This is a genomic window from Rhodococcus sp. NPDC003348 (genome assembly GCF_053589375.1).
Genome location: NZ_JBSFRT010000024.1, coordinates 1 through 57,671, shown reverse-complemented (window position 1 = coordinate 57,671; position 57,671 = coordinate 1). Strand labels below are relative to the sequence as shown.

At 69.8% G+C, this 57,671-nt stretch carries 48 protein-coding genes and 5 pseudogenes (1 of these 53 running past the window's edge); 34 read left to right on the top strand and 19 right to left on the bottom strand.

The annotated features are described in order from the left end of the window. On the bottom strand, nt 1–399 hold the 5' portion of the coding sequence (locus ACWDU4_RS16780) for an IclR family transcriptional regulator (RefSeq protein WP_450115035.1). It extends 303 nt beyond the left edge of the window; 399 of the gene's 702 nt are visible here — the first part of the coding sequence; it begins with the start codon at nt 397–399; the stop codon falls past the left edge of the window. A gap of 257 nt (nt 400–656) precedes the next feature. Here ACWDU4_RS16780 and ACWDU4_RS16775 point away from each other — a divergent pair, with 257 nt between their 5' ends. Then, nucleotides 657–2,042, top strand: coding sequence for an MFS transporter (locus ACWDU4_RS16775; protein WP_450115034.1), 1,386 nt, complete (start codon nt 657–659; stop codon nt 2,040–2,042). Nucleotides 2,043–2,301: 259 nt separating this feature from the next. Further along, entirely contained in the window at nt 2,302–3,306 is a 1,005-nt protein-coding gene (locus ACWDU4_RS16770; protein WP_450115033.1) for a hypothetical protein, read from the top strand. 363 nt (nt 3,307–3,669) lie between these two features. Here the strand turns inward: ACWDU4_RS16770 and ACWDU4_RS16765 are convergent, their stop codons facing one another. From ACWDU4_RS16765 to ACWDU4_RS16755, 3 genes are all read right to left on the bottom strand, one after another. Next, nucleotides 3,670–4,290 (bottom strand): antibiotic biosynthesis monooxygenase, encoded by a 621-nt coding sequence (locus tag ACWDU4_RS16765; protein WP_450115032.1) that lies wholly within the window; start codon nt 4,288–4,290, stop codon nt 3,670–3,672. Nucleotides 4,291–4,858: 568 nt separating this feature from the next. Beyond that, nucleotides 4,859–5,437, bottom strand: coding sequence for a hypothetical protein (locus tag ACWDU4_RS16760; RefSeq protein ID WP_450115031.1), 579 nt, complete (start codon nt 5,435–5,437; stop codon nt 4,859–4,861). Next, nucleotides 5,389–6,495 (bottom strand): alpha/beta fold hydrolase, encoded by a 1,107-nt coding sequence (locus ACWDU4_RS16755; protein ID WP_450115030.1) that lies wholly within the window; start codon nt 6,493–6,495, stop codon nt 5,389–5,391. The genes ACWDU4_RS16760 and ACWDU4_RS16755 overlap by 49 nt, the downstream gene beginning before the upstream one ends. Nucleotides 6,496–6,677: 182 nt before the next feature. On the opposite strand from ACWDU4_RS16755, the gene ACWDU4_RS16750 reads away from it, so the two are divergent. From ACWDU4_RS16750 to ACWDU4_RS16730, 5 genes are all read left to right on the top strand, one after another. After that, nucleotides 6,678–6,827, top strand: a complete 150-nt coding sequence (locus ACWDU4_RS16750) for a hypothetical protein (protein WP_450115029.1) — start codon at nt 6,678–6,680, stop codon at nt 6,825–6,827. A 1,735-nt stretch (nt 6,828–8,562) separates the two neighbouring features. Beyond that, nucleotides 8,563–9,972 (top strand): WS/DGAT/MGAT family O-acyltransferase, encoded by a 1,410-nt coding sequence (locus tag ACWDU4_RS16745; RefSeq protein ID WP_450115028.1) that lies wholly within the window; start codon nt 8,563–8,565, stop codon nt 9,970–9,972. A 437-nt stretch (nt 9,973–10,409) separates the two neighbouring features. Next, the gene (locus ACWDU4_RS16740; protein ID WP_450115027.1) at nt 10,410–10,619 is read left to right on the top strand and encodes a hypothetical protein; all 210 of its coding nucleotides are present in this window, start codon (nt 10,410–10,412) and stop codon (nt 10,617–10,619) included. After that, nucleotides 10,616–10,777 carry a hypothetical protein gene (locus ACWDU4_RS16735; RefSeq protein WP_450115026.1) on the top strand — a complete coding sequence of 54 codons (162 nt, stop codon included), beginning with the start codon at nt 10,616–10,618 and terminating at the stop codon, nt 10,775–10,777. The genes ACWDU4_RS16740 and ACWDU4_RS16735 overlap by 4 nt, the downstream gene beginning before the upstream one ends. Nucleotides 10,778–10,988: 211 nt before the next feature. Continuing rightward, a complete protein-coding gene (locus ACWDU4_RS16730; protein ID WP_450115025.1) occupies nt 10,989–12,071 on the top strand; it encodes a lipid II:glycine glycyltransferase FemX in 1,083 nt (360 codons plus the stop codon). Between the two features lie 197 nt (nt 12,072–12,268). Here ACWDU4_RS16730 and ACWDU4_RS16725 read toward each other — a convergent pair whose 3' ends face one another. Further along, a complete protein-coding gene (locus ACWDU4_RS16725) occupies nt 12,269–12,874 on the bottom strand; it encodes an acyl-CoA-like ligand-binding transcription factor (protein WP_450115024.1) in 606 nt (201 codons plus the stop codon). A 150-nt stretch (nt 12,875–13,024) separates the two neighbouring features. Here ACWDU4_RS16725 and ACWDU4_RS16720 point away from each other — a divergent pair, with 150 nt between their 5' ends. The 3 genes and pseudogenes from ACWDU4_RS16720 to ACWDU4_RS16710 form a co-directional block, all read left to right on the top strand. Then, nucleotides 13,025–13,852 carry a mycofactocin-coupled SDR family oxidoreductase gene (locus tag ACWDU4_RS16720; protein WP_450115023.1) on the top strand — a complete coding sequence of 276 codons (828 nt, stop codon included), beginning with the start codon at nt 13,025–13,027 and terminating at the stop codon, nt 13,850–13,852. 82 nt (nt 13,853–13,934) lie between these two features. Further along, the gene (locus ACWDU4_RS16715) at nt 13,935–14,789 is read left to right on the top strand and encodes a mycofactocin-coupled SDR family oxidoreductase (RefSeq protein ID WP_450115022.1); all 855 of its coding nucleotides are present in this window, start codon (nt 13,935–13,937) and stop codon (nt 14,787–14,789) included. A 362-nt stretch (nt 14,790–15,151) separates the two neighbouring features. After that, a pseudogene (locus ACWDU4_RS16710) lies at nt 15,152–16,218 on the top strand (carboxylate-amine ligase); the annotation flags it as partial. A 192-nt stretch (nt 16,219–16,410) separates the two neighbouring features. Here the strand turns inward: ACWDU4_RS16710 and ACWDU4_RS16705 are convergent. From ACWDU4_RS16705 to ACWDU4_RS16695, 3 genes and pseudogenes are all read right to left on the bottom strand, one after another. Then, nucleotides 16,411–16,893 (bottom strand): GNAT family N-acetyltransferase, encoded by a 483-nt coding sequence (locus ACWDU4_RS16705; RefSeq protein WP_450115021.1) that lies wholly within the window; start codon nt 16,891–16,893, stop codon nt 16,411–16,413. Nucleotides 16,894–17,182: 289 nt separating this feature from the next. Continuing rightward, a pseudogene (locus ACWDU4_RS16700) lies at nt 17,183–17,800 on the bottom strand (response regulator transcription factor); the annotation flags it as partial. Between the two features lie 231 nt (nt 17,801–18,031). Next, nucleotides 18,032–18,400 (bottom strand): annotated as a pseudogene (locus tag ACWDU4_RS16695) (phosphate transport system regulatory protein PhoU); the annotation flags it as partial. A gap of 502 nt (nt 18,401–18,902) precedes the next feature. Between ACWDU4_RS16695 and ACWDU4_RS16690 the strand changes: the two are divergent. Beyond that, complete coding sequence (locus tag ACWDU4_RS16690; protein WP_450115020.1) at nt 18,903–20,066, top strand: serine/threonine-protein kinase; 1,164 nt, start codon at nt 18,903–18,905, stop codon at nt 20,064–20,066. Between the two features lie 88 nt (nt 20,067–20,154). Beyond that, nucleotides 20,155–20,298, top strand: coding sequence for a hypothetical protein (locus ACWDU4_RS16685; RefSeq protein WP_450115019.1), 144 nt, complete (start codon nt 20,155–20,157; stop codon nt 20,296–20,298). Between the two features lie 56 nt (nt 20,299–20,354). Here the strand turns inward: ACWDU4_RS16685 and ACWDU4_RS16680 are convergent, their stop codons facing one another. The 6 genes and pseudogenes from ACWDU4_RS16680 to ACWDU4_RS16655 all read right to left on the bottom strand — a co-directional run bounded on the left by ACWDU4_RS16680 (nt 20,355) and on the right by ACWDU4_RS16655 (nt 25,469). Then, nucleotides 20,355–20,885: a DinB family protein gene (locus ACWDU4_RS16680; protein WP_450115018.1), complete on the bottom strand. Its 531-nt coding sequence runs from the start codon at nt 20,883–20,885 to the stop codon at nt 20,355–20,357. Nucleotides 20,886–22,178: 1,293 nt separating this feature from the next. Further along, on the bottom strand, nt 22,179–22,931 hold the full coding sequence (locus ACWDU4_RS16675) for an alpha/beta fold hydrolase (protein WP_450115069.1): 753 nt from the start codon (nt 22,929–22,931) through the stop codon (nt 22,179–22,181). A gap of 243 nt (nt 22,932–23,174) precedes the next feature. Further along, complete coding sequence (locus ACWDU4_RS16670; RefSeq protein ID WP_450115017.1) at nt 23,175–23,714, bottom strand: arsenate reductase/protein-tyrosine-phosphatase family protein; 540 nt, start codon at nt 23,712–23,714, stop codon at nt 23,175–23,177. 300 nt (nt 23,715–24,014) lie between these two features. Beyond that, a pseudogene (locus ACWDU4_RS16665) lies at nt 24,015–24,162 on the bottom strand (transposase); the annotation flags it as partial. Nucleotides 24,163–24,347: 185 nt separating this feature from the next. Beyond that, the gene (locus ACWDU4_RS16660) at nt 24,348–24,764 is read right to left on the bottom strand and encodes an HIT family protein (RefSeq protein WP_450115016.1); all 417 of its coding nucleotides are present in this window, start codon (nt 24,762–24,764) and stop codon (nt 24,348–24,350) included. A gap of 3 nt (nt 24,765–24,767) precedes the next feature. After that, a complete protein-coding gene (locus ACWDU4_RS16655; protein ID WP_450115015.1) occupies nt 24,768–25,469 on the bottom strand; it encodes a TetR/AcrR family transcriptional regulator in 702 nt (233 codons plus the stop codon). 55 nt (nt 25,470–25,524) lie between these two features. Between ACWDU4_RS16655 and ACWDU4_RS16650 the strand changes: the two genes are divergently transcribed. After that, nucleotides 25,525–26,289, top strand: coding sequence for a DUF6920 family protein (locus ACWDU4_RS16650; RefSeq protein ID WP_450115014.1), 765 nt, complete (start codon nt 25,525–25,527; stop codon nt 26,287–26,289). On the opposite strand, the gene ACWDU4_RS16645 is transcribed toward ACWDU4_RS16650, so the two are convergent. Together ACWDU4_RS16645 and ACWDU4_RS16640 are read right to left on the bottom strand one after the other, a co-directional pair. Further along, the gene (locus ACWDU4_RS16645) at nt 26,267–27,124 is read right to left on the bottom strand and encodes a Fic family protein (protein ID WP_450115013.1); all 858 of its coding nucleotides are present in this window, start codon (nt 27,122–27,124) and stop codon (nt 26,267–26,269) included. The genes ACWDU4_RS16650 and ACWDU4_RS16645 overlap by 23 nt on opposite strands. Next, on the bottom strand, nt 27,121–28,527 hold the full coding sequence (locus tag ACWDU4_RS16640) for a putative nucleotidyltransferase substrate binding domain-containing protein (protein WP_450115012.1): 1,407 nt from the start codon (nt 28,525–28,527) through the stop codon (nt 27,121–27,123). The genes ACWDU4_RS16645 and ACWDU4_RS16640 overlap by 4 nt, the downstream gene beginning before the upstream one ends. A gap of 191 nt (nt 28,528–28,718) precedes the next feature. Here ACWDU4_RS16640 and ACWDU4_RS16635 point away from each other — a divergent pair, with 191 nt between their 5' ends. The 7 genes from ACWDU4_RS16635 (at nt 28,719) to ACWDU4_RS16605 (ending at nt 36,785) form a co-directional block, all read left to right on the top strand. Next, complete coding sequence (locus ACWDU4_RS16635) at nt 28,719–30,236, top strand: amino acid permease (protein ID WP_450115011.1); 1,518 nt, start codon at nt 28,719–28,721, stop codon at nt 30,234–30,236. A 9-nt stretch (nt 30,237–30,245) separates the two neighbouring features. Then, on the top strand, nt 30,246–31,109 hold the full coding sequence (locus ACWDU4_RS16630; protein ID WP_450115068.1) for an urea amidolyase associated protein UAAP1: 864 nt from the start codon (nt 30,246–30,248) through the stop codon (nt 31,107–31,109). Beyond that, nucleotides 31,106–31,765 carry an urea amidolyase associated protein UAAP2 gene (locus ACWDU4_RS16625; RefSeq protein WP_450115010.1) on the top strand — a complete coding sequence of 220 codons (660 nt, stop codon included), beginning with the start codon at nt 31,106–31,108 and terminating at the stop codon, nt 31,763–31,765. The genes ACWDU4_RS16630 and ACWDU4_RS16625 overlap by 4 nt, the downstream gene beginning before the upstream one ends. Further along, on the top strand, nt 31,762–33,759 hold the full coding sequence (locus ACWDU4_RS16620) for a 5-oxoprolinase/urea amidolyase family protein (RefSeq protein ID WP_450115009.1): 1,998 nt from the start codon (nt 31,762–31,764) through the stop codon (nt 33,757–33,759). The genes ACWDU4_RS16625 and ACWDU4_RS16620 overlap by 4 nt, the downstream gene beginning before the upstream one ends. A 122-nt stretch (nt 33,760–33,881) precedes the next feature. Then, nucleotides 33,882–35,903 (top strand): MFS transporter, encoded by a 2,022-nt coding sequence (locus ACWDU4_RS16615; protein ID WP_450115008.1) that lies wholly within the window; start codon nt 33,882–33,884, stop codon nt 35,901–35,903. Next, nucleotides 35,900–36,493 carry a TetR/AcrR family transcriptional regulator gene (locus ACWDU4_RS16610; RefSeq protein WP_450115007.1) on the top strand — a complete coding sequence of 198 codons (594 nt, stop codon included), beginning with the start codon at nt 35,900–35,902 and terminating at the stop codon, nt 36,491–36,493. The genes ACWDU4_RS16615 and ACWDU4_RS16610 overlap by 4 nt, the downstream gene beginning before the upstream one ends. Before the next feature lie 25 nt (nt 36,494–36,518). Then, nucleotides 36,519–36,785, top strand: coding sequence for a DUF1876 domain-containing protein (locus tag ACWDU4_RS16605; protein ID WP_450115067.1), 267 nt, complete (start codon nt 36,519–36,521; stop codon nt 36,783–36,785). Between the two features lie 12 nt (nt 36,786–36,797). On the opposite strand, the gene ACWDU4_RS16600 is transcribed toward ACWDU4_RS16605, so the two are convergent. Continuing rightward, complete coding sequence (locus ACWDU4_RS16600) at nt 36,798–38,534, bottom strand: FAD-dependent oxidoreductase (RefSeq protein ID WP_450115006.1); 1,737 nt, start codon at nt 38,532–38,534, stop codon at nt 36,798–36,800. Between ACWDU4_RS16600 and ACWDU4_RS16595 the strand changes: the two genes are divergently transcribed. Together ACWDU4_RS16595 and ACWDU4_RS16590 are read left to right on the top strand one after the other, a co-directional pair. Then, nucleotides 38,533–39,633, top strand: coding sequence for an Rv2578c family radical SAM protein (locus ACWDU4_RS16595; protein ID WP_450115005.1), 1,101 nt, complete (start codon nt 38,533–38,535; stop codon nt 39,631–39,633). The genes ACWDU4_RS16600 and ACWDU4_RS16595 overlap by 2 nt on opposite strands. A gap of 84 nt (nt 39,634–39,717) precedes the next feature. After that, the gene (locus tag ACWDU4_RS16590) at nt 39,718–40,866 is read left to right on the top strand and encodes an AI-2E family transporter (RefSeq protein ID WP_450115004.1); all 1,149 of its coding nucleotides are present in this window, start codon (nt 39,718–39,720) and stop codon (nt 40,864–40,866) included. 57 nt (nt 40,867–40,923) lie between these two features. Here the strand turns inward: ACWDU4_RS16590 and ypfJ are convergent, their stop codons facing one another. Further along, complete coding sequence (gene ypfJ, locus ACWDU4_RS16585; protein WP_450115003.1) at nt 40,924–41,862, bottom strand: KPN_02809 family neutral zinc metallopeptidase; 939 nt, start codon at nt 41,860–41,862, stop codon at nt 40,924–40,926. Between the two features lie 165 nt (nt 41,863–42,027). On the opposite strand from ypfJ, the gene aspS reads away from it, so the two are divergent. Together aspS and ACWDU4_RS16575 are read left to right on the top strand one after the other, a co-directional pair. Then, complete coding sequence (gene aspS / locus ACWDU4_RS16580) at nt 42,028–43,800, top strand: aspartate--tRNA ligase (protein ID WP_450115002.1); 1,773 nt, start codon at nt 42,028–42,030, stop codon at nt 43,798–43,800. A gap of 156 nt (nt 43,801–43,956) precedes the next feature. After that, the gene (locus ACWDU4_RS16575) at nt 43,957–45,174 is read left to right on the top strand and encodes a kinase (RefSeq protein WP_450115001.1); all 1,218 of its coding nucleotides are present in this window, start codon (nt 43,957–43,959) and stop codon (nt 45,172–45,174) included. A gap of 67 nt (nt 45,175–45,241) precedes the next feature. Here ACWDU4_RS16575 and ACWDU4_RS16570 read toward each other — a convergent pair whose 3' ends face one another. Then, nucleotides 45,242–46,879: an alkaline phosphatase D family protein gene (locus tag ACWDU4_RS16570; protein WP_450115000.1), complete on the bottom strand. Its 1,638-nt coding sequence runs from the start codon at nt 46,877–46,879 to the stop codon at nt 45,242–45,244. A gap of 130 nt (nt 46,880–47,009) precedes the next feature. Between ACWDU4_RS16570 and ACWDU4_RS16565 the strand changes: the two genes are divergently transcribed. From ACWDU4_RS16565 to aroQ, 10 genes and pseudogenes are all read left to right on the top strand, one after another. Beyond that, the gene (locus ACWDU4_RS16565; protein WP_450114999.1) at nt 47,010–48,434 is read left to right on the top strand and encodes a replication-associated recombination protein A; all 1,425 of its coding nucleotides are present in this window, start codon (nt 47,010–47,012) and stop codon (nt 48,432–48,434) included. A 165-nt stretch (nt 48,435–48,599) separates the two neighbouring features. Continuing rightward, entirely contained in the window at nt 48,600–51,266 is a 2,667-nt protein-coding gene (gene alaS / locus ACWDU4_RS16560) for an alanine--tRNA ligase (protein WP_450115066.1), read from the top strand. Further along, the gene (gene ruvX, locus ACWDU4_RS16555; RefSeq protein WP_450114998.1) at nt 51,263–51,811 is read left to right on the top strand and encodes a Holliday junction resolvase RuvX; all 549 of its coding nucleotides are present in this window, start codon (nt 51,263–51,265) and stop codon (nt 51,809–51,811) included. The genes alaS and ruvX overlap by 4 nt, the downstream gene beginning before the upstream one ends. A 23-nt stretch (nt 51,812–51,834) precedes the next feature. Further along, nucleotides 51,835–53,031 (top strand): annotated as a pseudogene (locus ACWDU4_RS16550) (endolytic transglycosylase MltG); the annotation flags it as partial. A 10-nt stretch (nt 53,032–53,041) separates the two neighbouring features. After that, nucleotides 53,042–53,881: a shikimate dehydrogenase gene (locus tag ACWDU4_RS16545; RefSeq protein ID WP_450114997.1), complete on the top strand. Its 840-nt coding sequence runs from the start codon at nt 53,042–53,044 to the stop codon at nt 53,879–53,881. A gap of 50 nt (nt 53,882–53,931) precedes the next feature. Then, nucleotides 53,932–54,357 (top strand): prepilin peptidase, encoded by a 426-nt coding sequence (locus ACWDU4_RS16540; RefSeq protein ID WP_450114996.1) that lies wholly within the window; start codon nt 53,932–53,934, stop codon nt 54,355–54,357. Between the two features lie 43 nt (nt 54,358–54,400). Further along, nucleotides 54,401–55,588: a chorismate synthase gene (gene aroC / locus ACWDU4_RS16535; RefSeq protein WP_450115065.1), complete on the top strand. Its 1,188-nt coding sequence runs from the start codon at nt 54,401–54,403 to the stop codon at nt 55,586–55,588. Beyond that, a complete protein-coding gene (locus ACWDU4_RS16530; protein ID WP_450114995.1) occupies nt 55,585–56,112 on the top strand; it encodes a shikimate kinase in 528 nt (175 codons plus the stop codon). The genes aroC and ACWDU4_RS16530 overlap by 4 nt, the downstream gene beginning before the upstream one ends. Then, nucleotides 56,109–57,218: a 3-dehydroquinate synthase gene (gene aroB / locus ACWDU4_RS16525; protein ID WP_450114994.1), complete on the top strand. Its 1,110-nt coding sequence runs from the start codon at nt 56,109–56,111 to the stop codon at nt 57,216–57,218. The genes ACWDU4_RS16530 and aroB overlap by 4 nt, the downstream gene beginning before the upstream one ends. Continuing rightward, entirely contained in the window at nt 57,215–57,640 is a 426-nt protein-coding gene (aroQ, locus tag ACWDU4_RS16520) for a type II 3-dehydroquinate dehydratase (RefSeq protein WP_450114993.1), read from the top strand. The genes aroB and aroQ overlap by 4 nt, the downstream gene beginning before the upstream one ends. Nucleotides 57,641–57,671: the final 31 nt, after the last annotated feature.

The window sequence follows — 57,671 nt, the reverse complement described above, 5'->3', positions numbered from 1 at the left end:
CCGAACCGTCGAGTTCGCGGGTTCGGTGACGGTGACCGCGACGGCGTCGTCCGCCTCGGCGACGAACAGCGCGACGCTCGCGCCGAGTCGGTTCGCTAGGTCCTGCATCAACGGTGTCGCCTGCTCCCGCAGTCCCGAGTACACCTCGCGGGCGAGCGCGGCGAGACCACCGGCGGCGCGGTACCGCCCGTCGGGGCCGCGGTTGATCAGCCGGTGGTCCGCGATGGTCGAGAGCAGCCGGGTCGCGATGCTGCGGTGCACGCCGAGTCGATCCGCAACGTCCTGAATCGTCAGTCCCCCAGGGGAATACGCGACCAATTCCAGTGCGCTCAGGCCGCGGGCGAGGGTTTGGGTGCCCGCGGCGCGGGTCGACAGGGTGTTCGTCTCCGGAGTGGCCACAACTCACCTTAAGTCGCAGCGGGTGACCGTCGCTCACACGAGCCGACAATTGACATCGGTCGTGAGCGCTGTCACTCTGGGCTCCGCCGCGAGTGTTCCGGAGCCCCGCCGTCCCTCGCGATCACCCCTCTCAGCGCAGCCACGGACGGTGGTCCGACTGCGTCGCCCTCGATCTCCGCACCAGCCGTGCCGACGTGACGATTGCCGTCGCGCGCCCACGATGCCGGGGATCGACCCCGCCCGAAAGGCCCGACAAGATGGACATTCGCGAGGCGATTCGTACCCAACCGATGCGCCCCTTTCAGATCCGGACGATCGTGATCTGCTTCCTGCTGTGCATGGTCGACGGATTCGAGATCCTCATCATGGCGTTCGTCGCGCCGCACCTGAGCAAGGACTGGGGCCTCGACTCCGTCCAGGTCGGGTACCTGCTCAGCGCCGGACTGATCGGTATGGCAGTCGGGGCGTTCGCCCTCTCGCCGCTCGGCGACCGGCTCGGCCGGCGGACGATGACGATCGCGTGCCTCGGCCTCGTCACCCTCGGCATGGGATTGTCGGCGGTCGCGTCCGGCCCCGAACAGCTGATCGCCTTCCGGGCATTCGCCGGACTCGGTATCGGTGGCATCGTCGCCGGTCTGAACATCCTCGTCTCGGAGAACAGCAGCGACAAGCGGCGCGGTCTCGCGCTCGGCATCTACGGTGCCGGCCTGCCCGCGGGTGTTGCGCTCGGCGGCGCGATCTCGGGTGTGCTGATCACGCAGTGGGGTTGGCGGTCCGCGTTCGTGTTCGGCACGGTCGTCACCGCGATCCTGCTGCTCGTGGTGATCCGGTCGCTGCCCGAGTCCACCGAGTTCCTGATCGAGAAGCGACCGAAGAACGCACTCGAGAAGTACAACGCGATCGCCACGAAGCTCGGGTACGAGACGTCCGCCCGCCTTCCGGAACCGGTGGCCGCCGAGCAGGTGCGCAGTGTCCGCGGCGGACTTTTCACCGGCATCATGGGCCGGCGCACCGCGATGCTGTGGCTCGGCTACTCCTGCCTGATGGCGGCGTTCTACTTCGCGAACACCTGGACTCCGAAGCTGCTCACCGATGTCACCGGTGACGCGGGCACCGGCACCGTGGCCGGTGTGCTGATCAACATCGGTGGTGTGATCGGTGCGCTCGTGTTCGCCGCGCTGACCATGGTGGTGCGGCCCCGGATCGTCAACACGATGCTGATGTTCGGTGGGGCGGTCGTGTTCGCCGCCTACGCAACCGGATTCGAGATCGTGGCGCTCGGTATGGCGCTGTGTGTCCTCGTCGGAATGGCCGCCAACGGCGGTGTCGCCGGCTACTACGCGATCAGCCCGTCGGTGTACCCGGCAGCCGTCCGCGGCACCGGTGTCGGGCTGATGATCGGAGTCGGCCGGCTCGTCTCCATCGTCGCCCCGATCCTCACCGGCTACCTGCTCCGCGGTGGATGGACGCCGGAGAAGCTCTACTACCTCTTCGGTGGCGTCCTCGTCGTCGCCGGCGTGTTCATGTTCGCCCTCGACCGCACCTACCGCGGACGCAGCGAGAACCCGGAAACCCCGGACGCGATGAGCGACGATCAGGATCCCGGAGATCGGGGCCCGACCCGGACGGCCTCGTACGCGTAGACCTGGAACACACCGATCCCGACCGAGCACCTGGCCTCGGTGCCCGCCACGACAATCACGCGGGTTTGTCGAAGGCAGTCTTGACCCAAAAAGACGAGTAGTCCACCACTCGTGCCCATCTCGCCCTTCGGCGAGCACGATGTCTTTGGTGACGAGTGCACGCGATTGTGTCCGTCACACATCACCGGCGTGGCGCTCCCACACCGCTGTTTCGGATTTCACAACACGACTGATCCGGCCGAGGAAGGGTGAGTGTGCGATGACACGGATAACGATCAACGGCGTATCCCTGGACCCGGTGATGCAGTCGGTCGCGTTGATGGCGGCGGCGCCGGAAGTCGCGGACGCCACTCGGTCCAACTACGTCCTGGTCCAGACGCGCGCGCCGTTGTCGGACGACGAGAAGGACCAGTTGGCGGACCTGGGAGTCGTCATCCACGAGTACGTACCGGACGACACCTACCTGTGCGGCTTCCAGCCAACGGATCTGGCACCGATTCGCGCGTTGCCGTTTGTCACCTGGGCGGGGGTATACCTGCGCGGATTCAAGATCAATCCCTCGTTGCGGACGGCTCCGGCCGACCCGTCCGCCTCGATCGTGCCGACCGGCATGGCACATGGACCCTCGCGAAAGCCCCGCACGGTCGACGTCGTGCTGCACGACGACGCGGACAGCACGTCCACCGCTGTCCTGGAACAGCTCTCGGCGGCCACCAGGCTCGACCCGACGGCACTGCACGCGGGACGGCGCAAGGTGAGGCTCACGGTCGAGGAAGGTCAACTCGACAGGATCGCCGCACTGGACCAGGTGCACCACATCGAGGAGATCCCTCAGCGACAGCTGTTCAACGATCGGTCACGCCAGATCATCCACGCGAACACCGTCGTGAACAGCACGACCTATCAGGGCGCCGGCGAGGTCATCGCCGTGGCGGACACCGGTTTCGACCGCGGCTCCACCGCCAACGTCCACCCGGCTTTCACCGGGCGGGTGGCCAGGCTCTACCCGCTGGGGCGGCCGAACCCGGTGTGGAGTGACCCCCCAGGGGCCGCGCTCCAGAATGATCTCGACCTGATCGTACGAGCGGCGAACGGCGCCGAGCGTCACGGAAACATGGGCGCGTCCACGAGATTTGACCGCCTGAACAACGTTGAGCAGGTCGTCTGGACGACCGTGCCGCCCGGAAAGGCCGACATCATCATCCGGGCGTTCCGGATCACCAGGTTCCCGCAGCCCTATGCGTACGTCTGGCGCCTCATCTAGACGGTAACCGGAAGGTTCACCAGGTTTGAAGCGTGCCAGTCTGGGGAGATGACCGAACGCGTGCAGGCGCTTCGTTGACGCCGGAGGAGAGTGAGCGACTGCTGCAGGCATGGCTTCTCTCCCTGATTCTCAGCACAGCGCGTACGCGTCGACGGAAGCGAGCGAATCCCGCCTGTGAGCGGATCGCACGCCCCACCCTCACCGAGGACGGCGGGAGGGCCCCGGCGCTACGGTTCGTACGACCCTCGTGTCCGTGTCCGTGTCCGGGTCCGGGTCCGGCTGGGATATGTTCGGGAGCCCGGCGATCGTCACCGCGGGCGTCGACCTCGCGGGGTGGGCTCGCACACCTCGAGCACCTCCCGGTCATGCCAGCTCGGGTACGCGCAGATGCGCGAGCGCGAGCTCGAACTCGCACACCTCGAGAACCTCTGCGCCGGCCTCCTGGATGCCGACGACCCGGTTCGCGGCCGCCTTCTCCCGGTTCCGGTCCATGGCCTCGTGGCTGTCGAACGTCTCCGAGGACACCGCACGGCCGGTCGCGCGGTCGACCAGCAGGCTGGCGCTGCAGAACCCCTCGAGATCCTCCATCATCGGAAGCGCGGCGACCTTGTAGATGTCGATGGCCCGGTCGGCCTGATCCGGCTCGACCTTCACCCAGATGGCTCGCACGCACGCGCCTTCGTGGGAGCGGTGGTCCCGGTGCAGGACGGCGATGTCCCACTCCTCGACCTCGGTGGTGCCGCCGAAGATGTCCGCGGCCCGCTCACGGAGGGGCCGGATCCGCTCCGCGGCGGCCCTCATGGCCTCCTGGGACTCCCATGAGCTGGTGGCGATGCAGCGACCGGACTCCCTGTCGACGAGCAGGGACAAGCCGACACATCCGTCGATGCCCTCGAGTGCGGGCAGCACCACGTCTCGGACGTGCGTGACACCAGCGTCGATGGAGGAGGGTTGCGCCTGGATTGTGGTTGAACGTGCGTACACGATCGACCCCTTCCCTGACGGGGCGGCGCCCCGGTGGCGCTGCCGGTCCACCTCCACCCTTCTCCCATCGCCTGTGGGTGGCAATGCACTTCCGGGTGTCGGTAGCCGCACCGGTGACCGGGCCCCGGGCGGTGCATCGTCGGGGTGAGCTCGTCTCTTCATGAGTATTCCGGCAACCGACAAGCGGGATAACGGCGTTTCCGCAGGGCAGCGTTGCGTTGCCGGTGAGGGGAGGGGACCGGTCCGGGAGGGACGACGCGTACCGGACAAATCTGGCCACGCCCGCAGGAGCATTGGTCGGCGGGCGTGCTGCCGAACCCACTCTCGGACTGCGGTTTTCGGGTGCAGGTGTTGCGGCAGAGCTCACATGCCCACGGTCGGCTTGTACCTGCTGTACCTGGATTTCAAGGTCGACGGGCACGTGCACACGACCCGGTTCGTCCTCGACGCCACACCGGGCGCCGGGACCTACCGGTACGGGCCATGAGAAGGGCGCCCCGGGCCCGGCGGCCGGTGAGCCCGTTTGACCGGTGCCCCGGCACCATCGTGTCGGGGCACCGGTCGTCCATCAGGCGGGAAGGTCCCTGACGTAGCGTCCCGGTGCAGGACCGAGGGGGCGGTCGATGTTGTCGAGTTCGGGAGATGAAACACGCTCTCCCGACCTGCTGCCGACCCAGTCGGCCCACGCCTCCCACCAGGTGCCCGAGACGCGGTCTGCTTGGTCGAGCCACTGCTGCGGGTCCGCGCCCGGCTTCCCCCCGGTCCAGTAGTGGGACTTCGGGTTCCCGGGCGGGTTGACGAGACTGGCGATGTGCCCGGAGAAGCTGAGCACGAATGTGGTGTCGTCCCCACCGAGCAACTGTGTGGTGCGGTAGCAGTTCTTCCACGCGGTGAGATGATCGTCGATCGCACCGGACACGAATGTCGGCAGCGTGACGGTCGACAGGTCGACGGGGGTGTCGAGCACCGTTGCCGCTCCCGGCTTCGTCAGGTGATTGCCGCGGAAGAAGTCGAGGAACTGCGCGTGCAGGGCTCCGGGAAGGTTGGTTCCGTCTGCATTCCAGGCGAGGATGTCGAACGCGGGCGGAGTCCGGCCCATCAGATAGTTGTTGACGACGTAGTTGAACACCAGGTCGTCCGGACGCATCCAAGTGAAGGCACTACCCATGTCGCGGGCGCTGATGATGCCGTTGCGCAACGAGCGGCGACGGGCGAACGAGACGAGGTTCGGCGAGGCGAACGCGCCGAGCTGTTCCTTCTTGTCGAAATCGAGCATGGTGACGCATAGGACATCGAATGCACCCGAGTGTCTCCGACGGCCGCGAGATGGGTGAGCAGGGTCGTTGCGATGAGGCCGCCGGCGCAGAATCCGATGAGGTTGACGTCGTCGCTGCCGGTCTGCTCACGAACCGTGTCGATGGCGTCGGACACCCGCTGAGCGTAGGTGTCGAGATCCCAGTCGCCCTGCTCCCGTTGGGGGTTGCGCCACGACATCATGAACGTCTGCAGTCCTCGGGAAACCGAGTACTCGACGAAGCTGCGGCCAGGGCGCAGGTCGAGGAAATAGAACCGCCCGATCGGCGGGGGCACCACCAGCACCGGGCGCGAGTGCACGGTGTCGGTGGTCGGGTGGTAACGCAGTACTTCCGCTACTTCGTCTCGGGCCACCACCGCACCCGGGGTGAGGGCGAGATCGCGGCCGACCTCGAAGGTCCCCGGCTCGACCATCGTCGGCATGCCGCCGTTGCGGCGCACATCGGTGGCATAGTTCCGCGCGCCTCGCACCAGGTTCATCCCTGCCGTATCGAAGGTTTCCTTCACCGCGGCGGGGTTGGTCGGCAGGTAGTTGGTCGGAGCCAGGCCGCTGACGAGGATGCGTGAGACGAACTTGAGCTGGTGTGCCCGGTCGGGGTCGGCGTACTGTCCGATCTCGTCGGTAGCGCGGTCGATCTGCTGCGCGGACGCGAGGTATGTCTGCAGGATGCGCCGGTACAGCGGGTTCGTCGTCCACGCGGGATCGGCCCAGCGACGATCCCCCTTCGGCGGCGTGACCTCCGACTCGCCGAGTGCGATCCGGGTGAACTCACCACCGAATCGAGCAGAGCATTCTGCGACCACCTGCGCACCGCCGACTGTTCCACCGACCACTCCGGCCACCTGGCCGAGGCGACGTCGCAGGCCGCCCCCAGACATGGGAATACCCATGTGCACCAACTCCTTTTGCTGCCAATGGCGTATGACCTCCGCAAGCTAGCAGTTGACGCAACTTACTCGCGCGTCGTCTCGAGTTCCGCAGCTCGCCGAAACCCGGCTGGCCGCAGTGGCGCCAGGCGTGGGAGTCACGCGGATCGACTGCCGGCCGCGCCGCACTCGAAACGCGTGCGCGGGTGAAGATCGCGATCGCCGAAGCGGCCGGCGTGGATCAGCGTCACGAGATCGAACGGGCCCGGCGCGCGGGCGTGCTCACGCCGCGAACCGAGATCACCGAGACCGGAGGGTACCCGGGGTCGGAGAGTCGGCAGCTCGCGATGCGGTAACCCGGAAACAGCTGTCTGCCAGTGGAAATGGCACAGCTTCCGGGCAGGCCGCGAACGCGACGCGATCTTCGCACCTGATTCGAAGTCCACCACTGCACGGGGCGCTGTCGCAGGCGGTGCGGCACCGTCGTGCACATGAACCGGGGGGTGTGACCGAGCGCGGACGACCGGAAAGGGGGCCGACCGATGCCCGAGAACAAGCACACACCGCGACGCGAGCCCGGTGAGCTGGGCACGGGCGCGCGGGTGCTGGTGCGTCGGCCGTCCGAGTCGGCTCGGATCCGTTCCGGTCAGCGGAACCAGGCGAGGTCCGGGTTCTGCTGTGCGGGGTGGCCGGTGAGCGGCTGTAAAGAGTGCGGTGCGCGTGAGATTCGTCATCACTCGCTGGCTCCGGTACAGGATCGGGGCGGGCACACGCCGGACCGGTACGTCGTAGCAGTCGAGGTAGTCGGTGATCTTCTTGTGGAAGCCCAGTTTGAACTGCCCGACCCCGTGCAGCGGCTGTGTCGGGTCGTCGATGTGCCGGGACGACGGCGAACCGTAGAAGTCGTAACGCACGCACCCGGTCTCGCGTGCCCAGCGCGAGGCGATGTCGGGCGGCGTCGTCCTCGAGGATCAGCGGGTCGACGCGGATGGTGGCCACGCCGGTCTCGGCGGCCAGGGGGAATCAGTGCGTCGATCCCCGCGCACGAGTTCTCGGGGGTCGTCGGTCTGGCCGAGTTCGAGTTCGTCGACCGCCCCACCGGTCGATCTCGTGCGGCTGCGGGATCCGGGCGACTGATGCCGTCCCGTGCCGCCCGGCCGCAGATACCTTGCCGGGCAACACGTTCTCTCGAGTCACCCTCATGGCATTCCATCTCGTCGGGCTCCGACCCCCTGGGCGGTCGGTCCGCGGCTCCCAGGCCCGGAGCAGTTGCCTCCGCTCGTGATCCGGCGCACCCGGGCAGTCACTGTCTCGCTAATCGGTTTCCCTCGCCCCGGCCCCGACGGCGGTGGCCCGATCATCCGGGTGCCGGGCGGGATGTCATTGGTCGGATGACCAAGCGGGTCCGGGATCCGCTGGCACACCGGAGGATCGAACGTGGGCGGACGGGTGGTCCCCGGATCCGGAATGCCGGCCCCGGTTCGATGTGGGAGGAGATCTGCGATGCCGACGGGACGCGTCGAGTGGTTCGACGCGGAGAGGGGCCATCGGAGCTCGAATCTGCGCTTCGCTCCGATTGCCCCACCAGGTCCCGGCTGTTCGGCGAACCTGCCGACCGTCGTCCCGGCGCCCGTCTGCATCGGCGGTGACAGTGGGCGCCCCGTGGTCGTCATTCCGGGCGACGCTCAACAGTCCGCACGCCGAACCGCCGCACCAGGTTCCGGTGGAGACCGTGTCGGTACCGCTCGCCCACACCGGAGACCGAACGGTGGTCGCCGGTGCAGACGCGGGGTGGGGGCGGGGAAACGCTCGGTCACCAGGGGAGACGTCGGTCGACCCGGGTTCGGGCACGCGGTCCGGTGATATGACATCGGGTGCCGAAATCTCTTGCCGCCTTACGTAATTGAACGATTGTCCGGGTGGTGTCGGTCATATTTGTGATGTAGAAAAGACCCGAGCGGCACCCGATCGTGATTTGCCTCACATGTTGGTGTGACCGCCGGACACATTTGAAGACGCCTGCACACAGAGCTCCGTCGGGGAGCCGGACCGCTCGCGGTCCTGCGCGGACTTACTGGAAGGGCCGAAGTTTTGCTGTTACCGATGTCGCCGACCGATTCGATGTTCCTGCTCGGCGAGTCCCGTGACCATCCGATGCACGTGGGGGGCTTGGCGGTGTTCGAGCCGCCGGAGGGTGCCGACGCGCGGGATGTGCGTGCGATGCTCGATGCGGCGCTCGCGCGGGGCGAGGTGTCGGCGTTGCTGCGCAAGCGGGCCGCGCGGTCGGTGACCTCGTTGGGGCAGTGGGGCTGGGTGACCGACACCGAGGTCGACCTCGGTCATCATGTCCGCCACAGCGCGCTGCCTGCGCCCGGCGGTGTGACCGAGCTGATGGACCTGGTCGCCCGGCTGCACGCCGGTCTGCTCGACCGCAGCCGGCCGCTGTGGGAGGTGCACCTGATCGAGGGCCTCGCGGACGGCCGCGTCGCGGTGTACATGAAGATCCACCACGCCCTCGCCGACGGGGTGTCGGCGATGAGGCTGCTGCGCAGCGCGCTCAGCGAGGACCCGGATGCGCGGGAGATGCCCGCGCCGTGGGAGCTGCTGGAGCGGCGCCGGCACCTGACGCTCGCCCCGGCGCCGGGCACCGGTCAGGACTCGGGCGGCTGGAATCCGCTCGACCTGTCGGGGGCCGCCGTCGGCGCGGTGAGCGGCGCCGCCCGGGAGGTGGCCGGCCTGCTTCCTTCACTCGCGGGCACCGTGGACCGGGCGCTGCACGGCCGCGGCGGTGCGCTGACGTTGGCCGCGCCGCGGTCGATGCTCAACGTCCCGATCGGCGGGGCGCGGCGGTTCGCGGCCCGGTCCTGGCCGCTCGAACGGCTGCGGCTGGTCGCCAAGCATGCCGACGCGACTGTCAACGATGTGGTCCTGGCGATGTGTTCGGGTGCGTTGCGCACGTTCATGGGCGCGCTCGGTGCGCTGCCCGAGCACCCGCTGATCGCCATGGTGCCGGTGTCGCTCCGTGGCGAGAATCGGGAAGTGTTGGCGGGCAACCGGATCGGGATGCTCTCGTGCAACCTCGGCACCCATCTCGACGATCCGGCACGGCGGCTCGAGGCGGTACGCGCGGCCATGACCGAGGGCAAGAATGCGATGGCCGCGATGAGCCGCACCCAGGTGCTGGCCGCGAGTGCGCTCGGCACCATCCCGTTGGCGCTCAGCATGTTCGGGCTCGGCGGGCCCCTGCGGCCCGCGAACGTGATGATCTCCAACGTGCCGGGACCGGGCGCGCCGCTGTACTGGAACGGCGCGCGGATGACCGCACTGTACCCGCTGTCGATCCCGGTCAACGGGCAGGCATTGAACATCACCTGCACCAGCACCGACGACGAGATCGCGTTCGGGCTCACCGGTTGCCGCCGCAGCCTGCCCCACCTGGCGCCGATGCTCGATCACCTCGACGACGAACTCGGCGCCCTCGAACGCGCCGTCGGCCTGTAGTGGACGCCGCGACGCACAGCCACAGACCCGACGGGGCCGGCACCGGCACCGGCCGCGCGCGATCCCGGGCCGCGTCGGCAGCCTCCCTCACGGGGGCGGTGGCCGCGACCGCGGCCACCGGCGGCACGGCCGTCGTGTCGAGCGGATCCGTTTCCCTCGGCGTTGCGGCGGCGGTGCTCACCGTCGCCTGCCTCACCCCCGAAGCCCACACACGACCCGACAGAGACAAGCGAAAGCGGCTCCGGCGCAACCGGAGTCACCGGACACAAACGACAGGATCCCCCATCCATAACCGTATCGACGGCACCGGCACTCGCCCGCCACACCACCGCGCGCGGCGGCTCGATGAGCACCGAGGAGATCAAGGCCCGCATCGAAGCCATGTACGCGGACGATCCGGCACCCGCCCCGCACGAATCGCCCGAGAGGAAGTTGGCGTGAACACCAACGTCGCGCAGTTGCTGCTGGTCCTGACCGCCGGGATCGGAGGTACGGCAGCGGCCCAGGCGACCCTCCGCCGCCGCGACCGCCGCGGCCCCCGCCCCAGGCCGCTCCGCCTCGGCGAACACATCATGCGCTCACACGAACAGGAACACCACGCGTCCTCGCCGCCGGCGGAATCGGCGGCGAGGACGACGGGTGGGTGACCATACCCGCCCACGTCGTCGGGGTGCCGATCACCAAGGTCACCGACGAGATGCCCCTCGAGTCCGACGTCGCCCGCGTGCGCGCCACCTCGCCGCAGGCGGCCGACCCGCCTGACCCGTGGGGCCAGAACCAGCAGGCCCCCCACCGCCAGGGCTGACCGAGATCGCGTAGTCGACCACTCGGTGGTCACCACCGCGATCCCCGACTCCGGATGGACGCCCGCTCGGCAAACCCGCTGATCCAGCGCTCGCGAGTACCCGGTAGCGGTTCAGCATTGCTTTGTGTCGTTGTCGCCCTCTCGCGGAACGGCGAAGGCCCGCCGGGTCCGGCTCTCATCGGGGTCGGCGGGCCGCACGAAGGGAGCGGCAGTGCCGGTTTGGGTTGGTGTGGTGCGTGAGGCGGACGCCGTCGAGGTGGCGGCGTGGGACGAGTTTGTCACACGCGCCGCGGACGGCGGGAACGTCTGGCGCGGCCTCGGCAATGCGAGGGCCAAGCAATCCATCGGCTACACGATCCGGTACCTGTTCGTCGGCGACGACGCGGTGACCGTGCACGTCAAGAAGGTTCCGCTGCTCGGTCGGTTGTGGATCGTGCCGTGCGGGCCGTCCGGGGTCACCGTCGGCGAGGTGCTGCCCAAGGCGCGGGCGCTGGCGGCCTATGCGGCAGCGCAGGGCGCCTTCGTGCTGCGAATCGACCCCCGGGTCGAGGCCGACGAGGAGACGACCCGGCAGCTGCGTGCCGCGGGCTACCGGTTCGCCGGGAGATACACGCCCAGCCGGCACACCGTGATCGTGGACCTGCACGGCACCGAGGACCAGATTCTCGCCGGCTTCAGCAACGGCGCGCGCCGCGCGATCAAACGCGCGACCCGCGACGGCGTGGTGGTCGAGCGGGTGCCGGCCACCGACGAGAACTGCGACATCCTTTACGACCTGCTCGCCGAGACCGGGGGCGGCCGGCTCGGGGTGCGCAGTCGCGAGTACTGCCGGTTCACCTACCAGCGGTATGCCGCGAGCGGGAACGGGCAGATGTTCTTCGCCCGGATCGACGGGCGCGTCGCCACGGCGTCCTTCGAGATGAGGTTGGGCACCAGGGCGATCGGCCTGCACAAGGGGTCGGTCCGCACGTCGCCGGGAGACTCCGCCGCCAAGGGGCTGGGCTCACAGGGCATCGGTCACGCACTGCAGTGGGCGGTCATCCGCTGGGCCAAACAGAGCGGCGCACTCGAGTACGACCTGTGCGGGACGCCGCCGTCGGCGGAGGTCGACAACCCGGAGCGCTACTTCTACGGCAATGGCAAGTTCAAACGCAGCTTCAAAAGGGACGTCACCGACCACCTCGGCGCCTGGGACCTTCCCCTGAGCGGGTGGCGGAGCCGGATCTGGGTGGCGGGGTACGAACGTGAGTGCGAGCGCTTGTCGATGGTGCTGCGCCGCACCCTCTTCTACTGATGGGAGGTACGGCCCTCGTCGCCGCGCACAGCGGCACCGTGACGGTCGAGTCACCCGACAGCGGGGGAGCGGTGTTCCGGGTGCTGCTGCCGCGCTCCGGCGGGGATCAGTAGGGTCAGGGGACGGTGCTTCCCGCGCTCGGCGACGGCCGCCCGCGCGCTCGGTGCGGTGTCCGGAGTCGTTCCGACCCTGGACGCTCAGGTGGACGGCTCGGCCGGGAGGAGCAGGCGAAGGGCGCGTTCGAGGTTGTCGGCCAGGTCGGTGTCCGGGTGGGCGATCCAGTACTCGTGGGCGGTGAGCGTCGCGGCGAGGGCCGCGTGCCCGACCGCCATGGGAAACAGTGCGTCGGCGGGTTGTCCGGTCCGAGCGCCGGCGTATTCGACGGCCGCGGCGCGCCAGCGGGCATGATGCTGTGAAGCCTGTGCCTGCACCGCGGGTTCCGTCAGCACGAGCTGAGCTCGGTGCCGGGCCCACTCGATCTGATCCTCCGGAAAGGTCGCGAGCGCGTCGACCACCGCCCGCACGATCACGGTCTCGTACCGCTCGGTCGGCGACCCGGCGGCGAGCAGCTCGCGGAGCAGGCCGATCTCGCCCTCCGACTCGACCCACAGGACGTCCCCCTTGGTCGGGAAGTACCGGAAGAAGGTTCGGCTGCTGATCCCTGCCGCCCGCGCGATGTCCTCGACGCTGGTCTGCTCGAATCCCCGCTCGACGAACAGTCGCTGTGCGACGGCGGCGAGTTCGTGTGCACTCGTCGCGGCCGGTCTGCCTCCGCGGTCCACGCGGCCCCCTGTGCTGGTCACGTGCCCATGCTTCCAGGTCGGGTAACGAGTCGGTGTCGTTCCACTCGGTGATGTCGGAACCATTCCCTTTTGTCATTGACTGCCATAACCTCGGGGCACGACGCAGTGCTGCGGAAGGTCGGCGCTGCATGTGCCGAAAGGTCAACTGTCATGGGACAACTCGATGGCCAGGTCGTCTTCGTCACCGGCGCCGCGCGCGGTCAGGGGCGCAGTCACGCGGTGCACCTGGCGCAGGAGGGTGCCGACGTCATCGCGGTCGACATCTGCCGGCAGGTGGAGACCGTGCCCTATCCGACTGCGACACCCGACGACCTCGCCGAGACCGAACGCCAGGTCAAGGCGCTCGGGCGTCGGATCGTCACCCGTGAGGCCGACGTCCGCGATCTGGCGGCGTTGAAGGAGGCCGTCGACGCCGGGGTGGCCGAGCTGGGCCGACTCGACATCGTGCTTGCCAACGCCGGTATCTCGGTGCCCGCCCCCACCCTCGAGATGCCCGAGCAGACGTGGTCGACGATGATCGACATCAACCTCACCGGCGTGTGGAAGACGTGCGCGGCCGCGGTGCCGCACATCATCGCCGGCGGCCGCGGCGGGTCTGTGGTGATCACCAGCTCGCTGGCGGCGTTGAAGGCCAACGCGAACACCGCGCACTACTCGGCGGCGAAGGCCGGCCTGGTCGGCTTCATGCGGGTCCTGGCGCAGGAACTCGCGCCGCAGAAGATCAGGGTGAACACCATCCACCCCACCACCGTCGCCACCGACATGATCCTCAACGACGCCACCTACGAGTTGTTCCGGCCCGATCTCGCGAAGCCGACCCGCGGCGACTTCGAGGAGGCCGCGCTGACCCTCAACGCGCTGCCGGTGCCCGCGCTCGAAGCGATCGACATCTCCAACGCCGTGCTCTACCTGGTCGGGGAGAGCGGACGGTACGTCACCGGCACCACGCACACCGTGGACGCAGGCGGGCAGCTCTGACGACCGCGGTCGCACTGTCGACATCGGTTCCACCGAAGTTGTTTCACCACCACATGTTCCACGAGAACTGGAGGACGAATCAATGGGAATGCTGGACGGAAAAGTCGCATTCGTCACCGGCGGCGCGCGCGGACAGGGGCGTGCGCACGCGGTGACCTCGGCCCGCGAGGGCGCGGACGTCGTCATCGTCGACATCGCGCGGCAGATGGGGTCGGTGCCCTACAAGATGGCCGACACCACCGACATGGCCGAGACCGTCGCCGAGGTGGAGGCACTGGGCCGGCGGGCTTTGTCCTTCGAGGTCGACGTCCGCGAACAGTCCGAGCTCGACGACGCCGTCGCGCGGACGATCGCCGAGCTCGGCAAGATCGACATCCTGATTGCCAACGCCGGAATCTGGACGCAGGGGCCGTTCTGGGAACTGACCGAGGACGCGTGGGAGGAGATGATCGGTGTCAACCTCACCGGCGTCTGGAAGTCCGCGAAGGCCGTTGCCCCGCACATGATCGAACGGCAGAGCGGGTCGATCATCATCACGTCGTCGGTCAACGGACTCGAACCGGGGATGAACTACGCCCACTACGTCGCGGCCAAGCACGGCGTTATCGGGCTGATGAAGAACATCGCGCTTGAGCTCGCGCCGTATGGCGTTCGCTGCAACTCGATCAATCCGGGCGCGATCAAGACCCCGATGACCGACCACCAGGGCGCGTGGGACATGTTCGCCGGCCACGAGGGCGGCACTGAGGCTGACATGCTCGAGGGCGGTTACCACTTCCACGCCCTCAAGGGCACGACATTCATGCCGCCGCAGGTCATCGCGGACACCGCGCTGTACCTCAACTCGGATCTGGCTGCCTCCGTCACCGGGGTGACCATCCCGGTCGACGCGGGCCACCTGCTGCTCACCGGCGTGAACCCCGCACCGGTCAAGTAGATCGGGGGGTGCCGGGCGAGCGGTGGCCGCCCGCCCGGCACGACGGAAGCCCAGGGGTACCGGGGCCGACTGTGGCGTGAGAACGACACCTCGTCCCGGATGTTTCGGTAACCCGTTGAGGCAGTGTTGATTCCGATGGGGGAGCGGTTGTCGGTGCCCGGCCCAGGCCCCATTTGCCGCGTCGGGACGGAGCGCCCCACCGCCACCCCCGCCCTCGAGGTGGCCTGAACGAAGTCTCCACCGGATCCAGGGCGGGTCGATCCCGAATTCGGATCCCGAAGCCTGCGGTGGACAAGACGTTCCGCCCGTTCGATCCGAGGCAGGGGTTGTTGTGGCCTCTACCTGCTACTACGCTGACACAAGTGCCCGGCAGCGGTCTGCGCAAGGTGGGTGTTGAAGAAGAGTTCCATCTCATCGACGCCACTACCCGGCGCCTGACCCGCGCGCCCCGGAACTGCTCGCCACCCTGCCTGAGAACGACTACGTCGAGGAGCTCCAGCGGTGCGTGGTCGAGGTGAACAGCGGTGTCTTCGCAGGCCTTCAGGACCTGCGGGAGGACCTGGTGCACCATCGACAACTCCTCGTCGGGGCCGCCGACCGCCTCGATATCGGCGTCGTCGCCGCGGGCGCGGTACCGCTTTCGGTTCCTGCTGAGATGCTGGTCACCGAAACTCCCCGTTACCGGCGGATGCTGGCGGACTACCAGTTGCTGGCCCGAGAGCAACTCATCTGCGGCACCCAGGTTCACGTCGATGCGCCGGTGCGCGACGAAGCTGTTCGAGTGGCCAACCGCGTCGCACCATTTCTTCCGCTCTTCCTGGCGCTGAGCGCGAGTTCACCGTTCTGGTCCGATGGCTCGGACACCGGTTACGCCAGCGTTCGGACGTTGGTGTGGCTTCGCTGGCCCAGTGCCGGGCCGTTTCCGTCCGCCGTGAAATCCGCCGCCGAATACGATGCCTTGATCGCCCACGGAATGGTGTATTTCGACGTCCGCCCCTCGGCGCGGGTGCCCACGCTGGAACTGCGGGTGTGCGACAGCTGTCCGGACGTCGACACCATCGTCCTGATCGCCGGCCTGTTCCGGGCCCTCGTCGAACATGAAGTGCACGGCCTCCGGGCGGGCGTCCCTCCTCTCGAAATATCGCCCACGCTGGCGCGGGCCGCACTGTGGCGCGCTGCACGGTCCGGACTCGAGGGGGACCTGGTGGACGTGGCAGCAGCGGTGCCGCGACCGGCCCGGGAGCTGGTCGAGCAGTTCGCTCACATGCTGCGCCCCGAACTCGACGAAGCCGGGGACTGGGACACCGTATCCGAGTTGGCAGCGGCGGCCATCCGCGGCGGGAGCTCGGCATCACGACAGCGTCGATTCCTGCGCAGGCGTGGCCGACTGACCGACGTGGTCGACCTGCTGCGGGCCGAGACAACGGGCCTGATGACATCGTCGGCGGCGGCCGATGACCCCGATGGGACGTTGCTGTACTGCTACCGGCCGATACACGACCCCGGGACGGCGGATTGCTCCGGCGAGGCGGCCGCTCCGGACGGATCACCCCACTAGGAATGACTTGCGCACGGCGGCCCGCTCGGGCTCGATCGAGCCCGGGGAGTGGGGCGGGCTCGCCTACGCGGGCTCGAGGTCGCGCTCGAACTCGATTTCATCCCGAATCGGGATCTTGTAGTAACCCACGTCGGGGATGTCCGGCTCCAGGGTCCGTCTCGCCTCGTCCGCTGCGCCGCATCGAACGGCCGACAGGTGGAAGCCGCGCCGCTGGTAGAACTGCATCGAGTCGAGGTTGTCGTTCGTCGTGACCAACCACAGTCGGGAACAGCCTTGTGCACGGGCGACTTCGACGATGCGTTCGATGAGTGCCGTGCCGACGCCGCCCCATTGGCCGGATGCGCGCATGTTGACGATTTCGCAGTTCGTGCCGTCGATGTCGTAGATCAGCACCCCGACCGTCTCGTCGTCGGTCGATGCGATCAGGGCCGGGCGGTCGCGTGCGTCGACCAACTCGCCGCGCCGGGCAATCTGGGTGGTGTGCTGCGCCTGGAGGAATGACGTCAGGCGTGGCTCTCCTGCGGGTACCTCATAGATGTCGACCATCGTCCCTATTTTCCTCGCCCCGCCTCGGCTGGACCAGGGCGGATCTGTCGGGTTGGGCCGCGTGACGCACCAGAACGAACATGGTTGCGTTCCCCGGGAGGTCGGCACGATGTTGTCCACTGCCGCGAAGATCAGTGCCGACGGTCGTCGGCGACCCACCGACCGAACGACACAGCGGCACCGCCGACCGGCTCGCCGCTCTGGTGGCCGATCTCGATGAGAACCGCCCGAACGATTCCTCCGTCGCCGACGCCCCGGCGTGTTCAGTCCCAATCGGACCGAGTGCGGTTCAGCTGGAGTGTGCGGGCGATCCTCGGGCACGCTCGTCCTGCGCGTGCTCGACGACCCAGGCCGCGATCTGGGCTCGTGAGGTGAACCCGAGTTTGGTGAGGATGCGTTGCACGTGGCCCTGCGCGGTTCGTTGGGATATCACGAGCCGGGTGGCGATCGCCTTGTCGGTCAGGCCCTCGGCGACGAGGTCGGCGACCTGCCGTTCCCGGTTGGTCAGGCTCGTGTGACCGGCGGGTGGTGCCGCGGCCGCGGGGTGCTCGCCGAGGGAGTGGGCGACGGCTTGCTCGAATCCCAGGGCCGCACCCTCGCGTCGGGCGGCCTCGAACGCTCGCTCACCGAGTGCCCGGCGGGCCTGCCGCTCGCAGTTCTCGTGGTGGGCGAGCAGGTTGTGGAACAGCACGGGGGAGCTGCCGGCGGACCGGCCCAGCGCCTCGGCGGCGCCCAGCAGGACCGCGGCGCCTTGCGCCTTGTCCTGTTCGGCGGCGATCCATGCCAGTGCCTCCAGGGCGACGGCCGCGGTGAGGGGTTCGTCCGCCAGCCGGGTCAGCCGCAGGCACTGTTCGAGTAACCGGGCTGCTCGACCGTGATCGCCCTGCTGCCTGACCGCCACCCCCATGGCAGCGGGTCCTCGCGGGCCTTCAGCTCGTCGAGCGAGTCTGCGGACCCCGCCGGCTGATGGGGTGGGTCGAGCGGGCGCGGCACCGACTCGGGGGAATGAGTCCAGGCGTCGGCGGCCCGGCTGTTGACCATCGCTCTGCTTGCCGATGAAGTGGCGGGACATGCCCGGACAGGGGTTCGGCCGAAAATGCTTTCACATTCTCGGCCGGATCTCTGCTTCTCGAGTTTTTCACCGTTCCCGATTACTCGTTCGATCCGCGAATCTCAATGTACGCGCGCCAAGCGGCCCAAGGCAATGCCGCGCAATCCGGCTCGCGGCGGGTGCTGCCGACGAGGGTGCGGCGGCCGCGGGTCGGAACATCTCGGGGGTCCCTCGCAGGTCGCTCCGCTCGTCGTCACGCCTGCCGAGCTCGGAGGCCAGCACGGGATCACGCGTGCGCAGGACCTGTTCGCCGACTGTGGCCATCTCACCGGCCGCCCGCCCCATCCGGGCGAGCAGTTCCTCCGCCTCCCCGGAGGTGACGTGGTCGGGGTGTCGGCGGCGCACGCTCTCGGCCACGTGTTGCGCCAGCCCGCCCATCCGGCTCAGATCCGACACCGCCACCGCGATCGCCCTCCCCGGCCGGCTTCGTGCTCGCCGCGAGTGGTCACCGGGAGGCCGCGTCCCCGGTGCCGATGGAGCCCGGTCGAGCGCGGCGCGGCGTGAGGGGTCGGTACTCGCCGTGCCGCGGTCGGTGAGTGTGTCGTCTGCGGTCGGTTTCGGTCATGCCGCCCCGGTGGCCGAGGGAACGCTGGGCTCGACCCGGCAGTGGTCGTCGACCAGCGGGTGGCGAGTCGGGCGGGTGTGGCACCACCGCAGGACCGGGACGCCCGAGTCGGCGTTGCGGTGGATCCCCGTGTGGCCCGGCCGCCGGTGGCCTCCTCACGGGCAGGTTCAGCGGGCGCCAGCCATCCGCCGCCACACCTGCACCCGAAAACCGCAGTGCGAGTGGACAATCTCTTCGACACGGTCGGAGCCCGAAACGCGGGTGGGAGAGTCTCGGAGGTCACCCCCCCGGGGGGAGGTCGGGCGGTCCTTCGTGCCGTCTAGCGTGAGACGTATGTCGGTGGTTCTCGCGGGTCGGTACGAGTTGCGGGGAGTGCTCGGTCGCGGCGGGATGGCGGACGTCCACGAGGGGTGGGACCGGCGACTCGGCCGTCCGGTGGCGGTGAAGGTGCTCCGTGCGGAGTTGGCATCGGTTCCGGGCACCCGTCGGCGTTTCGAGTCGGAGGCCCGGTTGGCCGCGACCCTCAATCACCCGAACGTCGTCGCCGTCCACGACAGCGGCGAGGATGCCGGTGTCCCCTACATCGTGATGGAACGCCTGCCCGGTCGGTCGCTCGCCGACGACATTTCCGCCGGTCCCCTGCCCGGACCGCGGGTGCGCGCGATCCTCGCCCAGATCCTGGCCGCGCTCGGTGCGGCCCACGCGTTGGGCATCGTGCACCGCGACATCAAACCCGGGAACGTCCTGTTCGACGCCGCGGGCACCGTGAAGGTCACCGACTTCGGCATCGCCAAGAGCGCCGACACGGACCACACCACGACGGGCCTGGTCCTCGGCACCGTCGCCTACCTCGGTCCCGACCGCATCGCCGGCAATCCCGCGACCGTCGCGGACGATCTCTACGCCGTCGGCGTCGTCGGCTACGAAGCGCTGTCGGGGCGACGCCCGTTCACGGGTGAGACGATCGCGTCGCTGGTCCACGCCATCATGAGCGGGCAGTACCCGCCGCTGGCCACTCTGCGGCCGGACGTCGACCCCGGCCTCCTCGCGGTGATCGACCGCGCGATGACCCGCGACCCGCACCGCCGCTTTCCCGACGCACACGCCATGGCCACCGCACTGCAGGCCCCGCACCCGACGGCTCCACCGCCGACGCGGGCGTTCACCCCCGCAGCACCCGCGCCGGCGGCATTGCCCGCTCCGGTTCGACGATCGCGGCGAATGGGCGTGATCGCCGCCGTCGCGGCTCTGCTGGTGGCCGTCGCGCTCGTGGCACTCGTCGTCTCCATTCGTGACGACGGGAGCACCGTCGGCCCCGCCTCGGTCAGCCCGACTCCTCCACCGGTCACCAGCACCGTCGTCGCGCCGGTCGGGCCCCCGGTGACGAACGTTCCCCCGCAGACCGAGTCGGCTCCGGGCAACGGAAACCACGGAAACCACAACGGCAACGGGGGCACCGGAAAGAGCAACGAGAAGGGCAACAAGAGCGGTAACTGAGCGACACACCCCCGCCCGTTCGACACCACCACGGAGGCGGATGCGCGCCCGGCGCTCGAACTCCAGCCCGCATAGCTCGCTGGGCTTCGTGGCGAGCAAGTTCCGGCTGCTGCGGGGTCTTCCGTTCCGGTTCTCGCTGAACGACCACGGCCCGCAGCACTACATCGCGGCCCTGACCCCGCGCGGGACGCCCAACGAGTTCGGCGACGCCCATCTGATCCCGGCGACGTGATCTCCTCGCGCTGCGAAACGAACAGTGGATGAACGGAGCAGCGGGTCGCCCGGGGTTCAGTCGAGGGTGAGCTGGCCGCGGTGGAAGTCGAAGTGCCGGCCGGGGTAGCGGTAGAGCTGCTCGACGGTCATGTAGTCGGTGAAGAACGGATCCCAGCGGACCGGAAAGTGCATGCCGCTGTGCAGGTCGGCGTCGGTCTCCTGCGCGAGGTGGCGATGGAGGGAGGCGATGATGCGGTCGAAGTGACTGCCCATCCGGCGGCGGTCGTAGACGCGGGCCGCGAGGGCGGAGCCTCGGTAGTTGACCTCGTCGAACACCGGGGTGGCGGCGTCGAGTGCGCGCGCGAACCGGCGGCTCGCACCGTCGGGCAACCGAGAGAAGACCCGGATCAGCGGGAGTAGCCGGCGCACGACCATGTAGCCGAAGACCATGTGGAACAGCAGCTGCTCGTTGGTCCAGCGGGTGCCGTTCGAGCGGCGATCGAAATCCTCCGCGGACGCACGGCCCAGGAGTGCATGCAGCGAACGCCGGGCCCGTTCGAAGTCCGCGATGATCGCGCCCCGATCCACCGGTTGACCCTCGGGCATGACGCATCCTCACCCTGCGACGCTGCGGTCCACTGCCGTTCGACTCATTGTCCGCCGTGGGATGGAGTCGGCGGCACCCGACGCGAGGGGCTGTGTTCAAGTCGGGGCGCGGGATCGGTCCACACCAATCGGGCGCCTGCTCGAGACCGCGCCGACGGCACCGGTGTTCGACACCGGCCGCTACCAAGCGGCCGTGACTGCGGGCAAACCCCGTGTACGGCCGTGTTCACCGCCCTGCAGAGGACTGTCCACACCACCCACTGCGGGGCTCGGCTACTTGGGCTCAGAGTGGGCAACGGTCGCTGTCGTCCGCGTCGCTGCGCGGGGTGGGCCGCGACCCCCGGCACCTGGTGGGCCGGCTCGCCCGCGTTCGACCGACCTGATTCGGCGGCAGGTGCGTCCAACTCACGGTTGGTTCGTCTGAGGTAGCGGACTCCCACCCACCACCGGGAGGGAGCACCTTCTTCCGAGGACCCTCCGATGACCACCCACCCGTCCACCGATTACGCCGGAGACCACCTCGGGGGTGTCCGATGAGCGCCCCGGCCGTCGTGGTCGAGGATCTCCATGTCGTGTACGGCAAATCGTGGGCCCTCGAAGGCGTCGACCTGACCGGGTTCCGTAGTTGGTGGGCACATGATTTCGCCGCGGCCAGGCTCGCCGCGCACCAATGCGGCGCTGGAGATGGTGGCCCCGCTCAAGCGGTCCGAGGGTCGGCAGCTCGCGATTCTATGGCTCCGGAAACCGCTTCTGCCAGTAGAGATTTCGCAATATTCACTGTCGGCTCTATGGGTACCCAGTTGTGTTGGCGCATCGTCCGCTGATTCCGTGCGCTTCATGAATGTGTACGCGGTTCTGTTGGTACGGGCGGATTCCTCATCGCGGTTGCGAGGGTTCCGATTGAACAGACCGAGGGCGCCGGCAAGGCCACGCCGGTTCTCCTCTCCGGCTTCGCGCGTTCGCCGGCCTGGTCTGGCTCACGAGACTCGGATGACGCTCGTGTGAGCGCTATTTCGTCTGCTTCGTATGGGTCGCATGCGGACTCCATGCTGTCGTGTGTCGGTGTCGACAGGCGTCCGTCTCGTGCGGTCGCGCCCGCGGCGGCCGGACGAGGGGCGTGCTCGCCGCGGCGTACGACCTGTCTCCGACGCGAGCCCACGGCGTCGCCCACCGCGCCATCGACCCGGGGAGACGACGTAACCGCCGTTACCGGTAGTCGCTGATCGTGGCCACCCCGCCATGCGGTCGTCGCCCACTTTTCGGCCGGAACATGCGTCCCGTCGGGGGCATCGATTACCAGGCGGCGTTGTCGTTGACGCGATCGGCGAGGACCGTGCAGTAGGTGCGGTCGGTGCCGGGCATTGGGCGCGTCGCGTAGCCGGTGTGGTCGCCGCGGTACAGGTAGCCCTCGACGTCGTCGATGGCGTTGGAATACTGGCGCCAGACCGTCCAGGGGTGCCACCACTCGATCAGCACCGCCTGCCATCGTCGGGTGCGCAGCCGGTCGAGCAGGTCCACCACCCAGGCCCGCGGATCCGCCAGCGAAAACGCCGCGGACTGGTCGGCGAGGGTGCGCAGGGGCGAGTTGGCGGGGCAGCAGCAGATGACATCGCGGGGATCGGCGATCTGCCAGACCGGCATCGCGCCACCGATCGAGCGTCGGCCGGCGATCCCCCAGCCGGGCAGTCCGGCGGACTCGGGCCGCAGCGGGTCGGCGATCAGGCCGACGCCGCGCACCACCAGGTCGGGATGCAGGCCCCGGGCAATCTCGGCGGCGACGTTTCCGGCGAGTGCAGCGCCGCCGGAGTATCCCAGCAGTACAACGGGGTTGGGATCGTCGGCGATCATGTCGAGCAGCAGCGCCCGGCCGTCGGCCAGGGCCTTGTCGAACGAGGAGCCTCCCGGCTCGGGATAGGGCCCGTAGCTCGCCTCCCACGGCACCTCCCTGGTCGTGAATCGGGTGGGATCGAGCAGGGTGGTGGTGTTGGTGAGCATGTTGGCCTCGAGAGGCTCCGCGATGCCTCGGCAGGTCAGGACGGTGATCATCGTCAATCCCTCTCGCAGTACCTCGTCGACGTCGATGTCCAGCTTCGTGTACAGCGCGCGGGCGGGTGGGCTGTTCTGCTCGGCCGGTGCGGGGGCCGACAGGGCTCGGGCGAATTGGTCGGCGGGGCAGGGGCGGCCCTCAGGCCCGGGCGCACCGTGTACCAGGCATGGCATGTCCTCGCGCCCCGCGATGGTTGTGTCGGCGTAGTTCGGTTCGCGGAACTCTTCGGGGCCCCGGACGGCTCACGCAACCACCGCACCGGGACGGGTGGCTTCACCGAGGGCGGGGAGCAGATCCAGCAATGCTGCCGCGATCTGCTCGGCGATCCGTTCGAGCACCTCACCGCCGAGCCCGACCGGATCACTGATCGACTCGCGGCGGGGCCTGGAGCGGTCCCGGTGCGCGTGGAGTTCACCCACGGTGTGCGCCCCTGTCAACCACACGACGCGGTGCGCCTCGAGCAGGGTGAAGGTGCGGGGCCCTGCCTCCGGCACAAGCCGCACCGACTCGTCCCGTAGGTGCTCGGTCATTGCGAGCACGAGATCGGCACGGTCGATCAATTCGGGCCGCAGCCGGCGGGCGACAAAGCCAGTGGGATCGCCGCCGAGTCCGCGGAGCACCTCAGCGGCGACCGGTTCCATCGGGAAGCCGACCAACGCCCGGGTGCCCGCGCTCTCTGCGGTAAGGCCGGCCAGTCCGCGCTGCTCGGCGATGGCCACCGTCAGCCGCTCGGCGATCGCCGAGCGGCACACGTTGCCGTTGCAGAGGAACAAGACGTGCATGGCGGGCACTGTAGCCACGGCATTCGGGGCGTCGCACGCCGCGAAGTGGTCAGTATCAGGTGAATCACCGGACATTCACCGAGACGACCCGAAGTGTTCGTCACCCGCTCCCCGGCCGGCAACCTCCGGCCCGCGCGTCAGTGCGGCGGCCAGTCGACGCGGTGGCGAACGCGACCCGATGCCCGTGCTGCGTGGCCTTGATCCCGAGGCCGATCACCAGGATGCTTCTATCTCTGTCAAGCGGTTCGAGCTGGGTGCCTGCTCTGAAGCGATCGAGGGCAGCATGGGACGCCGCCGCACACCTCCGTTGGTGCGGTGGTCGGCGTAGGCCTTGGTCCGTGGGTCGTGACTGAGGGGAGAGCACGATGGTGTGCAGTGCCCGGTTGCGTTGCCGGTCGCCGCTGCGATTGAGGCGGTGGCGGACGGCCTGCCCGCTGCTGGCCGGGACGGCTCCCCGAGCTCGGTCTCCGGATCGGCTGCCTGGGCCTCGAGAAACAGCGCCTGCCGCGCGCAGGTGCGCAACGCCCGAACGGCGCAGCGGTGTTCGACACGGTGCTGTGGCGGCATCACACCTGCCGCCTCGTCGAGCTGAGCGTCAGGATGCTGGAGGTCTGCGGTTCGTAGCGGCCCGCGTCAACCGAGGGCGGAGCGGATGCGCGCGGCGTAGCCGGCCGCCTCGGAGTCGTCGGCGTACTTGGTTCTCGGCCAGAAGAAGCCACGCAGGCCGTCGCCCTTGGTGCGGGGGACGACGTGCACGTGCAGGTGCGGGACCGACTGGGACACCACGTTGTTCATCGCGACGAAGGATCCCTGCGCACCCAGGCCGGTGACCATCGCCGCGGAGAGGCGCTGCGCGACGGTGAAGACCGGTGGCACGAGATCTGCAGGCAGGTCGGCGAGGACGTGGACGTGATTCCGTGGAACCAGCAGCACATGCCCCTTGATCAGGGGCCGGCGGTCGAGGAACCCGACCGTGTCCGAGTCCTCGTGCACGATGTGCGCGTCGACCCGCCCGGCGACGATGTCGCAGAACACACAGTCGGCCGGCATCGTTCACTCCTCCCGGCACCGCTCGAGCAACGCCTCGGCCTGCGGGTGAAGGTCGTCGACCGCGGCCCAGCCGAGTACCCGCAGGCCGGCCGCCGCGACGGTGGTCGCGGTGACGAGCTCACCCGCTGTGGCGGCGGTTTCGGCGTCGCTGCGTTCGTTGATCACCGTCTCGACGATGCGGAACGGCAGGCCGCACCGCGCGTCGTCGTCGCCGGGCGCAGGAATTCCGGATTCGTGTGGAGCGAGATCGGTGAGGACGAGGCGGGACAGGTGGGCGTACCGGGTCCGTAGCTTTCGCCGCTCCTCCCGGAAGCGGGTGAAGCGTTCGGTGCGCAATTCCGGGAGCAGATACAGCGCGCCGAGATTCCACCGGCCCGACAGCAGTTGCCCGGCGTCGAACAGCAGCAGCGCGTACAGCCGGACAGCGGCTGGTTCGGGGCGGTCGGCCAGCCGGTTCGCCACATCCAGGGCGTCCGAGACGGTGCCCTCGAGCAGCGCGACGAGAATGTCGTCCTTGGTGGCGAAGTGGTGGTAGAGGGACGCCTGTCGCATGCCGACGGCATCCGCGATCTGCCGGGTCGATGTGGACGCGAAACCCTTGGTGGTGAACAGTTCCGCCGCCGCGTCGAGGATCTCGGCCGCCGCGGTACGGCCCGGTCGGCGTTGTTTGCTCAGGCGGGGGCGTCCGGGTCCGGCATTGGTCACGCCTCCATCCTGCCAGTGCCACGCCGGGATACCGTGAACCGACTTTGGAGGTGCGATGACCGAGTTTCCGTCCATGCCACGTTCCGCGCGTGCCGTCACCCGTCAGTGGCAGGCGCTGGCGCAGGGACCGTCGGCGGACGGGACGTTCGACCCGGCGCGGCTCGAGGGGCTGCCCGATCCCGTGCGGCGGTGGCTCGGACGGTCGATCGCCGACGCGGTCCCGCTCGCGAAGGTGGCCTGCTTCACGATGCGGGGCGAGATCAAGCTTGGATCCTGGCGGCCCTTCACCGCGACCCAGATCCTGCGGCCCGGCGTGGGCTTCGTGTGGGCGGCGACCGCCCGGATGATGGGCCTCCCGGTGCCCGGCTACGACCGGTACGCCGACGGGGTGGGGGAGATGCACTGGCGGCTGGGTGGAGTGATCCCGGTGATGTCGAAGAGCGACGACCGGATCACCCGCAGCGCCGCGGGGCGGCTCGCGATCGAGTCGGTCCTGGTGCCGACGGCCTGTATCGGCGCGAGCTGGACGGAAGACGAGCGGGGCGCGCACATGACCTGGATGACCGACGGCCACGAGGACATGGTCGATGTCGACATCGACACCGACGGTCGGCTGCGCGGCGCCACGATGCAGCGCTGGGGCACCCCGAGCGGGGTGGGGTACGGGCGGTACCCGTTCGGGGTGGCCGTCGAGGTGGAGACCGAATATGCCGGCGTCACCGTCGCCTCGCGGTTCCGGGTCGGATGGTGGTGGGGGACCGACCGTCAGGACGAAGGCGAGTTCTTCCGCGCCCGAGTCACCGACGTGAGGTTCCGCTGACCTGTCGAGCCGTCAGGGCGCGGCGCAGCAGCGGGATCATCGGCCGGGGGCTGGGCGCGCCGGTGCGGCGGAACGGGGCCGAATCACGGGACGCGGCCACCCATTCCGCGGGGGCGACGCCGGAGAGGTCGAGCCGGAACCCGGTCGCCGCGCACAGTTGGTGCAGCAGCAGAGTGCCGGTACGCCCATTGCCCTCCCGGAACGGGTGTGCGTGGTTGTAGGTGACGTACACCGCGGCGAGCGCATAGGAGAGACGGCCGTGGTCCACGCGCGGCCAGTCCACCGTCGCGACCGCGATCTCCACTTCCCGCAGGTACCGGGTGATGGCGCCGACCGGAGCGAAACCGTCCCCGTTCTTCACCAGGTCCACGATGCGGGTCTGGCCGGCCCACGCGAACACGTCACCGAAGACGTGGCGATGCAGGGCGTGGATGTGGTCGGCGTCGATCCGGCGGACCGGGGGAGCACCCTGCAGATGCGCCTCCAGCAGCCGGGCCGCGGTTGCCGCGAACTCGACATCCCGCAGCTGGGTGGCGTCGCGCAACCCGAAGTTGTTGCGCAGCACCGGTGTCCCGGTCAGCAGGTAGGGCTGGGGCAGCGCGAACCGGCGCCTGCGGGTGGTCACCGGCAGGGCAGACGCCTGTAAGCGGCGAAGTTCGAGGAACCGCGCGTGATCCAGGTCCCCGGCGGCCAGGGCGACCAGATCGGCGACGTCCCTCCGGTCCGGGCGCCAGCCCTCCAGGAGTTCGGCGGCGACGGTCTGGTCGACGCCATGGGCGTGCTCGGGAGGGAGCGCGGCGAACAGGTCCGGCCACGCGGTGGAGGCGGCGATCATGCCGGAGGTCCCGCGTACGCCAGTTTGCGCTGCACCCCGGCGATCTCGCGGACCGCGCCGGCGAGCAGGCTGCGCTGCAACGGACTCAGGGCGTCGGGATCGACGACGTCCGTGGGCGGCTCACCCCGCTCGATCCGTTCGCACTGGTGCCGCAGCCGGATCTGGGTGAGCGCGTCGAACGCCTCCCCTAGAACGCGGCCGTCGTCCTCCGGCAGCAGTCCGGCCGCCACCCCGGCCCGAAGACGCACCGGGGTGGCCTCGGCATCCAGCCCCGCGGCGGTGCCCGCCCACCTGGCAATGTTCACGATCGGGGCCAGACCCTGTGCCTTGACGTCAACCGACTCCACGCGCCGAGTGAGGCTCCACCGCCGCGATGTGAGTGCGGCCTTCTCCTCGACGGCCTCGCGCAGCAGCAGGGCCAGCGCGTCCGGACGCGACCGCAGGGCCGCGGCAGTGTGCCGCGCCAGATCGAGATCCGGGTCGCCGTGGACCACGCGACTGTCGACGAGCATCGCCAGCATCACCAGCGCCTGATCGGACCACGGGTCGGCCAGCCAGCCGTCGATCGCGGCGTGCCACTGGTCGCGCGAACGGGCGAACCGCGGACGCGACGCCAGCGCACCCTTGTCGTCGGCACGCAGTGAGCACCGGTCGAGCAGCGTGTGCACGCGCGAGGCGCGGTCGGTGGCGTCCCGTGACGTCGTCGACCCCTCGCGCCACACCGTCGCGCTGTCCACGTCCGAACTCGGCATCGCCTCCCGGCGCGCGACACTGCCCAGGACGAGCCATGCTGCGCTGGAAGGGGATTCGCTGTCGGTCAGTTCGACCGCGCGAGCGACGGCGGTGCCGACCACGACGGAGAGGATCGCACTCACGTCGGTTGCCGCGACCCTGGCCCGCGTCAACTCCGTCACCAGGCGGGGTATGCGGGCGGTCGCGGCGACGAGTGTGGTGGTGTCCTCGGCGCGGGCGATGTCACCGCGCACCAGGAAACCTCCGCGGGTGGCATTGGCGAGCAGGTCGGTGTCCTCGACGACCCCGAGCGCTTCCCCGGTGTCGGACACGACGGGCAGGCGGCGGACGCCGTGCGCGAGCATGTCCAGCAGGGCGTCCGCGCCCAGCGTGGCCGCAGGCACGGTGCGCGCGGGCGCACTCATCACCGCGGACACCGGGACCTGCGGACTCTGCCCCGCCGCAACCACTCTCCGGCGCAGGTCGCCCTCGGTGAGGATGCCGAGCAGGTCGTCGCGGAGGCGGATCAGCACGCAGCGGCGACGACTGTCGGTCATCAGACGGGCGGCCTCGGCGACGGATGTCTCGGGCGCGCAGGTCAGGGCCGGTGCGTGCAGCAGTTCTCCGACCGGCCGCATCGCCGGGTCGCGCACCACCAGCGGTTCGTTCATGGGCCCCATCCTGACAGGAACGCCAGGGAGACCGGCGCTGTGAGCAGTCCGAAATGGTGGTGTAACAGGCGTCATCACCCCGAAACGCAACCGCTACACGGCGAAACGCGGGAGACACCGTCAGAAAACGGGCGCCACGAAAACTGTCAACCGACAGAAACCCGCCGACCGCGCACCTCGCAGGAGAGCCCATGACGACCGTGGCATCAAAGACCGGTGACGACGGTGACCTCGCCGAATTCGGGTACGAGCAGCAGCTGCACCGCTCCCTCGGCAAGTTCGCCTCGTTCGCCGCCGGTTTCTCGTTCGTCTCCATCCTCACCACGATCTTCCAGCTGTTCGGCCTCGGCTTCGGATTCGCCGGCCCGGCCTTCTTCTGGACCTGGCCGGTGGTCTTCCTGGGCCAGTTCATGGTTGCGCTGTGCTTCGCGGAACTCGCTGCGCGGTACCCCATCTCGGGAGCGATCTACCAGTGGTCACGCCGCATGGCGGGGGAGGTGATCGGCTGGTTCGCCGGCTGGTTCATGATCCTCGCCCAGATCGTCACCGCCTCCGCCGCGGCCATCGCACTGCAGGTGGTGCTGCCGAACGTGTGGAGCGGCTTCCAGGTCATCGGCGACGACCCCTCGCTCACCTCGTCGTCCGGTGCCGCCAACGCGGTCCTCCTCGGGTCGGTGCTGCTGGTGCTGACCACGACCGTCAACTGCGTCGGCGTGAACTGGATGTCGCGGATCAACAACATCGGCGTCACCTGCGAGATCATCGGCGTCATCGCGGTGATCGGCATGTTCTTCACGCACGCCCAGCGCGGCCCGCAGGTGGTGTTCGACACCGGTGAGGCCGGCGGCCAGCCCGGCTACATCTGGGCCTGGATCGTCTCCGGCCTGATGGCCGCGTACGTGATGGTCGGCTTCGGATCCGCCGGCGAACTCGCCGAGGAGACCCGTAACCCGCGCCGCGTCGCGCCCCGAACCATCCGGCTGGCGCTGTCGGTGTCCGCACTCGGTGGCGGCCTGATGATCGTCGGTGCGCTGATGGCCGCGCCCAGCCTGACCGACGGCCGCCTCGCCACCGAGGGACTGCCGTACGTGCTGAACTCGATCCTGTCCTCGCCGTGGGGCACCCTGCTGCTGGTCGACGTGGCGATCGCGGTGACCGTCTGCACCCTCGCGATCCAGACCGCGGCGTCGCGGCTGATGTTCTCCATGGCACGCGACGGCCGGCTGCCTGCGTCGTCGATGCTCTCGAAGGTCAACCCGCGCACCGGAACCCCGATCGCGCCGTCCGTGCTCATCGGCGTGCTGTGCATCGCGGTCCTTGCCGTCAACGTCGGCAACTCGGCGATCTTCGCGACCCTGTCCAGTGTCTGCATCATCCTGATCTACCTGGCGTACCTGCTGGTCACCGTGCCGCTGCTGGTGCGGCGACTGAAGGGCTGGCCGAACGGCGGACCGCAGGTCGACGCCGAGGGCAAGCCGCTGTTCTCGCTCGGCCGCTGGGGTCTGCCCGTCAACATCGCCGCGGTCGTCTACGGCTCGCTGATGGTGGTCAACCTCGCCTGGCCGCGCGCCGAGATCTTCAACCCGACCGGTGAATACCCGGTCCTGCAGTGGGCCGGTCCGCTCACCGTCGCCGCCGTGGTGCTCCTCGGAGCGCTCTGCTACCCGCGCGGCAAGGCCGTCCCGAAACCCGTCACGATTGGAGCCTGACCCGTGTCCGTGAACACCGCCACCACCAGTGCCGCCCGCGAGCACGCCCGCTCGCAGGCCGGAGAGATCACCGATTCGATGCCGGTGCTGCCCGCGTCCGCGTGGCCGACCCCACCCGCCGGAATCGACGCGGATCGGCTCACCTGGGCCGAGACCGTCCCCGGTGGCCGCTACACGAGCAAGGTCCTCGCCCGGGGCGCCCGGATCCGATTGCGGGACATCGGCGGTCGCGCCTGCGCCACCGTCCTGCTGTACCGCGCCGACGCTCCGCACGAGCGCCTCAACGTGGCCGACACCGTGAAGGTGCCGTGGCAGGCGTACCTCGGGGTCGGGCATCCGCTGCTCTCCGACCAGGGACGGGTGCTCGCGACCGTGGTCGCCGACACCTCCGGCGCCCACGACACGTTCTGCGGCACGACCACTCTCGCCGGCAACACCGCCAAGTACGGCGACGGCGCCGTGCACTCGGCTTCGCCTGCCGGCCGGGAACTGCTCACCCTCGCCGCCGCCAAGCACGACCTGGCCCCGCGTGACCTGCCGCCGGCACTGTCCTTCTTCCACGGTGTCCGCGTGGAACCGGACGGTGCGCTGACTCCGACCGGAAACGCCGGGCCCGACACCGCGGTCGAACTGCTGCTGCACCTGCCGGTGATCGTGCTGATCGCCAACACCGCCCACCCCCTCGACGTCGCACCGGCCTTCGAGACCACCCCGCTCGAGGTGCTCGCCTGGCGGGCGCCCGCGGACCTCGATGCACTGCCGAACGACGATCCCGAATACCTCCGCGCGGTACTGAACACCGAAGACAGCTGGACTGCGGCGCAGTCCGATCTCACCCAGACCGCGTCGCGGTTCGGAAAGGACGCCCGATGACCGCCACCCTGCTCGCCGCCGAGGCCCTCGCGCTCGTTCCCGGCACCGTCGTCCTCGACGAGATCGTCGGCTCCCGCGGACCGTGGTCGGCGGTCGTCCGCGCCGGCGACGTCCTCACCATCGTGGACCTACACGGCAACCAGGCCGTCGACACCCTGATCTACGCGGCCGCCGACCGCACCGCCCGCTACGACGCCGCGGCCACCGTCACCGCGCAACGCAACCTGTTCCTCACCACCGGATCGGTGCTGCGCGCCCAGGACGGCACGGCGTTGATGACGATCGTCGGCGACGAGGTCGGCAACCACGACACCGTCGGAGGCGCCTGCTCGCAGGAGTCGAACACCCTTCGGTACGGCCACCACACCCGGCACCAGCACGCCTGCGTCGAGAACTTCCTGATCGAAGGCGCGAAGTGGGGCCTGGGCAAGCGTGACCTGGTCTCCAACATCAACTTCTTCATGAACGTGCCCGTCGACGCGGACGGCACCCTCGGCATCGTCGACGGACTGTCGGCTCCCGGCAAGCGCCTGGCACTGCGCGCCGAGATCGACGCGCTGGTGCTCGTGTCGAACTGCCCGCAGATCAACAACCCGTGCAACGGTTTCGACCCCACCGAGGTCCGGATGATCGTCACCCGTGAGGAGGAGCGATGACCAGCGTTGCGGTCGAGCGGCCGGGAATGCTCGCCACCGTCCAGGACTGGCCGGGCCGGGTCGGATACTGGCAGATCGGCGTGCCGCCGTCGGGGCCGATGGACGACCTGTCCTTCCGGCTCGGCAACATCGCGGTCGGAAATCCCGAGGGCGCAGCGGGTCTGGAGTTCGCGATGTCCGGTCCCGCCCTCCGGTTCGCCGAGCAGGCCGTCGTCTGCGTCACCGGCGCGCCGGTGCGGGTCCGAGTGGACGGGATCACGGTGCCGTCCTGGCAGCCCGTCGCCGTCCCCGCGGGCGGACTTCTCGACATCGGTACCGTCAGCGGTCCCGGCCTGCGGATCTACCTGCTGATCCAGGGCGGGATCGAGGTTCCCGACCACCTGGGCAGTGGAGCGACGTTCACCCTCGGCCGCTTCGGTGGACACGAGGGCCGGGCGCTGCAGGCCGGCGACGTGCTCACTCTCGGAACGGCCGGGAATCCGGATCTGGCGCAGCCGGTTCCGGGTGAGCACCGGCCCGTGATCGCCGGCCGGTGGGAGATCGCGGTCACCGAGGGGCCGCACGGTGCGCCGGAGTTCTTCACCCGCGCCGACATCGACACGCTCTACGCCACCGACTACGAGGTGCACTTCAACTCCGACCGCACCGGCGTCCGCCTCGTCGGTCCGCAGCCGGACTGGGCCCGCCCCGACGGCGGCGAGGCCGGTCTGCACCCGTCCAACATCCACGACAACGCGTATTCCGTCGGAGCACTGGACTTCACCGGTGACACGCCGATTCTGCTCGGGCCGGACGGTCCCAGCCTGGGCGGATTCGTGTGCCCGGTCACCGTGGTCGCCGCCGAGCGCTGGAAGCTCGGCCAGCTCAGCCCGGGGGATCGGGTTCGATTCGTGCCGGTCAAGGCCGCGCACGCGGCGCGACTGGGGGACCTCGGTGTCGCCCGTCGCGCCGGTCTGCCCGCGGTGTTCTCCTCCGGTGGCGACGGGGACGACGGAGTGATCGCGCGCCGGGACGGCGCGACGCCGGTGACCTATCGCCGCTCCGGGGACGACAACGTGCTCGTCGAGTACGGCGACCTCACCCTCGACCTGGCGCTGCGGGCCCGCGTTCACGCGCTCCACCAGAGGCTGGAGGCGGAGCGGCCGGCCGGGTTGCTCGATCTGACGCCGGGCATCCGGTCGCTACAGGTCCGCGTCGACCCCGACGTGCTTCCCGTGCCCACGCTGATGGGTCTGCTCGCCGAGGCGGAGGAGCAGATCCCCGACTCGTCGCAGCTGGTGGTGCCCAGCAGGCACGTACGGATGCCGCTGTCGTGGGACGACCCGTCCACCCGGGAAGCGATCAAGCGGTACGTGCACGGCGTGCGCGCCGACGCGCCGTGGTGCCCCTGGAACATCGAATTCATCCGCCGGATGAACGGACTCGACTCGGTCGCCGACGTCTTCGACACCGTCTTCGACGCCGAGTACCTGGTGCTGGGCCTCGGCGACGTGTACCTCGGCGCCCCCGTCGCGACCCCGCTCGATCCTCGCCACCGCCTGGTCACCACCAAGTACAACCCGGCGCGGACGTGGACCCCGGAGAACGCGGTCGGGATCGGTGGTGCCTACCTCTGCATCTACGGGATGGAGGGGCCGGGCGGCTACCAGTTCGTCGGTCGCACCACCCAGGTGTGGAACCACCGGTTCCCGGACAACTCGCGGGCCTTCGAGGACGGCACGCCGTGGCTGCTGCGGTTCTTCGACCGGATCTCCTGGTACCCGGTCGAGCCCGACGAACTTCTCGAGCTGCGCGCGGAGACCGCCGCGGGTGGACCGGGCGGAGTGCAGATCACCGACGGCAGCTTCTCGCTCGCCGAGCACGAGACGTTCCTCGCGTCGAACGCCGACTCGATCGCGGCGTTCCGGACGACGCAGTCGGCGGCCTTCGCCGCCGAGCGCGACGCCTGGGCGGCCGCCGGGGAGTTCGCGAAGACCGGTGAGGCGGCCGCCTGACCTGGGTGATGGAAGCCGGGTTTGTCCGGGTTGCGGGAGAGGGGTGAACGGGTGTTCACTGCACGAGGGTAAATACCCGTTCACCCCCTTCTCTTTCCGAGTTCGCATCCCGGAGTTGCCCTTTGTCAGTCCACTCGAAGCCGTCCAGTCGTTCGACACCGTCGTCGCGGGCGTCGACCGGGGTGCTCACCACCGTGCTCTGCCTGTCCGGCACACTGGTCGCCCTGCAGCAGACGCTGGTCATCCCGCTGCTCGCCGAGTTCCCGACCATCCTCGACATCGACTACACGACCGCATCCTGGCTGGTCACGATCACGCTGCTGACCGCCGCGATCGCCACCCCGATCGTCTCCCGGCTGGCCGACATGTTCGGGAAACGGCGGATGATGCTGGTCTCGTTGGGCACCATGATCGTCGGCTCGGTCATCGCCGCAGTCGGCGCGAGCTTCCCCGCGGTGCTGATCGGCCGGGGGATGCAGGGACTGGCCTCCGCTCTCGTCCCCGTCGGTATCGGCATCCTGCGCGACGAGCTGCCCAAGTCGAAGGTCGCCGGGGCCACCTCCCTGATGAGCGCCACCCTCGGCATCGGTGCCGCGCTCGGCCTGCCGCTGGCCGGCCTGATCTACGAGCATCTGGGATGGTCCGCCATCTTCTGGGTGTCCGCGGGAGCCGGTGTCGCCCTGGTGATCGCGGTGCTCACCGTGGTGCCGGAATCGCCCGTCCGCACTCCCGGCCGATTCGACATCGGCGGCGCGGTGCTCCTGTCCGTCGCGCTGGCGTCCCTGCTGCTGGCGATCTCCAAGGGTGGCACCTGGGGCTGGTTCGGCGGCCGCACAGTCGGAGCCCTGGTGATCGCGGTCGTCGCGTTCGCGCTGTGGTTCCCGTACGAGCTGCGGGTCAACCAGCCGATGGTCGACCTGCGGACCTCCGCCCGGAGGCCGGTGCTGCTCACCAACATCGCCGGACTGCTCGTCGGCCTGTCCATGTACGCGAACATGATGTCGACCACCCAGCAGTTGGAGATGACCGAGGCCACCGGATACGGGCACGGCCTGTCGGTACTCGTCGCCGGACTGTGCATGATGCCGGCCGGGCTGATGATGGTCGTGGTCGCGCCGATCGCCGCCAAACTGATCCGGCGGATCGGTCCCCGCCTCACCCTGGTCATCGGCGGCCTGGTGCTGGCGGGCGCGTACACCGCGCGGGTCTTCCTGACCGGGTCGGTGCCGCTGATCGTGCTCGGAGCGATGCTGGTCACCTCCGGAACCGCGATCGCCTACGGCGCCATGCCGATGCTCATCATGGGCTCGGTGCCGATCACCGAAACCGCCTCCGCCAACGGACTCAACACGCTGCTGCGCTCGGTAGGCACCTCGGTCTCGAGTGCGGTCATCTCTGCGATTCTGACGACCGTCACCCTCTCCGTCGCCGGACACGAGCTGCCCTCGCTGGCCGCCTTCCAGGTCGTGTTCGGGGTCGCCGCCGTCGCGGGTCTCGCGGCCGCCACGGTCGCCGCGTTCATCCCGCGGTCCGCCCACGCCGCGGAGACGCCGCCGATCGCGAAGGCCGCGGCCGACACCGCGCCGGACGAGATCGTCGTCAGCGGAGCGGTGCTGCACTCCGGTATGCGCCCGATCCGACAGGCCGTGGTCACCGTGCTGCGCACCACCGGCGAGCCGGTCGACTGGAGCCGCGCCGACAACACCGGCGAGTTCTCCGTGGTGCTGCCGCAGCCCGGTCCCTATCTGGTGGTCACCAATGCGGACGGCTGGGCGCCGCGGTCCCAGGTGATCGACTTCGACGGCTCCGACACCCGGCAGTCGGTCGTGCTCACCCACCGGCTCCGGCTCGGCGGGCGGGTCACCGACGGCGGCCACTCGGTCCCGGACGCGGTGGTCAGCCTGGTCAGGGCGACGGGGGAGTACGTGGGCACCACGCGCACCGACGCGGACGGGCACTACGAGTTCGCGCAACCCTCGACGGGGCGCCATCTCGTCACCGTGCTGACCGCCGACCGGCGCACCGCGACCCGGCAATTCGTCCAGTTGTCCCGGCCGGCGGAGATCGACCTCGATCTCGATCCCGACCACGAGGTCGCGGCCGTCGCCGGGGTCGGATCGGGCGCGGGCACGGTGGCGCCGTGACCGCATCCACGAGGGAGACGGTGATCGCCGCCGCCCGGGACCTCTTCGCCCGGCGCGGCTACACCGCGACGACCATCAAGGACATCGCCGCCGCGGCCGGCTGCTCCCCGGCGCTGGTGATGAAGCTGACGGGCAGCAAGGCCGAACTGTTCGCGGCAGCGGATCCGTCGGCGTCCGTCCTCGAGGAGCCGTCGCACGCGGTGCCCGACGAGCCGCCCGCGGCGGCGGAGCCGATCGGGTACCAACTGGTCCGCAGGCTCCTCGACCGCCGCGACAACGACGAGCCCGACCCGCTCGCCATGGCGCCGACGCTGATCCACGAAGCGGTCGATCAGGACACCGCGCGCGAGGACATCCGGCGCCGCTACGTGAGGGCCATCGCGGACCGGATCGGTGACACCTCAACCGAACTCGTCCGCACCCATCTGGTGCTCACCACGATGCTCGGACTTGCGAGCGGGGTCCGGAGTGTCGGTCTGCTCGGACCCGACGTCATCGGCCGCGAGGACCTGATCCGGCGCTACGGCGGGCTGGTGCAGGCCATCGTCGACGAGCCCCTCGACGTACGGCCGCCAGGCTGCCATCGTTGAGGTGTGAGTCGAGGAGGCGACCGTGATGGAAGCGAAGAAGTGGTCGGTGACCATCGAAATCGACGAGCACGACGGCCGGACCCGGGCCAAGGCCCGGCTGCATGCAGAGGGTAAACCGGAACTGGTGGGCGTCGGGTTGGCCAGGCTCAATCCGACCGACGCGGATGTCCCTGCGATCGGCGACGAGCTGGCGGCGGCCCGTGCGTTCGCGGATCTGTCGCACAAGTTGATCGAGGCCACCGCGGCCGACATCGAGGCGAGCACCCACCGCAAGGCCCTGCTCTACGCGTAGTGCGCCGTCGCGCTACCGGTGGCGCATCGTGCCGGAGAGGATCCCGTCGATCCGTACCGCCGTCACCGCACTGCCGCGGAACCCGAGGTAGCCGTCGGGGCGAATCAGATACCCGGCCCCGCCTCGGGATCCGTACGTCTGCGCGAACCGGCCGTCGTTGTCGCGCAACACGATTCCGGACACATCCGGGATCTGCGCGGCCGGATCGACGATCACGTGACACCGCACCAGCGGGCCGTACCGGTCCATGGTGACGGCGGCCAGGTCGAGCTGCGCGTCGACCTGCCCCGCGTCCGACGCGTACAGCAGTAGCGTGTGCCCGGGGTGACGCAGCAGGTCGTGCACCCGGGCCGGGAGCGCGGTGGAATCCTGACCCAGTCCGCCGGCGTCCGGAGCCCGTTCCCCGGGGTGCGGGCCGGGATCGTTCTCGGAATGCCCGTCGGCACCGACGAGGGGGCTGTCCGGATAGGCGACGAGCAACTGGGCCTCCCGCAGTACCGCGACGGACGCGTCGGTCTCGCCTGCGCCGATGCCCTGACGGGCGTGCCGCACGGTCCGGCCGACCACCTCCTCGCCGACCGGATGCCGTTCCAGGTGGTAGGTGTCGAGGAGGTCCTCGGCGGCCAGGCCCTGCACCGCCAGTGCCAGCTTCCACGCCAGGTTGGTGGCGTCCTGGATGCCGGTGTTCATACCCTGCGCGCCGGTCGGCGGATGGATGTGCGCGGAGTCGCCCGCGAGGAACACCCGGCCGTGCGAATAGCGCGCGGCGAGGCGGTGACTGATCCGGAACACCGACGACCAGCGCAGATTCGACGCGGTCGTGGGCTCCGGCGCGAGCCGGTCCAGGACGGCCTGGACGTGATGCAGGTCGGGGGCCCGGCCGCCCTCGAGTCCGTGTGCGACCGCGCCCGGCGTCGCCGCCGTCGCCAACTCGTCGGGGACGAGCATCGAGATCCGGTAGCGATGACGGCCGGGCAGTGGGATCGCGACCATCAGGTCGTCCACCGAGCCGTCGGTGTGGTGCATCGCCCGGACGCCGAATCCGGCGGGCAGCGACCAGTCGACCTCGACGTCGGCGAGCATGTACTCCTCGGGGAACGCGTCGCCCTCGAACTCCACGCCGAGCCCCTTGCGGACCAGTGAGTGCGCGCCGTCGCACCCGACCAGGTAGCGGGACGAGACCGTGGAACCGCCTCGCGGCCCGTGCAGGGTCGAGGTGACCGTGTCGTCGTGCTGATTGAAGCCGGTGAACTCGACTCCGCGCGTGACGTGGCCGCCGTGGGCGGCGAGGGCGTCGGTCAGGATTCGTTCGGTCTCGTACTGCGGCATCGCGACGAACCGGTACGGGATGACGTCCGGGAGCGGCATCTCCATTCGCACGGCCGCGGCATCGTCGGAGTACACGAGCTGGCCGCGCATCGTGATCGACGCGTCGAGCGCAGCTCGGACGATCCCCATCGAGTCGAACACCTCGAGGGTTCGTGGCGAGACACCGACCGCCTTCGCGAACGGCGCGCGTTCCGGCCGCCGATCGACGACGAGGACGTCGACGCCGCGGCGGCGCAACTGCACCGCCAGGGTGAGCCCGACCGGTCCGGCTCCCACGATCAGGACGTCGGTGCTGGTGTGCGGAAACTTCGGATCGACTGCCGAGGTCATGGTTCGATTGTCGCAGGTGATCGCCTGGGCGGCATACCGATTCGCGGCGGGGCTTGACTTGCCATAGAACACGTGTTCGACTGTGCGCATGCGTTGGCAGGGGCAGACACTCGAGGCCGTGCAGTCGGAGATCGACGACGGTGCCCTGCCCGGTCTGGCCCGGGTGGGGCACGTGCGCAGCGTACAGACTCCCGAGTTCGAGGGGATCACCTTCCACGAGGTGCTGTGCAAATCGGCGCTGAACAGGGTGCCAGACGGATCGCCGCTGCCGTTCCGGTTCACCGTCAACGCTTTTCGGGGCTGTTCGCACGCCTGTCGGTACTGCTTCGCGCGGCCCACACACGAGTACCTCGACCTCGACGCCGGAGCCGATTTCGACAGCCAGGTCGTGGTCAAGACCAATGTCGCCGCCGTGTTGCGCCGCGAGCTGGCCCGCCGGTCGTGGAAACGCGAGCCGGTCGCACTCGGCACCAACACCGACCCCTACCAGCGAGCCGAGGGCCGCTACCGGCTGATGCCGGGCATCATCGGCGCACTCGCCGAATCGGGGACGCCGTTCTCGATCCTGACCAAGGGCACGCTGCTGCGCCGGGACCTGCCGATGCTGACCCTCGCCGCCCGGCAGGTGCCCGTGTCGATCTCGGTGTCGCTCGCGATCGGTGACGCCGAGCTGCAGAAAGCGATCGAACCCGGTACGCCCTCGCCTCGGGCCAGGCTCGAGCTGATCCGTGCGATAGCGGATGCCGGTTTCGACTGCAACGTCATGGTCGCGCCCGTGATCCCGTATCTCACCGACTCCACCGCACATCTCGACGGACTGCTCGCCTCGATCGCCGAAGCCGGCGCGAGCGGGGTCACCGTGTTCCCGATGCACCTTCGCGGCAGCACCCGTGGTTGGTTCCTGAACTGGCTCGCCGAACACCATCCCGCGCTGATCCGCCGCTACCGGCAGCTGTACGGCCGTGGCGCGTACGTCACGCCCGAGTACAAGACGTGGCTGCGCGGGCGTGTCACCCCGCTGGTCGAGAAGTACGGGCTCGGCCGCGGCGATGCCGCCGATGACGGCGGCGCCGCCGACGACGGTGGCGGCGGCCGATTCGGCGGTGCGGCCGGCCCGCGGCAGGAGTCCGCCTCGCTCACACGGGAACTCATCGGTGCCGGTGCGGCGCCGGCGCTCACCCTGTTCTGATCGAGTGTCACCGCCCGGCTCGGTGCGCAACGGGCGGGTAGATTCCGGCTGGACGGCACGAGCCATCCGAGTGCGGAGGGTGCGATGAGCGAAGACGGGGACGCGGACGTCCCGGAGACGCCGGAACCGGCCGCGCCGAAGCGGGCCGAGGACGGGGGGCACAGGGCGAACATCCGCTGGCTGCGACTGGCCATCGTGTACGTGCTGCTCGCGATCGCCGCCTACCAGATGTCGGGTTGGCTCTTCCACAACCTGCGCGGCTTCCTCGGCCTGCTGTTCCTGGCCTGGCTCGCGAGCGTCACCATCGAGCCGGTCGTCGACTGGTTCGAACGCAGAGGGCTGCGGCGCGGCGCGGGTACCGGCATCGTGATGGTCGCGCTGATCCTGTTCGCCATCGGATTCGTCGCGGTCTTCGGTGCGCTGCTCGCCGAGCAGCTCGCCCAGCTGCTGACCGCGCTGCCGGACGCGCTGTCCAGGGTGACCGAGTGGGCCAACCGAACCTTCGGCACCGACTTCGCCACCGGCAAGGATCTGATCAAGATCACCCCGGAGACGATCAAGGACCTCGCGCAGAAGTACACGCCCAGCGTGCTCGGGGTGGTGTCGTCCCTGGTCGGGGTCGTCTTCCAGGGCCTGACGCTGCTGATGTTCGTCTTCTACATGTCGGCGGAGGGTCCGCAGCTGCGGCGGACGATCTCGCGGTGGTTCCCGGCGCGGCAGCAGGAGATCATCTCCACGGTGTGGGGGATCTCGGTCGACAAGGCGGGCGGGTACGTGGTGTCCCGGCTGATCCTGGCCGCCGTCAGCGCCTTCGCCACCGGGATCTTCCTGATGGTGATCGGGGTGCCGTACTGGCTGCCGCTGGCGATCTGGACCGGTGTGGTCTCGCAGTTCATCCCGACCCTCGGCACCTACCTGGCGATCGCGCTGCCGGCGATCATCGCTGCGGCGCAGCAGCCGATGGACGGTGTGTGGGTTGTCGTGTTCGGCACCGCCTACCAGCAGGTGGAGAACTACCTGTTGCACCCGCGGATCACGTCCAAGACGGTCTCGATCCACCCGGCGGTGGCGTTCGGGTCCGTCATCGTCGGCGCCTCCCTGTTCGGCGCGGTGGGCGCGCTGGTGTCCGTTCCGGTCGTCGCGGTCATCCAGGCGATCGTCGAAACCTACGGTCGCCGTTACGAACTCGTGCACGAGCAGCACGCCGAACCGGAGGCGCCGCCACCCGGATGACGCGACGGCCACCACCGGCGAGCGTCGGTGGCGGCCGTCTGCGAAGTGCGTCGGAGATCAGCTTCCCAGTGCCGCCGGGTTGTCCAGGTCACGGGCCGCGTAGGTGTTGCAGTCCGCGACCTTGCCGGTCGTGTAGCCGGTGAGGAACCACTTCTGCCGCTGCTCGGCGGAACCGTGCGTCCAGCCCTCCGGGTTGACCCGGCCGGTCGCGGCCTTCTGGATGCGATCGTCACCGACCGACGACGCCGCGGAGAGGGCGTCCTTGATGTCGGACTGCGACAGCGGCTTCAGGAACGGGGCACCGCCGTCGGGGCCGGGCTGGTTGTCCGCGTAGTGCGCCCAGATGCCGGCGTAGCAGTCGGCCTGCAGCTCGGTGCGCACGGCACCGGACTCCGGACCCTGCGGGTCCGTCTGCGCACGCCCGATGTCCCCGAGCTGGTTCTGGATGTGGTGGCCCACCTCGTGCGCGACCACGTACTCCTGGGCGAGCGGGCCGCCGGAGGACCCGTACTGGTCGACGAGCAGCTGGAAGAAGCTGGTGTCGAAGTAGGCGGTGGTGTCCGCGGGGCAGTAGAAGGGGCCGACCTCGCTGGTGGCGGTGCCGCAGCCGGTGTTCACGGCACCGGAGAACAGCATGACGCCCGGCTCGACGTAGCGGGTACCGGTCTGGGCCTCGAGCTGCTGACCCCACACCGAGTCCAGGCTGGCCGCGGTGAACGCGACCCGGCAGTTCACGTCCCGGTTCGCGTCGGCGCCGGTTTCGCAGTTCTGCAGGGTGTCGACCGCGCCGGTGCCGAGCTGCGAGCTGTCGGTGGCGCCCGAGAGGTTGCCGAGCAGTGTGCCCGGGTTGCCGCCGAGCAGGAGAGCGAGGACCAGAACCACGAGGCCACCCAGGCCGCCGCCGAGCGCGAACTTGCCGCCCCGGCCGCCGCCACCACCGCCTCCTCCGACCTGGACCCGGCCCGAGTCGATCCGTGTGCCCTCGTTGAAGGTCATTGCCTGCCACCCTTTGCTGTCGCATTACTCGATGACGTATCAGCTTGGCACGCTTGGCGTCGTTCGCGATGCTCCGGTGCATTGTGTCTTCGCATCCGCACCTCCGTAGGATCACAGGACAAGAAGTCCCAGATCCTGTGTGACTGGAAGTGTGAAAGGAACCCCGTGCTGCGCACCCATCTCGCCGGCTCGTTGCGAGCCGAGCAGGCCGACCAGACCGTCACCCTCACCGGCTGGGTTGCGCGGCGACGCGACCACGGCGGCGTCATCTTCATCGACCTGCGTGACGCGTCCGGTGTCTCCCAGGTGGTCTTCCGCAGCGAGGACGTCCTCGAGCAGGCGCACAAGCTGCGCGCCGAGTACTGCGTGAAGGTCACCGGTGTAGTCGAGGTCCGACCCGAGGGCAACCAGAACTTCGAGATCCCCACCGGCGCGATCGAGGTCAACGCGACCCACCTCGAGGTGCTCGGCGAGAGTGCGCCACTGCCGTTCCAGCTCGACGACAACCCCGGCGAGGAAGCGCGGCTCAAGTACCGCTACCTGGACCTGCGCCGCGAGGGACCGGCGCACGCGATCCGGCTGCGGTCCAAGGTCAACGCCGCCGCGCGCGAGGTGCTCGCACACCACCAGTTCGTCGAGGTCGAGACCCCGACCATGACCCGTTCGACCCCGGAGGGCGCGCGCGACTTCCTCGTGCCCGCGCGCCTGCAGCCGGGCAACTTCTACGCGCTCCCGCAGTCGCCGCAGCTGTTCAAGCAGCTGCTGATGGTCGGCGGCATCGAGCGGTACTACCAGATCGCCCGCTGCTACCGCGACGAGGACTTCCGCGCCGATCGACAGCCGGAGTTCACCCAGCTCGACATCGAGATGAGCTTCGTGACGCAGGAGGACGTGATCCTCCTCGCCGAGGAGATCCTGGCCAACCTGTGGAAGCTGATCGGGCACGAGATCACCACCCCGATCCGGCGGATGACGTACGCCGACGCGATGCGTCTCTATGGCTCCGACAAGCCCGATCTGCGGTTCGGTGTGGAGCTCGTCGAGTGCAAGGAGTTCTTCAAGGACACCACCTTCCGGGTGTTCCAGGCCGAGTACGTCGGTGCGGTCGTCATGCCCGGCGGTGCGAGCCAGCCGCGGCGTCAGCTCGACGCCTGGCAGGAGTGGGCCAAGCAGCGTGGCGCCAAGGGCCTCGCCTACGTGCTCGTCGGCGAGGACGGCGAGCTCACCGGCCCGGTCGCGAAGAACCTCACCGACACCGAGCGCGCAGGTCTGACCGACCACGTCGGCGCGAAGCCCGGCGACTGCATCTTCTTCGCCGCCGGCACCACCAAGTCGTCTCGTGCCCTGCTCGGCGCCGCCCGTGGCGAGATCGCCCGCAAGCAGGACCTGATCGACCCGAACGAGTGGGCCTTCGTGTGGATCGTCGACGCGCCGCTGTTCGAGCCGACCTCGGACGCGGTCGCCGGCGGTGACGTCGCGCTCGGCTACAGCGCGTGGACCGCGGTGCACCACGCGTTCACCTCTCCGAAGCCGGAGTCGATGCACACCTTCGACACCGATCCGGGTTCGGCGCTCGCCTACGCCTACGACATCGTCTGCAACGGCAACGAGATCGGCGGCGGCTCGATCCGTATCCACCGCAAGGACGTCCAGGAGCGCGTCTTCAAGGTGATGGGTATCTCGCACGAGGAGGCGGAGGAGAAGTTCGGCTTCCTGCTCGACGCCTTCGCGTTCGGTGCGCCGCCGCACGGCGGCATCGCGTTCGGCTGGGACCGGATCACCGCGCTGCTCGCCGGCATGGACTCCATCCGCGAGGTGATCGCGTTCCCGAAGTCCGGTGGCGGTGTCGACCCGCTCACCGAGGCGCCCGCGCCGATCACCGAACTGCAGCGCAAGGAGTCGGGCATCGACTTCAAGCCGGAACCCGAAGAGGCCTGACCTCCCGCTCCCGAGCCGACCGTGACCGTTTCGCAACAAAGCGTACGGACCGGTCCGTTCCTGCTGGTCGGCTCGGGAGCAATGCGGTAACGGGTGTCATCGACATCGACGAGTGCACCCACGGTGTCACTTCGGACGGGTAGGTTGTGTGTCGCTATGACCGCACTCTTGGCTGATCCAGTTTCAGAAGTGGTTGCCGCAGCCGAACGGCTGCTCGAGCGCCGGACCGGCGCACCGGTGACCCTCGTCGATCCCGTCGATCTCGGGGGAAGCGGCCGCACCGTCGTGCTGCGCGTCCGGTGCGCCGCGAACCCGTTCTCGCTGCCCCGAACCTTGGTGATCAAGCAGGTTCGGGAGCTCTCCGAGGTCGCGCACGCGCGCAGCGTCGCCGTCTACCCGGATGGCACGTTCGAAGGCGGCGCGGCCGGTCCCGGTGACGACGTGCGCGGCGAGGTCGCCGACACCGCATTCCTGCGCGAAGCGGTGTCGTACCAGTTCGCGACCGCGCTGGCGACCGACACCCGGCCCGGTCCGTCGCTGATCGCCTACGACCTGTCCGCCCGCCTGCTGATCCTCACCGACCTCGGGGACGCCACCCCACTCGCGCGGCTGCTCGTGCGGCAGGACGAGTCCGTCGTGACCAACTCGCTGATGGCCCTCGCCCAGTCGATGGGCCGGATGCACGCCGCGACCGTCGGGCGGGAGGAGGACTTCACCGCGCTGCTGCGCCGATCCGGTGTCGCGCAGCTCGGCAACGCCGTCTCCGGCCAGGTCACGTCCACCGTTCCCAAGCTGCCCGGCATGCTGGACCGCGATCTCGGCGTCGGTGTGGCACCCGAGGTCTTCGAGATCGCGCAGCGGGCGACCGCCCTGTTCGACGGCGGCCGGCACCGCGCGTTCAGCCCGTCCGACCTGTGCCCGGACAACATCATCGTCAACGACGAAGGCGTGCGGTTCCTCGACTACGAGTGGGGCGGATTCCGGGACGCCACCCTCGACCTCGCGTACGCGCTGATCTCGTTCCCCGGCTGCCTGTGCAGCTTCGAACTGTCCACCCAGAGGTCGCTGGCGATGATCGAGGCATGGCGAGCCGAGGTCGTCGGAATGTGGCCGCAGCTCGCCGACGACCGCACCCTCTACTCCCGGCTCCTCGAGGCTCAGCTGGTGTGGGTGTGGCTGTCGACCTACTGGTTCCTGCCCGAGGACCACACCCGCATCGCCGCGGTCCGCGAGCACCAGCTGTCGGCGCCGCGGTCGAAGGCGCTGACCGCGCGGTGGCGGGCACTCGGCGAGTTCGCCGAGCACGCCCAGGTGGCCGCGGTCGCCGACCACGCCCACGACGTTGCCGAACGGCTCGTGGACGTCTGGACCTGAGGTCCGACGTTGGTCGCCGGCTCACCCGAGCCGGCGACCCCGTCCGTTCTTCGGCCGGACCGGCCGGTCAGGGCAGCGGCGTGGCCGGGGAGAGTCGCTGGGTGCCGTCGGCGACCGCCAGGCTGGCGCCGACCCGGGCGGTCGCGCCGGGATCGACCGGGTCCGACAGGAAATACCAGTCCATCTGGGCGCGCCTGCTGTCCACATCGAAGATTCCGTAGCCGTGCGAATCCAGCTCCACGTAACGCAGGTGCCGATTCGTCGCCTGCAGTGCGGCCTCGACGGCCGGTGACGCGGTCCGCGGCGGCACGCCGAGCGTGTCGTCGATGTTCGGCGACGTCACCGACGGCACCACGAACTCGGTGCCGACGGTGAGGCCGGTGGGCCAGGCCGCCGCATCGACGGGGAGTTCCGCGGCCCACGACGAGTGGATGTCCCCGGTCAGGAAGACGGTGTTCGGTACCGCGCCCGCGGCGAGCGCGTCGAACAGCCGACGCCGGTCGGCGGTGTACCCGTCCCACTGGTCGGCGTTGTACGGCAGTCCGGCGCTCGGCAGCCCGACCGCGTCGGTCAGGGCCTCGGTCGTGCGAACATCCAACGGGGGCAACAGGACCGGTGCGATCATCACCGGATTGCCGACCAGCCGCCAGTGCGCCGGGGACGTCACCAGCCCGGATGTGAGCCAGTCGAGCTGAGTGCGGCCGGTGATGCTGCGGTCGGGGGAGTCGACGGCCGCCGACGTGGCGGGCACCTGCTCGTCGCGGTCGCTGCGCAGATCGAGCATCGACAGTTCCGCGAGCCGGCCGAACCGGAAACGCCGGTACAGCGGCTGATCGGCGCGGGTCACACGGACCGGCATCCATTCCAGGTAGGCGCGTCTGCCCGCGGCGTAACGGCTCGCCCAGTTCCCCTCGGTCGCGGGCGTGTGGTTCTCGGCGCCACCCACCCAGGCGTTGTCCGCGGTCTCGTGGTCGTCCCAGGCGGCGATGAACGGCAGCCGGGAGTGCAGCGCCTGCAGGTCCGGGTCGGTCTTGTACTGCGCGTGCCGGATCCGGTAGTCCGCGAGGGAGACGATCTCGTGCGGCGGATCGTGCGGTCGCACCGATCCGCCGCGGGCGCCGTACTCGCCGCGGCCGTATTCGTAGATGTAGTCGCCGAGATGCACGATCGCGTCGAGGTCGTCGCGTGCGGCGAGATGGCGGTACGCGGAGAAGTACCCGGCCTCCCAGTTGGAACACGACACCACGCCGAACCGGAGCCGGGCGACGTCGGCGTCGACGTGCGGAGCGGTCCGGGTGCGGCCGGTCGCGGACCGCGTCCCGTCGGGCGCGGTGAACCGGTAGTGGTAGCCCGTCGCCGGCGTCAGCCCCGTGACGTCCACCTTCACGGTGTGGTCGGCGTCCGGGGACGCGGTCACGGTGCCGGCCCGGACCACGGCGGTGAACCCGGGATCGGCGGCGACCTCCCAGCGCACCGGCACCGGCGCCCCCGCGCCCGATCCGGGCACGGCCTCCGGGGACGGGGTGATCCGGGTCCAGACGATCACCCGGTCGGGCAGCGGATCCCCGGAGGCGACCCCGTGCGCGAACGCGGGGACCGGGGCCGCGGCCGCCGTCCGGCCCGACAGCAGTGCGGCGCCGGCGGCGAGGGTCGAGCCGCGCAGCAGTGTGCGCCGGGTGAACAGGGGTGCGTCGTAGGCGGGCATCACTGGATGACAGCCGAAGCTGGACGGTTGTTCAATCGCTGGCGGCGGTTCCGATCGGGTGTTCACGCACTGTTCCGACAGCGGTCGCCCACCGGTCGCCGACCGCGCCCAGCCGGGTAGGTTCGAGCCCGTGAGCGATTGGCTGGGACCGTCCGACAGCGCGGCCGAGGAGAGCGGCCTGTTCGAGGCGCCGGGCACGGACCGGGAACCGGCCGCGGGCGCAGGCGGCGTCACCGGCGGGCTCGCACCGACCCGGCCCGACGCGCCACTGGCGGTCCGGATGCGCCCCGAGACGCTCGGGGAGGTGCTCGGCCAGGATCACCTGCTCGGTCCCGGCGCGCCGCTGCGCCGTCTCGTCGATGGGTCGGGTGCGGCGTCGGTGATGCTGTACGGCCCGCCCGGCACCGGCAAGACCACCCTCGCGTCGCTGATCTCCCGGGCAACCGGCCGCCGGTTCGAGGCGCTGTCGGCGCTGTCCGCCGGGGTCAAGGACGTGCGCGCCGTCATCGACATGGCGCGCCGCCGGCTCACGGCGGGGGAGCAGACCGTCCTGTTCATCGACGAGGTGCACCGCTTCTCCAAGACCCAGCAGGACGCGCTGCTCGCGGCCGTGGAGAACCGGATCGTGCTGCTGGTCGCCGCAACCACCGAGAACCCTTCGTTCTCCGTCGTCTCGCCGCTGCTGTCGCGGTCCCTGGTGTTGCAGCTGAAGTCGCTGACCGAGGGCGACATCCGGCAACTGCTCGACCGGGCGGTGACCGACCCGCGGGGACTCGGCGGCGCGGTCACGCTGACCGAGGAGGCCACCGATCACCTGGTCCGGCTCGCGGGCGGTGACGCGCGGCGGGCGCTGACCGCACTGGAGGCCGCGTCCGGGACGGTCCTCGATCGCGACGGCGGCGCCGGCCGAAATCGTGGCGGCGCGGTGGTCGACCTGGAGGCGGTCGAGGCCAGCGTCGACAAGGCCGCCGTCCGTTACGACCGCGACGGGGACCAGCACTACGACGTCACCAGTGCGTTCATCAAGTCGCTGCGCGGCTCCGACGTGGACGCCGCGCTGCACTACCTGGCGCGGATGATCGTCGCAGGCGAGGACCCGAGGTTCATTGCGCGTCGCCTGATGATCCACGCCAGCGAGGACGTCGGCATGGCCGATCCGACCGCGTTGCAGACCGCGACCGCGGCCGCGCAGGTCGTGCAGCTCGTCGGGATGCCGGAGGCGCAGCTCGCGCTGGCGCAGGCCACCATCCACATCGCGACCGCCCCGAAGTCCGGCGCGGTGACCGCGGCCCTCGGCGCCGCGATGGCCGACATCCGGGCGGGCAAGGCGGGGACGGTGCCGTCGCACCTGCGCGACGGCCACTACGCCGGGGCGCAGAAACTCGGCAACGCGATCGGCTACAAGTACCCGCACGACACCACCGACGGTGTGCTCGCGCAGCAGTACCCGCCGGACGAACTCGTCGGCGTCGACTACTACGAGCCGACCACCCACGGCGCCGAACGCGAGATCGGCGCGCGGGTCGGCAAGCTGCGGCGGATCGTCCGCGGCTGACGCCCCCCGGTACGTGATCTTCACCCCACCGAGTGTGCAGATCACGTCCGGTGCGCGGCTGCGCAGAAGAACTCGAATGACGCTGACGTTAAGCTTGTGAAGGGTCGATTTGCCGTACGCGGCGACATCGACGACAGATTCAGTAGACACGCGAAGGGCAACCAGGTGCAGACCCACGAGATCCGCAGGCGATTCCTCGACCACTTCGTCAAGGCGGGTCACACCGAGGTGGCCAGCGCCTCGCTGATCTTCGACGACCCCAACCTGCTGTTCGTCAACGCGGGCATGGTGCAGTTCAAGCCGTTCTTCCTCGGCCAGCAGACCCCGGCCTACTCCACCGCCACCAGTGTCCAGAAGTGCGTGCGCACCGGCGACATCGAGAACGTCGGCGTCACCACCCGGCACAACACCTTCTTCCAGATGGCCGGCAACTTCAGCTTCGGCGACTACTTCAAGCGCGGGGCCATCAAGCACGCGTGGTCGCTGCTGACCGACTCCCAGGACGACGGCGGCTACGGCTTCGACCCCGAACGCCTCTGGGTCACCGTCTACCTCGACGACGACGAGGCCCGCGACATCTGGCGCGACGAGATCGGCATCCCCGAGGAGCGCATCCAGCGCCGGGGCATGGCCGACAACTACTGGTCGATGGGCGTCCCCGGCCCGTGCGGCCCGTGCTCGGAGATCTACTACGACCGCGGTCCCGAGTACGGCGCCGAGGGCGGGCCCGAGGCCGACGAGGACCGCTACCTCGAGATCTGGAACCTCGTGTTCATGCAGAACGAGCGTGGCGAGGGCAGCGGCAAGGACAGCTTCGAGATCCTCGGGCCGCTGCCGAAGCAGAACATCGACACCGGCATGGGTGTCGAGCGGGTTGCGTTCCTGCTGCAGGGCGTCGACAACGTCTACGAGACCGACCTGGTGCGCCCGGTCATCACCAAGGCGGAGGAGCTGACCGGTCGCACCTACGGCAGCGACCACGAAGCCGATGTCCGATTCCGTGTCATCGCCGACCACGCCCGCACCGCGGTGATGCTCATCGCGGACGGCGTGAACCCCGGCAACGAGGGCCGCGAATACGTGCTGCGCCGGCTGCTGCGCCGCATCATCCGCTCCGCGAAGCTCCTCGGTGCCGACAAGCCGAGCATGGGCGAGTTCGTCACCGTCGTCCGCGACACCATGGCGCCGTCCTACCCGGTCCTCGAGTCCGACTTCGAGCGGATCCTCGCCGTCGCGGTCGGCGAGGAGACCGCGTTCCTGCGCACCCTGGCGTCCGGCTCGAAGATGTTCGAGGCCGAGGCCGACGACGTCAAGGCCGCAGGCAAGAAGGTCTTCGGTGGCAACGAGGCGTTCGTCCTGCACGACACCTACGGATTCCCGATCGACCTGACCCTCGAGATGGCGGCCGAGGCCGGCCTGTCCGTCGACGAGGAAGGCTTCCGCTCGCTGATGGCCGAGCAGCGCAAGCGGGCCAAGGAGGACGCGCAGGCGCGCAAGCATGCGCACGCCGACTTGAGCATCTACAAGGAATTCGTCGACCGCGGCGAGACCGAATTCACCGGCTTCGTCGAATTGACCACGGAAGCAACGGTTCTCGCGCTGATCTCGGGCGGTGTCCGGGTGCCCACCGCGACCGCCGGGCAGGAGGTCGAGGTCATCCTCGACCGCACCCCGCTCTACGCCGAGTCGGGCGGCCAGATCGCCGACATCGGCACCATCACCGCGCCCGGCCTCAAGGTCCGGGTCCGGGACGTGCAGAAGATCGCCAAGAAGGTGTGGGTGCACAGGGTCACCGTCGAGGAGGGCCAGATCACCGAGGGCGACGCGATCCTCGCGCAGGTCGACCCGTCCTGGCGGTCCGGCGCCACCCAGGGCCACTCCGGCACGCACATGGTGCACGCGGCGCTGCGGCAGGTCCTCGGCCCGAACACCACCCAGAAGGGTTCGCTGAACAAGCCCGGCTACCTGCGATTCGACTTCGCGTGGCAGAACCAGCTGTCGGCGCAGCAACTCGCCGACATCGAGGCCGTCGCCAACGAGGCCGTCGCCGCCAACCACACCGTCAACACGTTCGTCACCGACCTGCAGAAGGCCAAGTCGATGGGCGCGATGGCACTGTTCGGCGAGAACTATGGCGACGAGGTCCGCGTCGTCGAGATCGGTGGACCGTTCTCGATGGAGCTGTGCGGTGGCACCCACGTGCAGTCGTCCGCACAGATCGGCCAGATCACGCTGCTCGGCGAGTCGTCCGTCGGCTCCGGGGCGCGCCGCGTCGAGGCCTTCGTCGGCCTCGACTCGTACCGCTACCTGGCCAAGGAACGCGCGCTGCTCGCCGGCGTCGCGACCGCGCTGAAGGTGCCCTCCGAGGAGGTGCCCGGCCGCGTCGAGCAGCTCGTCGAGCGGCTCAAGGTCGCAGAGAAGGAACTCGAGGCCACCAAGGCGGCCGCGGTACTCGCCTCGGCGGCCGGGTTCGTGGAGAAGGCCGAGCGGATCGGGGGCCTGCTCCTGGTCGCCGAGCAGGCGCCCGACGGCGTCTCCGGCGGCGACCTGCGCACCCTCGTCACCGACATCCGCGGTCGCTTCGGCACCGAACCGGCCGTCGTCGTGCTGCTCGGCGCCACCGACGGCAAGGTGCCGTTCGTCGTCAGCGCCAACAAGGCCGCGCAGGACCTCGGCATCAAGTCCGGTGAACTGGTCGGTGCGTTCGGCCCGCTGATCGGCGGCCGCGGCGGCGGCAAGCCGGAGATGGCCCAGGGGGCGGGCGCCGACGCGTCCGGCATCCCCGCCGCGCTCGCCGCGGTCCGGACCCGCGTCGCCGAGCTCGCCGGGTGACCGATGCGCAAGGACCGGGTGCCTCCGAGCCCGGTCGTGCCGACCAGCCCGGCGTCGACGACCCCGGCCGGGGCAGGCGGATCGCCATCGACGTGGGGAGTGTCCGGATCGGGGTCGCGGCGAGCGACCCCGACGGCATCCTCGCCACGCCGGTGGAGACCGTGCCGCGGGCCAAGAGCAGGGCGGATACCAGCGATCTGGCGCGCCTCGTCGCGATAGTCGAGGAATACGAGGCGGTCGAGGTTATCGTCGGTCTGCCGCAAACCCTGCGAGGGGAGCGCGGCGCCGCCGCCGGTCTGGCCCTGCAATTCGCCGACCGGCTCCGGGACCGGATCGCTCCGGTCCCGGTCCGGATGACCGACGAGCGCTTCACGACGGTCACCGCGTCGCGAGCCCTGCGCGAGAGTGGGGTCAAGGCCAAGGGTCAGCGGTCGGTGATCGACCAGGCCGCGGCCGTCGCGATCCTCCAGGGGTGGCTCGATCAGCGAAGCGCGGTGTTGCGTACGGCGCAGACCGAGGACTTGTCGACGGAGGACCACGAGTGACCGACGAGCACCGGCAGTATGTGAGCCGTGCAGACGCCCGCCGAGCCCGTGAGGCCGCGGCCTCCCGCCGCAAACGCGGGCGGAGGGCGACCGTCGTCGCCGCGGCAGTGGTCGGGGTGGCCGCCGTCGCCGGCGCCGGATACGTCGCGAAGGGGCTGCTCGGTGGGCCCGACCTGCCCGCCGACTACGCCGACGGCGAGGCCGGACCGGAGGTGGTCGTCGAGGTCCGCGCCGGTGACACCGCCACCGAGATCGGTGCTCAGATGGCCGAGAAGGACGTGGTGGCAAGCAGTTCCGCGTTCTACAACGCGGCCGTGAAGAACGCGTCGATGAACTCGCTGCAGCCGGGCTTCTACCATGTCGAGTCCAAGCTGCCCGCGGCCCAGGCGGTCAGCGCGCTGGTCGACCCGTCCTCGCGGGTCGGGTCGCTGGTGATCTCCGAGGGTCGGCAGCTGCACGACACCCGGGACGTCAAGACCGGCGCCACCAAGCGCGGCATCTACACCCTGATCTCCGAGGCCAGCTGCCTGCCGTCCGCGTCCGGCGCGCTCCAGTGCGTCAGCGTCGCCGACCTCGACGCGGCAGGCGCGGGCGTCGACCTGAGCGCGCTCGGCGTCCCCGACTGGGCGCTGGCGCAGGTGCGTGGCGTTCCGGATCGCAACCGCCAGCTGGAGGGCCTGATCGCGGCAGGCAGCTGGGACTTCGACCCCGGCGCGACACCCACCGAGATCCTGCGCGGACTGGTCAGCGGAAGCGCCGCCAAGTACGAGGCGACGGGCATCACCACCGCAGGCACGAATGTCGGGCTGAACCCGTACCAGGTGCTGATCGCCGCGTCGCTGGTCGAACGGGAGTCGCTGCCCGCCGACTTCGGGAAGGTGGCCCGGGTGATCGTCAACCGGCTCGCCGTGCCGCAGCGGCTGGAGTTCGACTCGACCGTCAACTACGCGCTCGACACCACCGAACTCGCCACCACCGACGTCGACCGGGCCACCGTCACGCCGTGGAACACGTACGCCAAGGACGGGCTGCCCGCCACCCCGATCTCCTCGCCTTCCATCGCGGCGGTGCAGGCGGTCGAGACCGCCCCGGCGGGGGACTGGCTGTACTTCGTCACCATCGACGACAAGGGCACCACCCTGTTCACGAAGAGCTACACCGAGCATCTCGAGAACAGCAAGAAGGCAGTCGAAAGCGGGATCCTGAGCAGTGGGCGTTGACAATTCGGGCGTGACCGGACCGCGCAGGGCAGCGGTCCTCGGCAAGCCGATCGAGCACTCCCGGTCCCCGCAACTGCACCTCGCCGCGTACCGGGCGCTCGGGCTGACCGACTGGACGTACGACCGCATCGAGTGCACCGGCGAGCAACTGCCCGCGCTCGTGGACGGTCTCGGACCGGAGTGGGTCGGCCTGTCGGTGACGATGCCCGGCAAGCTCGCGGCGCTCGCATACGCGACCGAACGCACCGAGCGGGCCGTGCAGGTCGGCTCGGCCAACACCCTGGTCCGGATCGACGGTGGTTGGCGTGCCGACTGCACCGACGTCGACGGTGTCGCCGGCGCGCTCGCCGAGGTCGGAGTCGTCGACCTGAGCGGGTCGAGCGCCGTGGTCATCGGCGCCGGCGGTACCTCTCGTCCCGCGCTGCGTGCGCTCGCCGACCTCGGGGCCGTCGAGGTCACCGTCGTCGCGCGGTCCGCCGACCGGGCCGGCGAAACCCTCGACTGCGCGCGGGCGGTGGGACTGCGGGCCCGCCACCAGAGCTTCGACGAGTCGGCCATCGCCGACGTGTGCCGGGACGCAGCCGTCGCGGTCAGTACGGTCCCGGCCGCCGCCGTGGCCCCGTACGCCGCGGCGGTCGCGCACGCCCCGGTCGTGTTCGACGCGATCTACGACCCGTGGCCCACACCGCTCGCATCCGCCGTCCAGGCGGCGGGCGGCACCGTCGTCGACGGCCTGCGGATGCTCCTCAACCAGGCATTCGGTCAGGTCGAACAGTTCACTGGACGGCCGGCGCCGAGGGAGGCGATGGCCGCGGTACTGCCGCCGCTTTCATCCACAGGCGGCGCGTAACCCCAGGTCGCGTCCGGGGTGCCGGCGCCGACGCATGGCACGCTGCCGTCATGGGGGACATCGGGGGATTCCTGCTGCTCGCGGCGTGGTGCGGGTGGCTCAGCGTGATCGATCTGCGGACGCGGCGGCTGCCGAACCTGTTGACGCTGCCGGGTTCGGTGGTGATGTTCGCGGTCGCGGCGGCCACCGGCCACCTGCGTCCGGCGCTGGTCGGGGCCGCGTTGCTGGCCGGCGGCTACCTGCTCGTGCACCTGGTCGCGCCCGCGGCGATGGGCGGCGGCGACGTCAAACTCGCGGTCGGTCTCGGCGCGGTGACCGGCGTCGCCGGGGCGCGGGTGTGGCTCGCGGCCGCGGTCGGGGCGCTGATTCTGACGGCGGCCGCCGGTGTCGTCCTGCGAATCGGCGGCAGCCGCGCGGCGAGCCTGCCTCACGGGCCGTCCATGTGCCTGGCGACGCTCGTCTCGTTGTCTCTGTGACCGGTGTGCATTGCAGTGGTTGCCGCGTGGAATGATGGTCGGCGTGCTGCGCTGGATAACTGCCGGAGAATCCCACGGACCCGCCCTCGTCGCGATGCTCGACGGAATGGTCGCCGGGGTCGAGGTCACCTCGGACGAGATCGCCACCCAACTTGCCCGCCGCCGCCTCGGATACGGCCGCGGCGCCCGCATGAGCTTCGAGAAGGACGTCGTCACCATGGTCGGCGGCGTCCGGCACGGCCGCACCATGGGCGGTCCTGTTGCGATCGAGATCGCCAACAGCGAGTGGCCCAAGTGGGAAACCGTGATGGCCTCCGACCCGGTCGACGAGGCACTGCTCAAGGACCTGGCCCGCAACGCGCCGCTGACCCGCCCGCGGCCCGGGCACGCCGACTTCTCCGGCATGCTCAAGTACGGCTTCGACGACGCGCGGCCGGTGCTCGAACGCGCCAGCGCCCGTGAGACCGCGGCCCGGGTCGCCGCAGGCACCGTGGCCCGCAACTTCCTCCGCCAGGTCTTCGGCGTCGAGGTCGTCTCGCACGTCATCTCGATCGGCGCGTCCGAGCCCTACGTCGGTCCCGGACCGCAGGCCGCCGATCTCGAGAGCGTCGACGCCAGCCCGGTCCGAGCATTCGACGAGGCGGCCGAGGCCGCGATGATCGCGGAGATCGAGGCGGCCAAGAAGGACGGCGACACCCTCGGCGGCGTCGTCGAGGTGATCGTCGAGGGACTGCCCGTCGGACTCGGATCGTTCATCAGCGGCGAGAACCGTCTCGACTCGCGACTTGCCGCCGCGCTCATGGGAATTCAGGCCATCAAGGGTGTCGAGGTCGGCGACGGCTTCGAGACCGCGCGCCGCCGTGGCAGCGCCGCCCACGACGAGATGCGGCCCGGCCCCGACGGCGTGCTGCGCTCGACCAACCGGGCCGGGGGCCTCGAGGGCGGCATGACCAACGGCGAGGCGCTGCGGGTGCGTGCCGCGATGAAGCCGATCTCCACCGTCCCGAGGGCGCTGTCCACGGTCGACATGGCCACCGGCGAGGAAGCCGTCGCGATCCATCAGCGCAGCGACGTGTGCGCCGTGCCCGCGGCCGGTGTCGTCGCCGAGTCGATGGTCGCGCTCGTCGTCGCGCAGGCCGCGCTGGAGAAGTTCGGTGGCGACTCCGCCGCCGAGACCCAGCGCAACGTCGAGGGCTACCTCGCGGCCGTGCGGGAGCGGCTGGCGCGGTGACTCCGCGTGCGGTCCTGATCGGGCCGCCGGGGGCGGGCAAGTCCACGATCGGACGCCGCCTGGCCCGGGCGCTCGACGTGGACATCTACGACACCGACGTCGCGATCGAAAGCGAGACCGGGCGCACAATCCCGGAGATCTTCGCCGAGGACGGCGAACCGACGTTCCGGACCATCGAGGAGGATGTGGTCCGGCGCGCGCTCGAGGAGCAGGACGGCGTCGTGTCCCTGGGCGGCGGCGCGATCCTCTCGGACGCCACCCGGTCCCGGCTGGCCGGGCACACCGTCGTGTACCTGGAGATCAGCGTCGCAGAGGGGCTCAAGAGGACCGGGGCGAACACCACCCGGCCGCTGCTCAACGGCGGCGACCCGCGACAGAAGTACCGAGACCTGATGCGCCGCCGCCGACCCCTCTACCGGGAGGTCGCGACCATCCGGATGCGCACCGACGGCCGCAGCCCCGCCCGGGTGGTGCAGCAGCTGCTGGCCAAACTCGAACCACCGAAGGAAAGAGGCAGACAGTGACCGAACCCGTGCGCGTCCAGGTCGAGACGGCCAGCCCGTACCCGGTGATCATCGGGCGCGGCCTGCTCGACGACATCGTCGGTGAACTGCTCGGCACTCGCACCGTCGCGATCATCCACCAGCCGACGCTGGCGGCGACCGCGGACGTGCTCAAGGCGGCGATGAAGGACCGGGGCATCGATGCGCACAGCATCGAGATCCCCGACGCCGAGGACGGCAAGGATCTCGCGGTCGCCGGCTTCTGCTGGGAGGTGCTCGGCCGGATCGGCCTGACCCGCAGCGACGCCGTCGTCAGCCTCGGTGGCGGCGCCGCGACCGACCTCGCCGGGTTCGTCGCCGCGACCTGGATGCGCGGGGTGAAGGTCGTGCACGTGCCGACCACCCTGCTCGCGATGGTCGATGCCGCGGTCGGCGGCAAGACCGGCATCAACACCGAGGCGGGCAAGAACCTCGTCGGGTCGTTCCACGAACCGTCCGCGGTGCTGATCGACCTGGCGACGTTGGAGACGGTGCCGCGCAACGAGATCGTCGCCGGCATGGCCGAGGTGATCAAGACCGGCTTCATCGCGGACCCGGTGATCCTGGACCTGATCGAGGCCGACCCCGAGGCCGCGCTCGACCCGACCGGCGACGTGCTGCCCGAACTGATCCGCCGGTCCGTCGAGGTCAAGGCGAAGGTCGTCGCCGCGGACCTCAAGGAGTCGAACCTGCGGGAGATCCTCAACTACGGCCACACCCTCGGGCACGCGATCGAGCGTCGTGAGAAGTACCGCTGGCGCCACGGTGCCGCGGTGTCCGTCGGCCTGGTGTTCGCCGCCGAGCTCGGTCGTCTCGCCGGTCGCCTCGACGATGCCACCGCGGACCGGCACAAGACGATCCTGGAACTGATCGGCCTGCCCACCGGCTACGACGCGGACGCGTTCGCGGACCTGATGAAGGGCATGCAGACCGACAAGAAGAACCGGGCCGGGATGCTCCGGTTCGTCGTCCTCGACGGACTCGCCAAGCCGAGCCGCCTCGAGGGCCCGGATCCGACGCTGCTTGCCGCCGCCTACTCCGCGATCTCGCGCGAGCCCGGCGGAACCGCCGGTACGGTGCTGCTGTGACGATCCAGGTGGTGAACGGGCCGAACCTCGGTCGGCTCGGCAGGCGTCAGCCCGAGGTGTACGGCTCCACCACGCACGCCGACCTGGTCGCGCTGTGTGAACGCACCGCCGCTGAGCTCGGGGTCGACGTGCAGGTCCGGCAGTCCGACCACGAGGGCGAGCTGCTCGGCTGGATCCATGACGCGGCCGACGCGGGGGAGCCGGTGATCCTCAATGCCGGCGGACTGACCCACACCTCCGTCGTCCTGCGGGACGCGTGCGCGGAACTGACCGCCGGTCTGGTGGAGGTGCACATCTCGAACGTGCACGCCCGTGAGGAGTTCCGGCACCACTCGTACCTCAGCCCGATCGCGACCGCCGTCATCGTCGGGGCCGGCGTCCAGGGCTACGCCCTCGCGCTGCGCTTCCTGGCCGAGCGCTGACGCGCCGTGAGCGACCTTCCCGCCGGTGAAG

Coding starts and splice junctions, on each gene's coding strand:
- ACWDU4_RS16775 (WP_450115034.1), top strand. CDS start 657: ATGGACATTCGCGAGGCGATTCGTACCCAACCGATGCGCCCCTTTCAG.
- ACWDU4_RS16770 (WP_450115033.1), top strand. CDS start 2,302: ATGACACGGATAACGATCAACGGCGTATCCCTGGACCCGGTGATGCAG.
- ACWDU4_RS16760 (WP_450115031.1), bottom strand. CDS start 5,437: ATGCGTCCGGACGACCTGGTGTTCAACTACGTCGTCAACAACTATCTG.
- ACWDU4_RS16755 (WP_450115030.1), bottom strand. CDS start 6,495: ATGGGTATTCCCATGTCTGGGGGCGGCCTGCGACGTCGCCTCGGCCAG.
- ACWDU4_RS16720 (WP_450115023.1), top strand. CDS start 13,025: ATGGGACAACTCGATGGCCAGGTCGTCTTCGTCACCGGCGCCGCGCGC.
- ACWDU4_RS16715 (WP_450115022.1), top strand. CDS start 13,935: ATGGGAATGCTGGACGGAAAAGTCGCATTCGTCACCGGCGGCGCGCGC.
- ACWDU4_RS16705 (WP_450115021.1), bottom strand. CDS start 16,893: ATGGTCGACATCTATGAGGTACCCGCAGGAGAGCCACGCCTGACGTCA.
- ACWDU4_RS16690 (WP_450115020.1), top strand. CDS start 18,903: ATGTCGGTGGTTCTCGCGGGTCGGTACGAGTTGCGGGGAGTGCTCGGT.
- ACWDU4_RS16680 (WP_450115018.1), bottom strand. CDS start 20,885: ATGCCCGAGGGTCAACCGGTGGATCGGGGCGCGATCATCGCGGACTTC.
- ACWDU4_RS16675 (WP_450115069.1), bottom strand. CDS start 22,931: ATGATCACCGTCCTGACCTGCCGAGGCATCGCGGAGCCTCTCGAGGCC.
- ACWDU4_RS16670 (WP_450115017.1), bottom strand. CDS start 23,714: ATGCACGTCTTGTTCCTCTGCAACGGCAACGTGTGCCGCTCGGCGATC.
- ACWDU4_RS16660 (WP_450115016.1), bottom strand. CDS start 24,764: ATGCCGGCCGACTGTGTGTTCTGCGACATCGTCGCCGGGCGGGTCGAC.
- ACWDU4_RS16650 (WP_450115014.1), top strand. CDS start 25,525: ATGACCGAGTTTCCGTCCATGCCACGTTCCGCGCGTGCCGTCACCCGT.
- ACWDU4_RS16645 (WP_450115013.1), bottom strand. CDS start 27,124: ATGATCGCCGCCTCCACCGCGTGGCCGGACCTGTTCGCCGCGCTCCCT.
- ACWDU4_RS16640 (WP_450115012.1), bottom strand. CDS start 28,527: ATGAACGAACCGCTGGTGGTGCGCGACCCGGCGATGCGGCCGGTCGGA.
- ACWDU4_RS16635 (WP_450115011.1), top strand. CDS start 28,719: ATGACGACCGTGGCATCAAAGACCGGTGACGACGGTGACCTCGCCGAA.
- ACWDU4_RS16625 (WP_450115010.1), top strand. CDS start 31,106: ATGACCGCCACCCTGCTCGCCGCCGAGGCCCTCGCGCTCGTTCCCGGC.
- ACWDU4_RS16620 (WP_450115009.1), top strand. CDS start 31,762: ATGACCAGCGTTGCGGTCGAGCGGCCGGGAATGCTCGCCACCGTCCAG.
- ACWDU4_RS16605 (WP_450115067.1), top strand. CDS start 36,519: ATGGAAGCGAAGAAGTGGTCGGTGACCATCGAAATCGACGAGCACGAC.
- ACWDU4_RS16595 (WP_450115005.1), top strand. CDS start 38,533: ATGCGTTGGCAGGGGCAGACACTCGAGGCCGTGCAGTCGGAGATCGAC.
- ACWDU4_RS16600 (WP_450115006.1), bottom strand. CDS start 38,534: ATGCGCACAGTCGAACACGTGTTCTATGGCAAGTCAAGCCCCGCCGCG.
- ACWDU4_RS16590 (WP_450115004.1), top strand. CDS start 39,718: ATGAGCGAAGACGGGGACGCGGACGTCCCGGAGACGCCGGAACCGGCC.
- ypfJ (WP_450115003.1), bottom strand. CDS start 41,862: ATGACCTTCAACGAGGGCACACGGATCGACTCGGGCCGGGTCCAGGTC.
- ACWDU4_RS16575 (WP_450115001.1), top strand. CDS start 43,957: ATGACCGCACTCTTGGCTGATCCAGTTTCAGAAGTGGTTGCCGCAGCC.
- ACWDU4_RS16570 (WP_450115000.1), bottom strand. CDS start 46,879: ATGCCCGCCTACGACGCACCCCTGTTCACCCGGCGCACACTGCTGCGC.
- ACWDU4_RS16540 (WP_450114996.1), top strand. CDS start 53,932: ATGGGGGACATCGGGGGATTCCTGCTGCTCGCGGCGTGGTGCGGGTGG.